Here is a 56,044-nt window from a genome sequence, read left to right on the forward strand (position 1 = left end):
CGAAGACCAGCATTATAGAGAGCCGCCCGTACAAAAACAAGGGCTGGAAAGTGAAATATTGTCCGAACGCACTATGAAGCCGCCGCGCGCGCGGCCGGTGCTTACATTACACTGTAGTCATTGCAACTTCCCGCCTGCCCATGTCCGTCCCCGCCAGCCCCGAATCCGCCCATTTGCACGCGCACCGCGCCGATGACGCCAAGCACGTCCATTACAACACCCACCGCAGTCCACGGGTGCTGCTGTGGGCCCTGCTGCTGACCCTGGGCTTTGCCGTGGTCGAGGTGGTGACCGGCTTCATGGCGCAATCGCTGGCCCTGATCTCGGACGCCGGCCACATGGTGACCGACGCGGCGGCCCTGGGCCTGGCCCTGCTGGCCCAGCTGGTGGGCAAGCGCCCTCCCTCGCCGCGCCACTCCTTCGGCTTCGGCCGCGCCGAGGCGCTGGCGGCTTTCGTGAACTCGCTGGCCCTGCTGCTGCTGATCGCCTGGATCGTCTATGAAGCGATCCAGCGCTTTTCGCAGCCGGAACAGGTGGCGGGCGGCACCGTGTTCGTGGTGGCGGCCATCGGCCTGGCCATCAACGTGCTGCTGGCCTGGATGCTGTCGCGCGGCCATGACAACATGAATACACGGGCGGCGCTGGTCAACGTGATGGGCGATCTGCTCGGATCGGTGGCGGCGCTGGCGGCCGGCGCCATCATCCACTACACGGGCTGGATGCAGATCGACCCGCTGCTGTCACTGTTCGTGGCGGCGCTGATGCTCAAGTCCACCGTCGCCGTCCTGCATGAGTCGTATCACTTCCTGATGGGCGGGGTGCCGGAACAGATCGACTACCTGCAGGTGGGCGCCGACCTGGAACAGATCCCCGGGGTGTGCTCGGTACACGATCTGCACGTATGGGACATGTCGCCTGGCGAACCGGCCCTGATCGGCCACGTGGAGATCACCGAACTGGAACGCTGGCCCGAGATCCTGCACGGCATCAAGGCCATGCTGCTGGAAAAGCACGGCATCGACCACATCACGCTGCAGGCGGAAGTCACGCCAGCGCAGCACGGATGAGGAGCAGCGCCATGCGCCTACGCTGCCTGCGGCCGGCAGCCTTCCTGCTTGCCTTCCTGCTTACCCTGCTGCACCTCGAAGCGGCGATGGCCTGCTCCTGCATCTATCGCGATCCATCCGGCTTCGTGCACCGCAACCTGACGCACCTGCCGTCCAACGCGCGCGGCGTGCTGTTCATGCCGCCTCCTGCGGCGCACGCGATCGCCAGCTACGCCACGGCCGCCATTTACGACGGCGACCCGCAGGCCGTGCAGGCCGATTGGTTCAGCATCCAGGGACCGGATGGTGCGCCCGTGCCCGGCGAGCTGTCCTGGCCCGACTTGTCACGTGGCGACCGTATTCACGGCGACCATCCTCAAGGCGACGGCGGTCCGGGCGGTGGCGCCAAGGCCTACCGCTTCCGCCGCCAGTCCGACCTAACCGCCTTCCTGGCGCAACCAGCCGAGCAGCGGCCTGCACTGCAGGCCTTGCTTGACAGCGGCCAGCTGCTGGACATCAGCGAGCCGCTGCGGGCAGCCCAGCGGCTGGTGCGCGTCGGCCCGGTGGGCGGATTCCAGCCGGGCGCCCGCTACACCATCGCCTACCCGCGCCCGCTGAACGGCCGGGACGTCGCACCGCTGGCCGTCACCATCGACAGCGCGCCACTCGACACGGGCGCCCTGCGCTACCAGCTGGCGGCCGAGGGTGAGCCGCTACGCCGGCTGCTGCCGGTCAGCGCCAACGCATCATGCGTGACCAGCATCCCCGCCATGGCGCAAACAGCGCGCTACCTGCTGCCGGACGCACTGGCGCCATATCGCCAGGGTGTCAGCTATTTCTCGGAATCGCGCCCTGCCGACGCGGCTGACGCGGCTGACGCAGAAGACTACACCGACCTCGGTTATAAAACGTCGTTGTGCGACACCCGTCCTTTCGGCGCAACCAACCTGGGCGATGGCCGCGAACAACTGTATGCCAGTTGCGCCCGTCCCACCGCAGCCGTGCTGCTGCGCGGCTGGGCCGGCTTGCTGGAGGTGGAGGACCGCCTGCAGCCGACCCCCGCCATCCGCATCGAACTGGGAGGCGGCGCCTGCACCGCGCCCAGTGTGCTGCAGGAAGCGCTGGACAGCGGCGAACGCCTGCGCATACGGGCCACCGCCTGCCATATGGATATCTGGCTGGCGCGGGTACCATCCGCAACGGAAGCGGCCCGCCGCGCCGCCGCCGATGGCCTGATGCGCTACGCGCTGGACGGCGAGGCCGACGACCAGCTGTGCGCACAGGCGGCGCTCGGCTATCTCGCGGCGCACTCGCCCACCGTGGCCGCGATCGACGCACAATTGGCGCAGCTGAGCCGCACCGGCCTGCTGTCGGACCAGCGCGACACCGTCGGGCGCACACTGGAACTCATGACGCAGCAAAGCCGCATCTGGCGCGCCACACCGGCGCGGGTGCAAGGCCTGCTGCTGCCGTCGCTGCCACCACTGGTGCAACTGGCCGGCGGCAGCGATCCGGCCTGGCGCCGCAGCGCAGCAGGCCTGCTCTCCAGACTGGGGCCGGCTGCGTCGGCCCATACCACAGCGCTACTGGCCGCCGCTGAAAGCTCGCCGGAACAGGCGCGCGATCTGATCCCGGCGCTGGCCAAGATCGCGCCCGGAGACAGCCGGGTGCAGGCATTCTTGCTGCGCAGCGCCAGCCAGAAGGAATTGCTGGAGACCGCCGCGATTGCCTATGCCGGCGTAGCCGGGCCGGTGCACGCACAGGACGCGCTGCGCCTGCTGCAGCAGGCCGTGCAGCAAGGCAGCGCTTCCGCCATCGACGCGCTGGCCGCGATGGGCCCGGCCGCCAGCGGCGCCACGCCGCAGCTGATTGAACAGATGCGCCGTCCGCCGGGAGATTATGTGCGAACGCGCGCCTACAGCGCGCTGGTCGCCGTCACGGACGGCGGCCACGACGCCATGGACGCCATCGCCGCCGCCATCAATGACAGCAGCAGCGCCGACTATCCGCTGCGGGAATTGACGAAGCTGGGCGCGCGCGCCCGGCCGCTGCTGCCGGCCATCGAGCAGCGCATGCAGCGCCCCATGAGCCGCTACCAGCGCGACGAGCTGCGGGCCGTCATCCTGGCCATGGCCCTGCCTTTAGCCCGGCAGCGCGAGCTGCTGGCGCGGCTGGCACAGTGCGAGATCATCTGAACTGGCATCCCAAGCTGGGCCGGGGCAGCCGGGCTGCACGCCACGGCGCCCAGGCCGAGCACTTACGGCCAACGCGGCGCGGCCGCCATGCCGCCGCGCCGTGGCGAACGGCGCGCGACTGGCCTGTTCCGCTTCAAGCGCGGCGCGCCTCCTGCACCCCGCCCACCTCGGCAATGGCCGACAAGGCGCGCTGCAGCTGGGCCGTGGCGCCGATCTCGGCCGTGAAGGTCATGCGCGCGTAGCCTCTCGCGCTTTGCGTGTTGACCCCGATGACGTTGATTTTCTCGCGCGAGAAAATCTCGGAGATATCGCGCAGCAGGCCCTGGCGGTCATTGGCCAGGATGAAGATGTCGACCGGGTACACGGTATCGGAACCGGTGCGGCCCCATTCCGTGACGATCACGCGCTCGGGGGCCTTGGCGCGCATTTCGGCGAAGTTCTTGCAGCTCAGGCGGTGAATGGACACGCCCTTGCCGCGCGTGACGAAGCCGACGATGGGGTCCGGCGGCGCCGGCTTGCAGCACTTGGCCAGCGCCGTCATCAGGCCGTCCGTGCCCACCACCAGCACGCCGGACTTGGCGCCCTGCTCCACGCTGGAGGCGCGGCTCTTGCCGACCAGGACAGCATCCTCGACCGGTTCCGGCTCACCGCTGTCGTGCAGCGCATGCTCGATGTGGCGCAGGCTGAACTCGTCCTTGCCGACCGCCAGGAACAGCTCGTCCACCTTGGCGAAGCCGACCTTGTTGGCCAAGGCTTCCAGGTTGACGGCGGTCTTGCCCTCGCGCTGCAGGGTTTTCTCCACCAGGGCGCGGCCATGCGACAGGGTTTCCTCCATGTCGATGGCGTGGAACCAGGCGCGGATCTTGGAACGGGTGCGGGTGGCCACCGTGTAGTCGTTGTTGAGCCAGTCGCGCGAGGGGCCGGCCGTGCCGGGCGCGCCCTTGGCCGTGATGATCTCGCAGGTCTGGCCATTCTTCAGCGGGGTGTTGAGCGGCACCATCACGCCATCCACGCGGGCGCCGCGGCAGCGGTGGCCGACGTCGCTGTGCAAATGGTAGGCGAAGTCGATCGGCGTGGCGCCCACCGGCAGCTCGATCACGCGCGCCTGCGGCGTCAGCACGAAGATGCGGTCGTCCAGGGCTGCGGCCTTGAGCTTTTCCACCCACTCGCGCTGTTCCTGCTCCTGCCCGACCACGGCGTCGGCCACGTCGGTCTTCCAGGCCAGCAGCTGGCGCAGCCAGGCGATTTTCTCGTCGTACTTCTGGCCCTGGAAGTTGGAACCGCCCTCCTCCTTGTAGCGCCAATGGGCGGCCACGCCGTACTCGGCGAAGTTGTGCATTTCCTGGGTACGTATCTGCACTTCCAGCGGACGGCCATCCTCGGCCGTCACCACCGTGTGCAGCGACTGGTAGCCGTTCGGCTTGGGGCGCGAGATATAGTCGTCGAATTCCTTGGGTATCGGGGTCCAGATGTTGTGCACCACGCCCAGCACCGTGTAGCAGGTCTTCACGTCGGCCACGATCACGCGGAAGGCGCGCACGTCGTACAGGTCGGTGAAGTCCAGCTCCTTGCCCTTCATCTTGCTCCAGATGCTGTAGATGTGCTTGGGCCGGCCGAACACCTCGGCCGCGATGCCGGCCGCCGCCATTTCCGATTTGAGGCGTTCGATGGCGGAAGTGACGAAGCTTTCGCGCATCATGCGCTTTTCTTCCAGCATCTTGGCGATGCGCTTGTAGGCGTCCGGCTCGATGAAGCGGAACGACAAATCCTCCAGCTCCCACTTGAGCTGCCAGATCCCCAGGCGGTTGGCCAGCGGCGCGTACAGGTCCAGGGTCTCGCGGCCATAAGCGGCGGTCATCTCGTTGTACAGCTTGAGGTCGGCGAAATAGCGCAAGGTGGTGACGCAGGACGACAGGCGCACCAGCACCACCCGCATGTCCGACGCCATGGCCAGCAGCATCTTGCGCAGGGTCTCCACCTGGGCCATGGCGGCCTGGGCCGCATTGCGCCCGCGCCCGGCCGGGGCCGCCGGATTGGTCTGGGTCAGCTCGCGCAGGCGTATCAGCTGGCGCACGCCGGCCACCAGGTCGCTGACCGCCTGGCCGAAGCGCGGCTCGATCAGCGGCGCCTGGGCCGGGTCCAGCAGGGTCAGTTCGAACACCAGGCCGGCAATGCGGGTTTCCGCGTCCGTGTTGAGGAAGGCCAGGGTGCTGGCCACGCCCAGCGCGAATTCCAGCGCCGGCTGGCCGCTGGTGCCGGCCTTGTCGCCATAGGCCGCGCTGGCGTATTCCAGCGCGCCCAGCACGCGCGCGCAATCTTCCGGACTCAGCCCTTGGGTCAGCTGCTCGGAAGCGGCGCTGCCCACTGAGGAGATCGATACCATGGCGGTCCTAGCGCTGCGCGGCAACAATCACGATCTCGACCAGCACGGCTGGATCGGCCAGCCTGGCCTCCACCGTGGCGCGCGGGGGCGTATGGCCCTGCGCCACCCAGGCATCCCATTCCTCGTTCATGCCGGGGAAGTGCTGCATGTCGGCGATATAGATCTGGCAGCTCAGGATGCAGCTCTTGTCGCTGCCCGCCTCGGCCAGCAGGCGGTCGATATGGCCCAGCACTTCGCGGGTCTGGCCACGGATGTCCTGGGCCGTGTCCTCGGGGATCTGGCCGGCCAGGTAGACGGTGCCGTTATGTATCGCCACTTCGGACAGGCGCTTGCCCACATGCAGTCGTTTGATTTCCATACTCGTGTTCTTCTCTATTCTTTTCTGTTATTCACCGGAGTTACTCGCCCAGCAAAAACTTGCGGGCGATGGCAATCTGGTCCTCATGGATGAAGGTGGGCGCATGGCCCACGCCGGGAATTTCCACCAGCGTGGCGCGCGGGCCGCGCTGGGTCATGTCCAGCGCGGTCTCGCGCGACAGCAGGTCGGAATCGGCGCCGCGCACCAGCAGGGTCGGGCAGCGGATGGCGTCATAGGCCTGCCACAGCGCGGCCTCGTCGGCCGCCACTGATGCCGGCGTGGCCGAGCGGAAGGGCTGGGCCAATCCCATATCGTAATGGCGCACCCATTTGCCATCCTTATCCTGGCGCAAAACATCACTGGCCAATTTGTGCCACTCGGCGTCCGTGTGGGGGCCGAAGGGGAGCGACACGTCGCGCACGAACCTGGCGCCGGCCTCGAAACTGTCGAAGCGCAGGTCCTGGCCCACGTAGTCGCCGATGCGGCGCAGCGCGTCCGGATCGAGCACCGGACCGATATCGTTGAGCACCAGTTTGCTGATGGGATTGTCCGGTATCGAGGCCAGTCCCAGGCCGATCAAGCCGCCCATGGAGGTGCCGAACCAGTCCACGGTCTGGCGCCGGCCGGGGATCAGCACCCGCGCCAGCAGGGTCACCATGTCGCTCACATACTGCGGGATGCGGTACAGCTCGGGATTGCGCAGCTTGCCGGAACGGCCGCGCCCGACGATGTCAGGGCACACCACGCGGTAGCGGTCGGCCATGGCTCGCGCCAGGTGGTCGAAGTCGTCGCCGACCCGGGTCACGCCATGCACGCACAGCAGCACGTCCGGATTGTCCTCCTCACCCCACTCCTTGTAGGACATCTGGTGCAGGCCAGCCAGCGAGATGCATTGTACGGACTTTATTTTTGCTTCGAGCATGCCGGCTTTCCTCTCCGAAGAACGATATCTTTATGTAATGATGGGCACATACGCCATTTTACCGGGCACTGCGCTGAAAATCCTACACCTATGTGGCGCAGGTCTTTAGCCCCCCTTGTTCCAACTCCCGAGGACACCATGGCAAGCGAGGGGTCCCGGCCGCCGGTACGTGTAATCCCTTACCCATGGAAGATATCACCGGCCGTGATTTGCGGCTTTCCACAATGGTGATAACTGGCCGGGCTTGGCATCATGGGCGCCTCATACCGAACACGAGGAGACCCCGTGAATAAGCCATTCTATAAAGTCCTGTACGTCCAGGTACTGTTCGCCATCGCCTGCGGCATCGCACTGGGCATGTTCTACCCCGAGAGCGGGGTCGCCATGAAGCCGCTCGGCGACGGCTTCATCAAGCTGATCAAGATGATCATCGCGCCGGTGATCTTCTGCACCGTGGTGTCCGGCATCGCCGGCATGCAGGACGTGAAGAAAATCGGCCGTGTGGGCGGCAAGGCCCTGCTGTACTTCGAAGTGATTTCCACCTTCGCGCTGGTGATCGGCCTGTTCGTGGCCAACCTGGTGCGCCCCGGCGACGGCTTCAACGCCACCGCCGCCACCCTGGACGCCAAGTCCATCGAGCAGTACACCACCAAGGCCCACGCCCAGACCACCACCGATTTCCTGATGAACATCATCCCGAACACGGTGGTCGACGCCTTCGCCAAGGGCGACATCCTGCAGGTGCTGCTGATCGCCGTGCTGTTCGGCTTTTCCATGTCGCTGCTGGGCGAGCGCGCCCGCCCGCTGGTCAAGCTGATCGATGAAGCATCGGCCGCCATCTTCGGCGTGGTCGGCATCATCATGAAGGTGGCCCCGATCGGCGCCTTCGGCGCCATGGCCTTCACCATCGGCAAATACGGCATCAAGTCGCTGCTGCCGCTGGCCACCCTGATGGGCTGCTTCTACGCCACCTGCGCCATCTTCGTGATCGTGGTGCTGGGCACCGTGGCCAAGCTCACCGGCTTTTCCATCGGCCGCTTCATCCTGTACATCAAGGAAGAACTGCTGATCGTGCTGGGCACCAGCTCGTCGGAATCGGCGCTGCCCTCGCTGATGACCAAGCTGGAGCGCCTCGGCTGCTCGAAATCCGTGGTGGGCCTGGTGGTCCCGACCGGCTATTCGTTCAACCTGGACGGCACCAATATCTACATGACCATGGCGGCCCTGTTCGTGGCCCAGGCCACCAACACCGAACTGACCCTGCTGCAGGAGCTGACCATCCTCGGCGTGGCCATGCTGACCTCGAAAGGCGCATCGGGCATCACCGGCGCCGGCTTCATCACCCTGGCCGCCACCCTGCACGTGGTGCCGGACATCCCGGTGGCCGGCATGGCGCTGATCCTGGGTATAGACCGCTTCATGAGCGAATGCCGCGCCCTGACTAACTTCATCGGCAACGGCGTGGCCGCCGTGGTGGTGTCCAATTGGGAAAAAGAGCTGAACCACGATACGCTGAAGGCCGAACTGGCCCATCCCGGCTCCACCGTGACAGACCCCGACCTGCTGCCCCTCGCGCCACAGGCGCACGGCCACTGATCATTTGCCTCACTTTTCAATCAGCCCCGCGCAACCCGTGCGGGGCTTTTTTTATTGAAAGAAGGGTTTATTCTGTTCAACTTTATACATTTTTCTTTGCTCATTTACAAAATCTTTACAAATAAGCTGATGTTTTTATGTTAAAGTTCTGATCATTGGAGATCAATCAATCAACAAGCCTTCTACGTGTAGGAAATCATGACCAACTTTTTTAGCAAAGCAGCTGTCGCCTGCGCCCTCACTGCGGCATCCTTCGCCGCAAATGCCGTAAGCTACACCTTCTCGTACACCGTGAACGCCTTCAGCGGCCAGACCGCCTCCGTCACCGGCAGCTTCGACGCCGATGCGGCCGTTAACGGCCTGGTCCAAAACCTGACCAATATCAAGGCCTCGATCGACGGCGTCGCCCTGGACGGCGGCAGCTACCTGGACAATTTCGCCTCGATTGGTGGCGCAGGGCAAGCCGTCGCGTCGGTGGACGGCAGCGCCAACAATTTCATGTTCAGCAGCGTCCGTGGCTATTCCGTGTCCTACTACGCAGTGGGTAATTCGGCTACGGCCGGCATCAACGATGGCATCAATTCCTATGGCGGTAACGTGGCCAACGGCAGCTGGACCCTGTCTGCCGCCCCGGTACCGGAACCCGCCACGTACGCCATGCTGATGGGTGGCATGGGCTTGCTGGCGGGTCTCGCCCGCCGCCGCAAGACCGGCGACCGCGCCTGACGGCCACACCACCTCATGCAAACGGCGCTGCGGCGCCGTTTTTCATGGGCCGGTAAAAAACATGGCGCGCCACGGCGCGCCATGTTGCCAGCCGGGTCAGCCGCTTAGAGCGCGGAGAAATCCAGCTCGACGCCGGTGGCGGCCTGGATCTGCTCCTTGCTCACGCCAGGGGCCAGTTCAGTCACCTTCAGGCCGGACGAAGTCACTTCCATCACGCCCAGGTCGGTGATCACCAGGTCCACCACGCCCACGCCGGTCAGCGGCAGGTCGCACTTGGGCAGCAGCTTGTGCGAGGTGCTGCCGTCCTTGGCGGTGGCCACGTGCTCCATCAGCACCACCACCCGCTTGACGCCGGCCACCAGGTCCATGGCGCCGCCCATGCCCTTGACCATTTTGCCGGGTATCATCCAGTTGGCCAGGTCGCCATGCTCGGATACCTGCATGGCGCCCAGGATGGCCAGGTTGATCTTACCGCCGCGTATCATGCCGAAGGAGTCGGCCGAGCTGAAATAGGCCGAGCCGGGCAGCGCCGTCACGGTCTGCTTGCCCGCGTTGATCAGGTCGGCGTCAACCTCATCCTCGGTAGGGAACGGGCCTATGCCCAGCAAGCCGTTTTCCGACTGCAAAAATACTTCGATATCCTGCGGCACATAGTTGGCCACCAGGGTGGGCAAGCCTATGCCCAGGTTGACGTAGTATCCGTCCTGCAGTTCCTTGGCCGCGCGCGCGGCCATTTCATCACGAGTCCATGCCATTGCTATCTCCTGGTCTTATTGCGCGGCGCGCACGGTGCGTTGTTCGATGCGTTTTTCCGGCGTGGCGTTGAGCACGATGCGATGCACGAAAATGCTGGGCAGGTGCACGGCGTCCGGATCAATGGAGCCGGTCTCGACCAGTTCCTCCACTTCCACCACGGTGATCTTGCCGGCCATGGCGGCATTCGGGTTGAAATTACGCGCCGTTTTGCGGAAGATCAAATTACCTGCTTTATCCGCTTTCCAGGCCTTGACCAAGGCCACGTCGGCGACCAGACTGCGTTCCATCACATACTGCTCGCCATCGAATTCGCGCACCTCCTTGCCTTCGGCCACGACGGTGCCGACACCGGTCTTGGTGAAGAAGGCGGGAATGCCGGCCCCGCCGGCGCGCAGCTTCTCGGCCAGGGTGCCCTGGGGGGTGAATTCCAGCTCCAGCTCGCCGGCCAGGTACTGGCGCGCGAACTCCTTGTTCTCGCCCACGTAGGAGGCGATCATCTTCTTGATCTGGCGCGTTTCCAGCAGCTGGCCCAGACCGAAGCCGTCCACGCCTGCATTGTTGGAGATGGCGGTCAGGCCGGTGACGCCCGAGTCGCGCAGCGCGGCGATCAGGGCTTCCGGAATGCCGCACAGGCCAAACCCGCCCACGGCGATGGTCTGGCCATCTTGCACGATGCCTGCCAGTGCGGCGGCGGCATCAGGATAAATTTTATTCATACGCGTCCCTTATGAGTGTTCTTGTTGCAAAAAGCCCGGGCAACATGGTTAAAAATGCTACCAGGGCAGCTCGTCAGCATAAAATACGCCCACCTAAACCTCAATACGGTAGAACTACCAGATGACCGCAGCACCCATCGACTACCAAGCGATCTTCCTGCATGCCCCGGTGGGCATGTGCGTGTCGGAAAACCGTGTCATCCTGAGCTGCAACGAGGCGCTGGCCGCCATGTTCGGCTATCCGCGCGCCGAACTCGATGGCCTGTCCTTCGCCGTGCTGTATCCCACCATGGATGAATTCCTGCGCACGGGCGACCGCATCATTCCCATCATGAACGCCCGGGGCCGCTATTCCGACGAGCGCATCATGCGCCGCGCCGACGGCGAACTGTTCTGGTGCCACGTCACCGGCCATGCGCTGCGCCACGACGCCCCGCTGGGGGCCGGCATCTGGACCTTCGAGGACGTCAGCGAAAAGCGCCCCGTCACGGCCGAGCTGACCCCGCGCGAGCGCGAGATTGCCGCCCTGCTGGTCGAGGGCAAGACCAGCAAGACCATCGCGCGCCAGATCGACCTCAGCCCGCGCACGGTGGAAATGCACCGGGCCAGGCTGATGCGGAAATTTTCCGCCTCCACTTCTTCCGAGCTGGTGCACAAGCTCGTGGGGGTGCAGCTTTAGCGAGGCCGTCGCAGCGCGGTCAGGGCCAGGCGCCGGCGCCGAAGACAGTGCACCTGCACGGCGAGGCGCTGCAACGACGTCCTGGCCGCGCTGCGGCGCTGACCAGATGAGGCCGTCGCAGCGCGGTCAGGGCTAGGCGCCCGCGCCGAAGACAGTGCACCTGCACGGCGAGGCGCTGCAACGACGCCCTGGCCGCGCTGCGGCGCTGACCAGATGAGGCCGTCGCAGCGCGGTCGGGGCTAGGCGCCCGCGCCGAAGACAGTGCACCTGCACGCCGAGGCGCGGCAACGACGCCCTGGCCGCGCTGCGGCGGCCTCACGCGGCGGTCATGCCGTCGTCGGCCGAGATAATCGCGCCGTTAATAAAGTTGGCATCCTCACCCGCCAGCAGCAACAGCAAGCCATCCAGGTCTTCCGGCTTGCCGGGGCGCTTGCGCGGCAGCATCTCGATCAGGCGCTGGCCCTGCTCGCTGGCGAAATACTCCTCGTTGATCTCGGTCGAGATGTAGCCGGGGCAAATGGCGTTGGTGTTGATGCCGTACTTGCCCCACTCCACCGCCATGGCCTTGGTCATCTGCACCACGCCGGCCTTGCTCATGCAGTACACGCCGATCTGCGACATGACCCGCAGCCCCGCCACCGAGGCGATGTTGATGATGCGGTGCTGCTTCTTCGGGTCGCCCTTGGCGCGCGCGATCATGCGCTTGGCGGTCTGCTGCGCCATGAAGAAGGCGCCGCGCAAATTGGTGTCCATCACGAAGGAATAATCCTCTGGCGTGACGTCGATCAGGCGCTGGGTGGCCGAGACGCCGGAATTATTGATCAGGATATCAATTGGCCCGGCCTCGGTCTCGGCATGGGCGATGGCGGCCTTGATGCTGGCCAGGTCGGTGACGTCCAGGCTGACCACGTGCGCGGCGCCGCCATCGGCCTCGATCTCGGCGCGCAGCTCCTTGAGGCGCTCGGTGCGGCGCGAGGCCAGCACCACCTGGCAGCCGGCCTGGGCCAGCACCTTGGCGAAGCGCGCTCCCAATCCGCTGGATGCGCCCGTCACCATTGCGATCTTGCCTTCAAAGTTGACTTCTATGCCCACGGACTGCTCCTGTAAATCGTGTTGATATAGACGACATCATTACACAAAAAACCTGTATTAGATTGCAGCATCTAATAATGTCCCTCAAAATGGCGCCCACATTGCATTTCAAGGGAAAAAGAAGCACACTCGTGCTAAAATTTTTACCTGTCATTCCCTATCCCTACACTCCAACTACAACAAGACCATGACACAGCCTCAAAACCTCGTAGAACAGTACGGCCCGCGCGATGCGATGGAGTATGACGTCGTCATCGTCGGCGGCGGCCCGGCGGGCTTGTCGGCGGCGATCAAGATCAAGCAGCTGTCCCCGGACACCTCGGTGGTGGTGCTGGAAAAAGGCGGCGAGCTGGGCGCCCACACCCTGTCCGGCGCCGTGATGGACCCCAAGGCGCTCACCGAGCTGATCCCCGACTGGAAGGACAAGGGCGCGCCACTGAACACCCCGGTGACCGAAGACCGCGTGATGTTCCTGACCGAGACCAAGGCTTACAAGACGCCCGCCTTCGCGCTGCCGGCCTGCTTTGAAAACCACGGCAACTATGTGATCTCGCTGGGCAACGTGGTGCGCTGGCTGGGCCAGCAGGCCGAAGCGCTGGGCGTGGAAATCTTCCCCGGCTTCGCCGCCGCCGAAGTGCTGTACAACGAGGATGGCTCGGTCAAGGGCATCGCCACCGGCAACATGGGCGTCAAGCGCGACGGCGAACCCGGCCCCGACTTCCAGCTCGGCATGGAACTGCACGGCAAGTACACGCTGTTCGCGGAAGGCTCGCGCGGCCACCTGGGCAAGCAGCTGATCGCCAAATTCAACCTGGACAAGGGCAAGGACCCGCAATCCTACGGCATCGGCATCAAGGAACTGTGGGAAATCGATCCGGCCAAGCACCAGCCCGGCCTGGTGATCCACACCACCGGCTGGCCGCTGGACACCAAGACCTATGGCGGCTCCTTCCTGTATCACCTGGAAAACAACCAGGTGGCGGTGGGCTATGTGGTTGGCCTGAACTACGAGAATCCTTACCTGTCGCCCTACGAGGAATTCCAGCGCTACAAGACCCACCCGGAAATCCGCACCTTCTTCGAAGGCGCCAAGCGCATTTCCTACGGCGCCCGCGCGATTACGGCCGGCGGCCTGCAGTCGCTGCCCAAGCTGGTGTTCCCGGGCGGAGCCCTGATCGGCTGCGACGCCGGCTTCCTCAACATGAGCCGCATCAAGGGCTCTCACGCTGCCATCAAGACCGGCATGCTGGCGGCCCAGGCGGCCGTCGAGGCGCTGGGCGCAGGCCGCCAGCACGATGAGCTGGCCGCCTTCCCGGCCGCCTTCGAGCAATCCTGGCTGCACGAGGAACTGCACGTGGCGCGCAATGTGAAGCCGTGGCTGAACAAGGGCCTGATCATCGGTTCCATCATGACCGGCATAGACCAGATCGTGTTCCGAGGCAAGGCGCCGTGGACCCTGCACCACAGCCACGCCGACCACGAGTGCCTGAAGCCGGCCTCACAGTTCCAGCCCATCGTCTATCCCAAGCCGGATGGCAAGCTGACCTTCGACCGTTTGTCCTCGGTGTTCATTTCCAACACCAACCACGCCGAAGACCAGCCCGTCCACCTCACGCTGAAGAACCCCAGCGTGCCGGTGGACGTCAACCTCAAGCAGTACGCCGGTCCCGAGTCGCGCTACTGCCCGGCCGGCGTGTACGAATTCGTCAAGACCGACGAGGGCGCCGACCGCCTGCAGATCAATGCCCAGAACTGCGTGCACTGCAAGACCTGCGATATCAAGGATCCGACCCAGAACATCGTATGGGTGACGCCGGAAGGCGGCGGCGGGCCGAACTATCCGAATATGTAACACCGGCACCAGGGGCGTCCAGCGGACGCCCCTGGTGCTTTAGGGAAATCTTCTATCGCTGTGGCGGATAGCGCGTTACAATTAGCCCGACCTAATTAACGTTCTCCACCATGAGCGCACACGACTCCACCTCCTCGCTCGATGCCCGCATGGCGCAGGCGATCTCCCATCATCAGGCCGGGCAGCTGGACCAGGCGCAACTGGAATACGAGGCTGTGCTCACGGCCGAACCCAAACACGCCCTGGCCCTGCATAACCGCGGCCTGCTGCTGGGCCAGCTGGGGCGCCATCGGGAAGGCGTGGCCGAATTGCGGCGCGCCGTGCAGCAAGCTCCGGACGAGGGCGAATTCTGGCTGTCGCTGGCGCGCGGCCTGCTGCAGGCCGGCCAGCCCGATGAAGCGCTGGACATTGCCGAACATGTGCAGGGGCGCGGCTACCAGGGCGACAGCGTGGAGCAGCTGCTGCGGCAGGCCCGCGCCGCCCTGCCGCAGCAGCCCTCGGAACGCGAGACCCGCCATATCGTCGAGCTGTACCAGGCCGGCCGCTATCCCGACATGGAACAGGCCACGCGCGCCCTGCTGGCGCGCTATCCGGAATCGACCTTTGGCTGGAGCGTGCTCGGCACCGCCCTGCAATGCCAGGGCAAGGATGCGCTGGAGGCCTTGCAGCGGCTGGTCCAGCTGGCGCCGCACGATGCCGAAGCCCACACCCACCTGGGCGACGCCCTGCAGAACGCCGGCCGGGTGCAGGACTCGCTGGCCAGCTACCTGCGCGCCATCGAACTGGCGCCACGCCACGCGCCGGCCCATTGCAACCTGGGGTCGGCCCTGGATGCGCTGGGACGCCGCGCCGAGGCCCAGGAAAGCTACCGGCGCGCCATCGCCGCCGATCCGGCCCACCTGGCGGCCCACTTCAACCTCGGCAACAGCCTGCGCGAAGCGGGCCGCTACGACGAGGCCATCGCCAGCTACCGCGCCGCGCTGGCGCTGGCGCCCGGCGATCCGCAACTGCTGACCTATCTGGCCGACACCCTGCGCGCCCAGCACCGTTACGACGAAGCGCTACAGCTGTACCGCCAGGTGCTGGACCTGCTGCCGGAGCTGGGCGAAGCCTGGGCCAACCTGGGCACCACCCTGCAGAGCGCGGGCGACCTGGACGGCGCCGTCGACGCCCAGCTGCGCGCCCTGGAGCTGGATCCCGGCCTGAACGCCCTGCACGCCAACCTGGCGCTGGCGCTGCATGCGCTGGGGCGCAATGATGAAGCCGAACAGCAACACCGGCTGGCGCTCGCCCTGACGCCGGATGACGCCGTCCTGCATCACGGACTGGCAGATCTGCTGTTCAAGCGCGGCGAGTATGCCAGCAGCTTGGAGCATTGCGAACAGGCCATCGCGCTTGCGCCCGGGCATCCCGAGCATTATTTCTTGCAAGGCGCCATCCTCCACGGCCTGGGCCAGTATCAAGCAGCAGCGGAGAGCTATCGCCACGTCCTGCGGCTGGCGCCGGAGCATGCACAAGCCCGCTTCAACCTGGCCATCATGCATCAGGAACTGACACAATACGACCAGGCTCTGCTGGAGTACCGCCTGGGCCTGGAGCTGGCGCCCGATGCAGCTGATGGCTACGCCAACATGGGCGTCGCCCTGGACCGCATGGGCCGGCACGAGGAAGCCATGGCTGCCCAGCTACGCGCTCTGGAACTCGATCCCGACCTGGTGCTGGCCCATGCCAACATCAGCTCCCTGCTAACGCGCGACGGCCAGCACGAGGCCGCTATCAGCCACGCCGAGCAGGCACTGGCGCAGCGTCCAGATATGCATGCGGCGCGCCATAACCTGGTGTCCTCGCTGCTCGCCCTGGAGCGTAATCAGGAAGCGCTGGAACAATGCCTGCTCACCATGGAACAGGTCACACCCACGGCGGAAGCCTATTTCGACCTCGGCAATTGCTACCGTGCCCTGGGCCAGCCGCAGGCGGCGCTGGACAGTTTCCGCAAGGCCGTGGCGCTCAAGCCTGACTACGCTGCTGCCCATACCAGCATGGTGCCCCTGCTGCTGGACATGGGCTTGCTGGACGAGGCGGTGCAGAGCAGTCGCGCTGCGGTCGACGCCGATCCCGGTTCGCCCCTCCTGCTGAGCAACCTGCTGTTCGTACTCAGCCACGCCAGCACCGACGCCAACCAGCTGTTCGAGGAACACTGCCGCTTCGGCGACCGCTTCGAGGCCGCGCTGCGGCCGCACTGGACAGCGCACGCAAATGCTGCCGATCCGGACAAAGTGCTGCGGATCGGCTTCGTCTCCGGCGACTTCAACTACCATGCAGTGACCAACTTCTTCGAACCGATCGCCGTGCTGCTGGCGCGCGAGCCCTCGCTGGAACTGCACGCCTTCTACAACAAAACCCTGGAGGATCCAGCCACGGTGCGCCTGCGCAAGAGTTTTTCGCAATGGCACAACATTACCGGCATGGCGGACACCGAGGCCGCAGACTTGGTGCGCGCGCAAGGCATCGACATCCTGATCGACCTGGCCGGCCATTCCGCCGCCAACCGCCTGCCACTGTTCGCGCACCGGCCGGCGCCGATCCAGGCCAGCTGGCTAGGCTACCCCGGCACCACCGGCCTGCTGGGCGTCGATTACTACCTGAGCGACGCCCTGCGCCTGCCCGAAGGCCGCTACGACAACCTGTTTACCGAACACATCGTGCGCCTGCCACTGAGCGCACCATTCCTGCCCGAATCCTATGCGCCGCCCATCCATCCGCTGCCCGCGCTCAAGAACGGCCACCTGACCTTCGGCAGCTTCAACCGCGCCAACAAGCTGAGCCGGGAAGTGGTGCAGCTGTGGGCCAGGGTGCTGTGCGCGCTTCCCGACGCCCGCATGCTGCTGGCGGGCTTGGGCGAGGGCCACGCCTACGACGCCCTGCTGGGCTGGTTCGACGAGGCAGGCGTCGCCCGCGAACGGCTGGACCTGCTGCCACGCTGCGGCATGCGCGACTACCTCGAACTGCACAACCGGGTCGACGTCGCGCTCAACCCCTTCCCCTACACCGGCGCCACCAGCCTGCTGCACGCGCTGTGGATGGGGGTGCCGACCCTGACCATGAGCGGCCCCACCATCCCCAGCCACGGCGGCGCGTCCTACCTGGCCCACCTCGGACTGGACGCCTTCGTCACCGAAGACCCGGACTTGTTCGTCAAGCGCGCTGTGTTCCTGTCGCATAACATCCCGGTGCTGGCAGCGCTGCGCATCAGCCTGCGCGAGCGCTTCAACGCCTCGGTGGTCGGCCATCCCGAGGTGGCCGCAGGCGGACTCGAACGCGCCTTCCGCATCATGTGGCAGCGCTGGTGCGCCGGGATCGCGCCCGGCCCGATACGGGTTGACCTGGAAGACATCCTGCCCCCACCAGCACCATGAAAACCATACAGACACCGCAAGACCTGGCCATCCACGGCGCACCGCCCGCCTTCGCCGAATCGCTGCACGTGGGCCGCCCCAACATGGGCGACCGCGCCGCCTTCCTGCAGTACGCCAACGATATCTTCGACCGCCGCTGGCTCAGTAACAACGGCCCGCTGGTGCAGCAGTTCGAGCGCGAGATCGAGGCCCACCTGGGCGTCAAGCACTGCGTGGCCATGTGCAACGGCACCATAGCGCTGGAAATCGCCATCCGCGCGCTGGGCATGGAAGGCGAGGTCATCGTGCCCTCCTACACTTTCATCGCCACGGCCCACGCCCTGCAATGGCAATCGATCACGCCGGTGTTTGCCGACATCGATCCGGTCACGCACCAGATTTCGCCGGACGCCGTGCGCCGCATGATCACGCCGCGCACCAGCGGCATCATCGGCGTGCACCTGTGGGGCCGGGCCGCGCCCGTGCGCGAGCTGCAGGAGATCGCCGACCAGCACGGCCTGAAGCTGATGTTCGATGCCGCCCACGCCTTCTCCTGCATGCACCAGGGCCGCATGATAGGCAACTTCGGCGCCTGCGAAGTGCTGAGCTTCCACGCCACCAAGTTCTTCAACACCTTCGAGGGCGGGGCCGTGGTCACCAACGACGACGAGCTGGCCCACACCATGCGCCTGATGCGCAACTTCGGCTTTGCCGGATTCGACCGCGTGATCCATCCCGGCACCAACGGCAAGATGGTGGAGATCAACGCCGCCATGGGCCTGGTCAACCTCAAGTCGCTCGATGAGGTGATAGCAGCCAACCGCCGCAACTACCACGCCTACCGCGAGGCGCTGCGCGACGTGCGCGGCGTGCGCCTCTTGCCGCACGACTCGGGCGAGCGCAGCAATTACCAGTACGTGGTGGTGGAGGTGGGTCCGGACTGCCCGGCCACGCGCGACCAGCTGGTCGACACCCTGCAGGCCGAGAACGTGATCGCGCGCCGCTATTTCTGGCCCGGCTGCCACAACATGGAGCCCTACCGCAGCTGGTTCCCGCACGCCGGCCTGGTGCTGCCGCACACCAATGTGGTGGCGGCGCGCGTGATCGTCCTGCCCACCGGCCAGACCATGGACACGGAAATGATCAACACCGTGGTGCAGATCATGCGCACCCGCATCGCCGAACTGGGCTGAAGGAGTGGCGGGAATGGCGCAAGGCATACTGATCATTTCAGGCTACAACATCCGCGCCGTGGTGGCCTTCTGCCGCTGGGCGCGGGCGCGCGCCATCCCCTTCCACCTGGTGGCGCGCGACGCCGCCGACCCCATCTTCCTGACAGATTACGCCGCCGACGTGCTGCTGACCCGCCACGCCAGGCAGCTGGAAGTGGACCAGTTCGTGTACTGGATGGAGCTGTTGCGGGAGCACCACGGTTACCAGAGGGTGCTGCTGCTGCCGTCCACCGAATTCCTGAACCGCTTCATGCTGGCCCAGCGCGCCGCGCTGGAACATGCGGGCTACCTGGTGCCGCTGGTGGACGAGGCGCTGTACTGCCATTTGTCGGACAAATACAGCTTCGGCCAGATGTGCCGCCAGGCCGGCATCGCGGTGCCGGCCGAGTACGAGGCCATGCCGTCGCGCTTCCCCTTCGTGGCCAAGCCGCGCAGCTACGCGGGCATAGGCACGCGCCAGCTGAAACCCTACCTGGTCTATGGTATGGAACAGCTGGAGCGCTTCCAGCGCGACGAGGACGAGTCCGATTTCTACTACCAGCAATACGTGGAGGGCCACAGCCTGTATCTGCTGGCCCACATCCCGCGCCAGGGGGCGCCCGTGCTGTTTTCCCAGGAAAACCTGATACAGCAGCCTGACGGCGGCTCGGTGATCCTGGCGCGCAGCGACCGTTTCCACCTCAGCGCCGACGCCCGCCCCTATCTGGACCTGCTGACCGGCGCCGGCTTCCACGGCCTCATCATGATAGAAGTGCGGCGCACCGCGGAAGGCGCCTGCTACATGATAGAAGCCAATCCTCGCCTGTGGGGACCGATGCAGCTGGTGGTGGACAACCCGACCGGCATCTTCGATTCCTTCCTGGGCGATTACGGCTTCCTGGCGCCGCCGGCGCCGCCCTTGGCCGCCGGGCCCCGCACTGCGCCATACTATTTCTGGTCGGGCGGGCTGGCCGGCCACGGCGCCGTGCGCTACCACCACTACAGCGCCGAGCAGCTGGTCGGGCACTTCCACGCCATCAGCCGCCACGATATTTTCCTGCGGGATGACAGCATGCCGCTCTACCGACACGAACTGGGCAATCCATGAACACACCGACCTTGGCCGAACTGTATAGCCGGAATAGCAAACATAGCAACTACCAGGTGCTGGCCCGCCCCTTGCGCACCCTGCTGCCGCAGGAACAGCTGGCAATCAGCTCGCGCCACGAGGAAGCCCGCCTGGACTACCTGCTGGCGCGGGTGGACGTGCGCGGCCTGCGCCTGGCCGACGTGGGCGGCAACACCGGCTTTTTCACGCTCGAGTGCGCCAGCGCCGGCGCGGCCGAGGTCTTGTATTACGAAGGCAACCCGGCGCACGCCGAGTTCGTGGCCGTGGCGGCGCACGCGCTGGGCCTGCAGGAGGTGGTGCGGACCGAGGCCCGCTACCTGGATTTCCAGCATGATTTTCCGGAAAACATAGACCTGTGCCTGCTGCTGAACGTGCTGCACCACATCGGCGACGACTATGGCGACCCGGCCCTGACGCGCGAAAAAGCGCGCCAGAGCGTGCTCGACACGCTCAACCACCTGGCCGGACGCTGCCGCCGCATGGCCTTCCAGCTGGGTTTCAACTGGAAAGGCGACCGCCATCTGCCCTTGTTCGACAGCGGCACCAAGGCCGAGATGATCGATTTCATCCGCACCGGCACGGCCGGGCGCTGGACCGTGGAACACATCGGTATTGCCGCACGTGGCCCGGGCGGCATTGCCTACCATGAACTGGATGACAACAACATCGCCCGCGACGATAGCCTGGGGGAATTTCTCAACCGCCCGTTTTTCCTGCTGCGCTCGCTCGCCTGAAGCCGGCCGGAAAAAAATTTTAAAAAATTTCTGCACGGCACTTAATAAGCACTCCTGACCTGTCGCCTTGTGTTTGGGAGAGCAGGAACAAACCGATGCTCCGAACAGTATCCACCCAACCAGGAGTAACAACATGCTGAGCCTTCACACCAACAACGCTGCTCTGTCCGCACAAAACGCGATCGCCAAGACTCAGAGCAACCTGTCGACGTCGATGACCCGCCTGAGCACCGGCTACCGCATCAACAGCGCATCGGACGACGCAGCCGGCCTGCAGATCGCCACCCGCCTGAAGGCACAGACCAGCGGCATGTCGGTGGCCATGAAAAACACCCAGAACGCCACGTCGATGCTGCAAACCGCGTCCGGCGCGTTCACCGAAGTGACCAACATGCTGGTGCGCATGAAAGACCTGGCGACCCAGGCCGCCGACGCCTCCTCCAGCGACAGCGACCAGGACGCGATGCAGGCTGAGTTCAACGCGCTGGGCCAGGAACTGGCCAACGTGATGAACAACACCACTTTCGGCGGCACCACGCTGCTGACCAGCGGCACCCTGTCGAAGGATATGACCTTCCAGATCGGCGCCAGCAGCAGTGAAACCATGAAGGTTAGCGTCAGCAAATCGCTGGACAACCTGACCAAGGCCCTTTCCTCTGCTTCCGCCAACTACAAGGCTGCCAGCACCGGCGCTAGCGAACTGAGCACCACCAACGCCAACAACACGATCAAGCTGCTGACCGACGCCATCGACAAAGTCGGCGTGGTGAACTCGGCCCTGGGCGCCACCATCAACCGCCTGGATCACATCAATAGCAACCTGTCCAACATTTCCACTAACACTGAAGCGGCAAGTGGCCGTATCATGGACGCTGACTTCGCAACTGAATCGGCTTCCATGACCTCCAGCCAGATGCTGCTGCAAGCCGGTACTGCAATGCTGAAACAGACCAACAGCATGTCCTCGCTGGTCATGTCCCTGCTGCAGTAATGCTTTTCGTGTCCCGGGCTGTGCTGCAGCCGGGCACACAGAAGCCAACCGGCCCCGGTTGGCTTTTTTTTTAAGGTCGAGGACGCCACTAAAGGAAACAGGCAATGGCATTGGAGCGTATCGGACCCCTGCCGCGCCCGCCGGGCGCGCTGGAACGGCAGCAGCCGCTGCCGGGGCCGAACACGCCCCAGCCCGGCCAGGCGCCGGCGGGCGACGCCGCCGATTTTCCGCTGGCGCCGTCCGCGCCCACCACGGGCGGGATCGGCAATGTGCTGCTGGACGGCGACGATGGCCGCCCCTCGCCAGCCATGGCGGCCGCGCTGGCGGCGGCCGCCGCCGAGCTGCCGGAAGCGCTCGATGGCGCCGCCATGCGGCCCAACCAGCTGTTTTCGCGCCAGCTGGTGTGGCCTGCGCCGGACAGCAATCTGATGGCGGCCTCCTGGCAAGTGATGGTGCGCGCCTACGGCGAGTACCGCAGCGCCTGGCTGGAGCAAGGCAATGGCCGCCACATGCCGGCCAGCCTGTTCATGACCGACCAGGCCTCTGCCGGCCTGCGCGACGGCCGCCCCGCCACCCCGCTGGTGACGCAAATGGAGCCATGGCGCTTCTCGGTCTACGCCTGGGGCGCCGAGCAGCTGGTGCTCAAGGTAGTGGTGCGCAAGGATGAGGAAGAACGCAGCCGCCGCAAGAAAGCCCGGGTCGGCCTGCGGCTCGAGCTGATGCTGCCCGGCATAGGCCGGGTGATCATCCAGATGGAACCGGCCGGCGCCGGCGTGGTACTGGAAATCAGCGCCGGCCAGGCCTCGGCCCTGCAGCACATGCGCGAGCTGTTGCCGCGCCTGAGCGCCACCCTGGCCGACTGCGGCCTGTCGCTGGTGCGCTGCCGCCTGCGGCGCGACCTCGATCCCGCCACCGATTACACCTACCCCACCAAGCTGCAGGCCGCCAGCCTGCCGCAGCCCCTGTTCAAGGCCATGGCCGAACTGGCCGTGCTGCTATCCCAGCCCCAGCCCGCCAACGACGACTACCTGGTCGGCTGACCCAAACCCGTGACCCAAACCGGGGTCGACCCAGACCGGGGTCAGGTCGGGCAATGTGCCAAAGTTTTCCTCGCGGAACCGTTTGTCGGGTATTTCTGTCACTTGCCCGACCTGACCCCGAGCCTTGACTCCGACCCTGGCGGGCTACCCCACCCATCACTTAACCCACGGTGCCGATGATGCTGATCTCGCGGTTTTCCGGGATCTCGTTGTAGGACAGCACGTGCAGTCCGGGTGCGAACAAGCGGGCGTAGCGCGCCAGCAGCGGACGCAGTTGCGGCAGCACCAGCAGCAGCGGCGGCGTCGCCAGCTGCTTCATCTGTTCGCGCGCCACCGGCATGTTGACCTGCAGCTGCGACAGCAAATGCGGGTCGATCGGGTAGTTGTCCAGCACCACCTTACCGCCCTGGCGCGCCTGGTTCAGCGAACCGAGCAGCATGTTCTCCAGGTCGCCGCCCAGGTTGAAGGCCTGCATCTCGGTCTTCTGGCCGAACAGCCCGGCCACGATCTGGCGCCGCAGCGCGCAGCGCACCTCGGCCGCCAGCAGGATGGGATCCTTGGTGGTCTCGGCGCTGTCCACCAGGGTGATGGCAATCGGTACGATATCCTTGAGCGACACATTCTCCGCCAGCAGCACGCGGAACACCCGCAACATCTGGGTGTGGGTCAGGGTCTTGTCCAGCGTGGCGGCCAGCTTGGGCGACAGCGCCGCCAGCCGCTCCATCAGGTGCGGCACTTCCTCGTGCCGGAACAGCTCCGGCAAATATTCGCGGATCAGCTTGGACAAATGGGTCGCAATGGCGCTGGGCGCCTCCACCACCTGGTAGCCCAGGCCCAGCGCATGGGCCTTCTCGCCGCTCTCGATCCAGGTCACTGGCATGCCGTAGGCCGGCTCCACGCCGGGGATGCCGTCGATCTGGCCATACACATTGGGCGAAGGGATCGCCATCAGGCGGTCGGCATGCACCTCGGCCTGGGCCACGATGGTGCCGCTGATCATCACCGCGTACTGGGAGGGCTTGAGCGCCAGGTCGTCGCGCACCACGATGGGCGGCAGCAGCAGGCCCATGGCTTCCGATATGCTCTTGCGCACGCCCTTGACGCGCTTGGTCAGCGGCTCGCCATGGGCCTTGTCGATCAAGCCCACCAGCTTGTAGCCCAGCGCCACCTGCAGGGTCTGCACCGCCGGCAGGGTCTGCCATTCCAGCTCCGGGCCGCGCTCCTCGCGCAGGGCGGCCTCCACCGCCGCCAGATTGTCCGGCTCCGGCTGCGCCACCCGCTGGCTCATGCGCCAGCCCACATAGCCCAGCACCAGCGCGAACGGCATGAACATCTGCCACGGCATGCCCGGCACCAGGGCCAGGATCACCATCATCCCGGCCGCGCTCATCAGCACCGGCGGCGAGGCCAACAGCTGGCTGCCGACCTGCTGCTCGAAGTCGCCGGCGTCCGACACGCGCGTCACCAGGATGGCCGCCGCCGCCGACAGCAGCAGGGCCGGGATCTGCGCCACCAGGCCGTCACCGATGGTCAGCAGCGCGTACTGCTTGAAGGCGGCGCCAAACGACATGTCCTGCATGATGGCGCCAATCGCCACCCCGCCCACCATGTTGATGATCAGGATCAGGATGGAAGCCACGGCGTCGCCGCGCACGAACTTGGAGGCGCCGTCCATGGCGCCGTAGAAATCGGCCTCGGACGCCACTTCCTGGCGCCGCAGCTGGGCTTTTTCCTGGTTGATCAGGCCGGCGTTGAGGTCGGCGTCGATGGCCATCTGCTTGCCCGGCAAGGCGTCCAGGGTGAAGCGCGCCGACACTTCCGAAATACGTTCCGCGCCCTTGGTCACCACCGCGAAGTTAATGATCATCAAAATCACGAACACCACCATGCCGACCACGAAGTTGCCGCCGATGACCACCAGGCCGAAAGCCTCGATCACGTGACCGGCCGCCGCCGTGCCCTCGTGGCCGTGCAACAGCACCACCCGGGTCGAGGCCACGTTCAGTGTCAGCCTCAACATGGTGGTGGCCAGGATCACGGTGGGGAACACCGAGAAGTCCAGCGGCCGCTTGGCCGTCACCGCCACCAGGATCACGATCAGGGCCAGCACGATGTTGAACGTGAACATCACGTCCAGCAGCACCGGCGGCAGCGGCAGGATGATCATCGCCAGTATCGCCAGCAGGAATGCGGGCGTGGCGACCTTGTGGCGCCGCATTTCAGCGATCATCCGGTTCAGGAAATTCATGACTGTACAACCTCGCTCAGGGAAGAAGGGACTACGATTTCATTGGGGAAGGCCGGCTCCTGCGGACGGCGGCCGGTGCGGAAGGCCTTCAGCTGCAACACATAGTTCAGCACCTGGGACACGGCCTGGTACAGCTGCACCGGGATCTGCTGGTTGACCTGGCTGGTGTTGTAAATCGCGCGCGCCAGCGGCGGCAGCGGCAGGATGTCGATCTTGAACTCGCCGGCCAGCTGGCGGATGTAGAGCGCCATCTCGTCCACGCCCTTGGCCACCACGTAGGGCGCCTCGGCGCGGCTGGCGTCGTACTTGAGCGCCACCGCGTAGTGCTCGGGGTTGACGATCACCACGTCGGCCGTGGGCACGGTCTTGCGCGCGCTGCGCCGCGCCAGCGCGCGCTGCAGCTGGCGGATGCGGCTCTTGACCTCGGGCCGACCCTCGTTGCTCTTGTGCTCTTCCTTCATGTCCTGCTTGCTCATGCGCTGGTTCTTGGCAAAGAAATAGGCCTGGGCCGGCACGTCGATCACGGCAAACATGATGAACACGGCCACCATGGCCATCAGGCCGTTCATCATCAGGCTGGTGCCGGCCACAATGGCGGTGCCCATGGACATGTGCTGCAGCTGGGTGTAGTCGGCCGTGGTGGAGCGCGCCACGTGGATCAGCACGGCGATCAGCACCCCGGCCTTGCCGACGGAAACGGCCAGCTCGAAGCCGTGCTTGCCGGTGAATAAACGGCCGAGATTCTTGATCGGCGACAGGCGCTCCATCTTGGGTTCCCAGTGCTTGGTGCTCATCACCCAGCCGCCCGGCACCATGGCGCCAATCACGATGAACAGCGGCACCACGAACAGCGGCGCCACCATTTTCACCAGCAGCCAGATGGCGGTGCCGAACACCGTGCTCATGGTGTTTTCCAGCGCGCCGGGACTGTCGAAGGGGGCAAAGCTCTGCTGGAAGATTTCGCTGAAATCCTGCAGGTAATTGGGCAGCAGGTAGACAAACAGCTTGATGCTGACCAGGATGCCGATCGCGGTCGACAGGTCGCGCGAACGCACCACCTGCCCTTCCTGGCGCGACTTCTTCAGCTTCTGCTGTGACGCCTTCTCGGTTTTATCGCCGGTATCCTCAGCCATGGCCGGCCGCCTGCATCTGCTGGCGCAGCATCTCCAGCACCTGGGTGGTCATGCGCACATAGTGCTCGGGGATGAACCGCACGATCTGGGCCAGCATCAGCAGGCCGAACATGGTGATCACGGAAAAGCCCAGCGAAAATAAATTCAGGCTGGGCGCGACCCGGTTCAGGAAGCCAAAGCCCAGCTGCACCACGATGGTGGAAAACACCACCGGCAAGGCCAGCAGCATGGCGGCCGAGAAGATCCAGGCCACGTTCCAGGCCACCGTCTGCAGCAGCAGCGGGCCATAGCCATGGCCCAGCGGCCAGGCCTGGAAGCTTTGCCCGAGCACGGTGGCCAGCACCAGGTGGCCGTCCATGCTGAAGAACACCACGATGGACAGCACCGACAGCAGGGCCGAGGTGACGTCCGACGATTGTCCGTTCATGGGGTCGTTCATCACGGCCAGCGACAAGCCCATCTGCGAAGAAACGACAAAGCCCAGCACGCCCACCACCGACATGGCGAAGTGGAAGGCCAGGCCCAGCACGCCGCCGATCACGGCCTGCTCCACCGTGGCCACCACGGCATGCAGGGAAAACGGGTCGATGTAGGCCGCGCCCTGGGTCAGCGGCAGCATCAGCACCGCCAGCACCACCGACAGCAGGATGCGCACCGTCACCGGCATGGCCGATTCGCCCAGCACCGGGGCCGCCGTCAGCAGCGCCAGCACACGCACGAAGGGCCACCACAAGGCGTTGAGCATGGGCAGCAACTGGGCCAGGACCGGTTCCATTGCGCGCGGCTAGCCGACCAGGGTGGCGGCCCGGGTGAAGATGGAGACGCAGAAATCCATCAGGTAGCCGGCCATCCAGCGCCCCATCAGGATGATGGCCAGCAGGGTCACCAGCAAACGCGGTAAAAAGCTCAGGGTTTGCTCGTTGATCTGGGTGGCGGCCTGCACCAGCGCCACCAGCAGGCCGACGATCAGGCCGGGCACCACCAGCAGCACCACCAGCAGCATGGTCATGTGCAGCGATTCGACCACCAGGTCGACGGCAACTTCAGGAGTCAGCATGGGCAATCCCGCTCAGTAGGCCTGTATGCTCGTGACGAGCGTGTTGACGGTCAGGGTCCAGCCATCGACCAGCACGAACAGCAGCAGCTTGAAGGGCAGCGAGATGACCAGCGGCGACAGCATCATCATGCCCATGGCCATCAGCACCGACGATACCACCAGGTCGATCACGAGGAAAGGAATGAACAGCATGCAGCCGATCTGGAAAGCCGTCTTCAGCTCGGACAGCACGAAGGCGGCCAGCTTGACGGTAAAGGCATGCTGGGACGGTTCGGTGATCTTGTCCTCGCCGGCCAGGTGCGCGATCTGCTGCAGCGCCGCCTTGCTGGTCTGGGCCAGCATGAAGCGCGAGACGGGCTTTTCGGCGATGGCCAGGGCTTCCTGCAAGCCTATCTTGTCCTGGTCGTAGGGCACGAAGGCGTCGCGCCATACCTGCTCGCCGATGGGACGCATCACCAGCAGGGTGAGGATCAGGGCCACGCCGGTGATGATGCGGTTGGGCAGGCCCTGCTGCAGGCCCAGGGCCTGGCGCAGCAGCGACAGCACGATCACGAAGCGGGTAAAGCTGGTCATCATCATGACCATCACCGGGAGCAAGCCCAGCAGGGTCATGATGATCAGGATCTGGGTCTTGACCGTCAAGTCCGTCTTGGCGCCCGGCACCACGTTGGCCAGCAGGTCGACCGCCTGGGCCGGCGCGGCCATGGCCAAGCCCAGCAGCAGGCCGCCGCCCAGCAGCAGCGCCGGCAGCGCAGGCGCCGCGACGCCCGCGCCGCGCCGTGGCTGGCGCAGGCGCGGGCCGTTCATGCTCCAATTCATGGAGTCATCATGTCCAGGTTCAGGCCGTCCAGGTCGATCACCTTGAGCCCGTAGTTCTCGCCCGCCACCACCACCTCGGCGCGGCCGATGGCGGTGCCGTTAACCTTGATCACCAGCGGCTCGCCGGCCAGCACGTCCAGCTCGACCACGCTGTCCGGGCCGATGGCCATCAATTCCTGCAGCGAAATGCGGGCCGAGCCGACCTCCAGCGTCAGAGTGACGGGGATCTTGCGCATCATGGCCGGCAGGTCGCGCCGCGCACGGGTGTCGGGCGCCACCGACACTTCGCTGCCGGCCTGCTCGATGATCATGTCATCGGCCAGGTCGTCCAGCAGGGCGTCGCTTGAGTTCGCTACATTCATGTTCATCATCTTATTCGACATCTTCAAAAGAGGTTAGACACAGTTTGCCCTTGTGCTCGCTGATGGCCGCCGTGAACAGGCGCGACTCCTCCAGCAGGACATCGGCCCTGTGCAGGCTGACCGGGATGATGTCGCCTACTTGCAAATCAAATACGCTGCCCAGCGTGACTTCCTTGCTCACCAGGCGGCCCGACAGCCCGACCTGCAGGCGCTGCGCCAGCGGGCCGTAGGGCTTGCTCTTGCGGCCGGCGTCGCGGTCGCGCAGCAAGCCGCGCAGCACGCTGCCCATCAGGTGCTTGTCGAGCGCGAACCAGAACCGGCCCGGGGCGCCGCTGCCGAGGTCGGCCACGGTCACCGTGATGACCCAGGTGCCCTTGGGCGGATGGGAGCCGGGCGCCGGCTTGAATTCATCGGCCAGCGCCCCTTCCTCGGACGCGGCCGGCTTGTCGGTGTCCGGCAAATTGAGTTCGATGCGGCCGGCCAGGGTGGCGGCCAGCTGTTGCCCCAAAGCCACAGCGAGACGCTCCTCGGTGGCCGTGACCTTGATCTTGTCCTCGTCAATGACGGCGCTGGCGGCGCCATCCGCCTTGCGCCCGTAGCGGTAATTAAGCACGCTGAGCAGCACCTTGCGCTCGATCGAGAACGCGATCTGACCGGCCGGCGCGGCAAAGCTGAGCCAGCGGGTGCGCGGCTCCGCTCCCTCCAGCCGGCTGAAGGCCACGTCCTCGACCTGGAAACCGCCCCAGTAGCGGCGGTTGACGTTCAGGCGCATGGCCTGCGCCAGGTCCTCGCGCAGTTGCGCGGCGAACAAGTGCAGCAGGTGCACAGGACGGCCCAGCAGGCTGGGGTCGAGCACTTGATGGGGCGTGTTCTGTTGTTTGCTTGTCATGGTGTGGTCAGGGCTCAACACATCGTTGCCTAACGGTTATCTTCGCACAGACACGGGTCGAATGGTGCATGGATTAGTGCTTGCTTACAACGGTGTTTGCGTACAACAGCGTCACGGCGCAGCTACACGGCGTCCAGGCCGCTATTCTAGCCGCTTCCCGGTATCCTAGCGCAAAGTCAGACGATCTCGGTAGCGCAGCATACAGGAAATTTCACATAATTGCTATCTAACAATATTCACCTACATAAATAAACCTTTACAGCGATATTGCTAAGCGGTAAGCTTCCTCCAGCCTGAAAAACGGCTTCCGCTGCTTCGCAACAACCCCTGGCTGATAGAGCTTAGTGAATGATTTATAACGGTATTTTCCACAGGAAAACAGTTGTTGTAACCTTGTCTGCGTGCGGCGCATCTATATTGAATCCATGATAAACCCCCGTAAAAACGGTTCAGCTAGTTTCAGGACGGCGTTTGACGCCTCCCCAAGCTTGTCAGGCATCGTCTGACACAATTGTTCGCCTTGTCCGACAGGATGAGCGCATGCCGGACGGGAGTGCGGCGTGTGACGCTTGCTGCTGGCGGGCAATCTGGCTAAGGTAGCCGTATGGCGGCATGGCCGTCGAATTCGCAGGTTTCCCAGTGACTTTAGTGCAAGAGTGGAGGTAGCAAGATGAGCAATGGAATTTCGTCCCTGATCCAGGCCGACCTGGCGTCGCTGACCAACGCGGCCCAGAACCTGGCCCAGCAGACCATTGCCCCGGCCGCCCAGTACGGCGGCGAGCCGGCCGGCTTCTCGTTTGCCCAGACCATGCAGAACGCCGTCGGCAAGGTCAACGCCGACGACGCGGCGGCCGGCCAGAAGATGGCCGACGTGGACGCCGGCAGGAGCGACGACCTGGTCGGCGCCATGCTGGCCAGCCAGGAAGCCGGCTTGTCCTTCTCCATGCTGATGCAAGTGCGCAACAAGGTCATGGGTGCGGTCGACGAACTGATTAAACTCCCGCTGTAATCGGCCGTTACAGCGCCGTCATCCTGTTTTTTGCGAAAGCAACCCAACGTGATCAACACCTTCAAGTCCGCCTTCGGGCGCTGGCGCGCCGGTTCCGGCATGCCTGCGCTCTCGCCCAACCTGCTGAAAACCCTGTACCCCATGCTGCTGCTGGCCATCGGCGTCACTGCCATGGTCCTCATGTATTTGTGGAGCGACCAGTCCGGCTATAAACCGGTGTTCGGCGCCCGCGAAAAAGTGGTGGCGGCCGACATGATGACGGTGCTGGACACCGAGCACATCCCCTACCGCATTCATCCGGAAAGCGGCCAGGTGCTGGTGCCCTCCTCCATGCTGGGCAAGGTACGCATGCTGCTGGCGGCCAAGGGCGTCACGGCCCAGCTGCCGGCCGGCCTGGAGCTGATGGACAAGAACGATCCGCTGGGGGTGTCGCAGTTCGTACAGGACGTGCGCTTCCGGCGCGGCCTGGAAGGCGAGCTGGCGCAGTCCATCATGACGCTGGACAGCATCGCGCACGCGCGCGTGCATCTGTCGATCGCCAAGTCGACCTCCTTCGTGTCCTCCGACGGCGAGAAATCCTCGGCCTCGGTAGTGGTCGCCACCAAGCCGGGCGCCACCCTGCAGCCGGAAACCATCGCCGCCATCGTCAACATGGTGGCCGGCAGCGTCGCCAGCCTGAGCCCGTCCCGGGTCAGCCTGGTGGACCAGGCCGGCAACCTGCTGTCGGCCCACGTCGACCTGGCGGACGGCTTCGACGCTTCCAGCGGCGGCAACGAGAACGGCAAACGCATCCAGGATGACGTGAAATCCAATGTGCGCAGCCTGCTGGGCCCGGTCATCGGCGAGGACAACTTCCGCCTCAGCGTGACGGCCGACGTGGACAACGACAAGGTCGAGGAAACGGTGGAGAAATACGGCGCCGATCCGAAAGTCACCAGCGAAGCCATGCGCGAGGAGCAGGACCGCAACCGCATGGTGATGGGCGTGCCCGGCACCCTGTCCAACCGTCCGCCGGCGGCCGCCAATCCGGCCACCCCGGCGGCCGGCGCCGCCGCCGGCGGCGACAGCGCCAATCCGGCCGACGGCACCGCCCGCAAGAACGCCACCACCCGCCAGTACGCCTATGACCGCAGCATCGTCCAGACCAAGCGCAGCCGCGGCCGCCTGCAGAAGCTGAGCGTGGCCGTGGTGCTGGCCCAGGCCGCCGCACCGACGCCCAAGACCGGCTGGTCCGCCGCCGAGATCGCCAACATCGACAAGATCCTGCGCAACGGCCTGGGCATCAACGCCGAGCGCGGCGACCAGCTGGTGGTGACCGCCATGAACTTCCCGCCCAAGGCCGCCGTCGTGCCCTGGTGGCAGGAGCGCGACAACGTGGTCGACATCAGCACCTACGTGATGTACGCGGTCGGCGCCCTGCTCGGCTATCTGCTGCTGTTCCGCCCGCTGCTGCGCCTGCTGACCGTGCGTTTCGCGCCCGACACGGCGGAGACGGCGCGGATCGCGGCCGAGCGCCGCGCCGCCGAGACCGCTGCTGGCGCGGCCGCCACCGCCGCCCATGCTGCTGGCGCCGCGCCGGGGACACCGGCGGCCCTGGCCGCCGCCACGGGAGCTCCCGGCCTGCCGGGCCCGGGCGCCGCCGGTGCGCCGGCCCTGGCCGGCGCCGACGGCGCCGCCGGCCAGCCCGGCATGACGGTGGTGCCGCTGCTGGAAAACTATGATTTGCCGCCCCCGGGCTCGGCCGTGGACGTGATGGTCGATCACCTGAAAGTCCTGGCCGCCAAGGAACCCGAGCGCGTCGCCGAAGTCGTCAAACAATGGATGCAGAAAAATGGCCGAGCAAAATAACATGGATGAGGAATCCGGCAACGGCGCCCTGTCGCCGGTCGAGCAGGCAGCCATCGTGCTGCTCAGCATAGGCGAGGAGCCGGCCGCGGCCGTGCTGCGCTGCCTGTCGCGCGAGGAATTGCTGGAAGTGACGCAGGTGATGTCGCGCATGAGCGGCATCAAGGTCGAATCGGTGAAGAACGCCATGCAAACCTTCTTCGACGATTACCGCCAGCAGTCCGGGGTGCACGGCGCCTCGCGCAGCTACCTGAAGCGCTCGCTGGACCTGGCGCTGGGGGGCGACATCGCGAATACCGTACTCAACAGCATTTACGGCGACGAGCTGCGGCCCAAGATGGCGCGCCTGCAATGGGCCTCGCCCAAGTGGCTGGCCGAGTACATCTCCAACGAACACGTGCAGATGCAGGCCGTGTTCCTGGCCTTCCTGCCGGCCGCGCTGGCCGGCCAGATCATCGACGCCCTGCCCACCGAGGGCCGCGACCTGGTGCTCCTGAACCTGGCGCGCCTGGACGAGATCGACCGCGACCTGCTGCTGGAGCTGGACCAGCTGGTGGAACGCTGCCTGGCCGCCTTCGACATGCAGAGCACCAGCGTGGAGGGCATACGCCAGGCCGCCGAGATCCTCAACCGCCTGCCCAACAACCGGGCCCAGATGGTGGAGCTGCTGCGCGCCCACGATCCGGACGTGGTGGCCAAGATCGAGCTGTCCATGTACGACTTCTTCATCCTCGGCTCGCAGACCGAACAGGCCATCACCCGCATCCTGGAGGACGTGCCGCTGGAGCAGTGGGCCATCGCCCTCAAGGGCGCCGAAGTGTCGATCCGCGACGCCGTGCTCAAGACCATGCCGAAACGCCAGGCCCAGGCTTTCGAGGACATGATGCGGCGCGCCGGTCCGGTGCCGATGTCGCGCATCGAGGCCACGCGCCAGGAAATCATGGCCACCGTCAAGGCCCTGGCCGACGCCGGCGAGGTCGAGATCCAGCTGTTCGCCGAAACGGTGGTCGAATGAAGCAGTTCCGCCCCTACCGCTTCCCGCCCCTGGCCCAGTTCACGGCGGTGGCGCAGCAGCGCGCCGCCGCCTCCGGCGGCCAGGGCGACGGCGGCGCCCAGTGGGCCGCCTCGGTCAGCGAAGGCTTCGAACAGGGCCAGCGCGACGGCTACGAGATCGGCCTGTCGCGCGGCCAGGAGGACGGCTTCGAGATCGGCCGCGCCGCCGGCCAGGAACAGGGCCGCGAGGAAGGCCGCCACGAAACCCTGGTGGCCTACGACCAGATGGCGCGACCGGTGGACGCCATGCTGAAAAGCCTGAAAAAGCTGCGCGCCGACTACCGCGCCGCCCAGCGCAAGGAAGTGGTGGACCTGGTGGCCAAGGTGGCGCGCCAGGTGATACGGGCCGAACTGGCCCTGCAGCCGGTGCAGATCATGGCCCTGGTGGACGAGACCCTGGCCACCATGCCGCCGACCCGGGAAGAAATCGATGTCTACCTGAATCCGGAAGAATTGAAGCGCATCAGCGAGATCGATCCCAAACGCGCCAAGCGCTGGAACCTGATCCCGGACGCCCGCCTGGACGCCGGCGAATGCCGAATCAAGGCCGGCGACAACGAGGTCGACGCCGGTTGTGTGCAACGTCTTGCGGCTGTCATGGAACAGGTCGATAATCAACTGCAGGCCGCCGATGGCGGCGATGAGCAGGATACCGAAGAATGATCGCTGACGCACTGCGCAATCTGGAATTGGGCTCGGTGCCCATGGCCACGCCGACCGGGCGCCTGGTGGGCGCCTCCGGCCTGCTGCTGGAAGCGGTCGGCTGCCCGCTGCACACCGGCCAGCGTTGCCAGATTGAGACAGTGTCGGGCGAATGGCTGGACGCCCAGGTGGTGGGCTTCCGCGACAAGGTGTCCTACCTGATGCCGTTCAAGAAAGCCATCGGCCTGACCACCGGCGCGCGCGTGCTGCCGCAGCCGGACAAGGTCAGCCTGCAGATCGGCCCCGGCTGGCTGGGGCGCATGGTCAACGGCCTGGGCGAACCCATCGACGGACTGGGCAAGCTGGGCGGCGACTTCCCGCTGGAAGCGCAGCCGCCGCGCGTCCATCCGCTGCGCAAGAAACCCGTCACCGAACCGCTGGACGTGGGGGTGCGCGCCATCAACGCCATGCTGACCCTGGGCAAGGGCCAGCGCGTGGGCCTGATGGCCGGCTCCGGGGTCGGCAAGTCGGTGCTGCTGGGCCTGATCACGCGCCAGACCGTGGCCGACGTGGTGGTGGTCGGCCTGATCGGCGAGCGCTCGCGCGAGGTGCGCGAATTCGTCGAAATGTCGCTCGGCCCGGACGGCCTGCGCAAGGCGGTGCTGGTGATCGCTCCGGCCGACGAAAGCCCGCTGATGCGCATCATGGCCACCGAACTGTGCCATTCGATCGCGGCCCACTACCGCGACCAGGGCAGAAATGTGTTGCTGCTGGTCGACTCGCTTACCCGCTACGCCATGGCGCTGCGCGAAGTGGCGCTGGCCCTGGGCGAGCCGCCCGCCACCAAGGGCTATCCGCCCTCGGTGTTTTCCAACTTGCCGCAACTGATCGAATCGGCCGGCAACGGCGAGAATCCGCTGGGCAGCATGAGCGCCATCTATACCGTGCTGGCCGAGGGCGACGACCAGCAGGACCCGGTGGTCGACACCGCGCGCGCCATCCTGGACGGCCACATCGTCATGACGCGCGAGCTGGCCGAGCGCGGCCACTACCCGGCCATCGACATCGGCGCTTCCATCAGCCGCTGCATGAGCCAGGTCATCAGCCAGCCGCACATGCTGGCCGCGCGCGCGCTCAAGGCCTCGATGGCGCGCCACGACCGGGTGCGCGACCTGATCCCGCTGGGCGCCTATGTGCCCGGGGCCGACCCGGTCACCGACCGCGCCGTGCAGCTGCACCCGCGCATCGAAGAGTTTCTCTGCCAGGGCACCAAGGAAGCGGCGCCCTATGCCCCCTGCGTAAGCCAACTTGAAAAGCTGATGACATGAGCGAGCAAAAGATACGCAACCTGACCACCCTGGTCAGCCTGCGCACCACGGAAGTGGAACGGCTGCAAAGCGAGATGGCGGAAAAGACCAGCTTGCGCGACCGCTACCAGAAGAACCTGGAGCGCCTGGACCGCCTGTGCACGGCCAGCGGCGCCAGCGGCAACCTGCCGCCCGCCCTGGCCAGCAACTGCGGTGACTACAAGCAGGCCGTGATGCGCATGGCCGACAACCACCGGCTCGACCTGCACATGCACGAGGCCGACATGGCAGTGTCACAGCAGGCCCTGAACGCGGCCTGGGTCAAGCGCGAGGTCCTGGACCGGGTGCTGGACAAGCAGCAGCGCGCCCTGTTGCAGCAGCAAAATGCGCGCGAGCGCAAGCAGCAGGACGATTTGGCCACACAGCTGTGGTTGCGCAGTCAAAAATAAGCGCATTTCTCCTGTGAATCCACCCGGCAACAAAAAAGCTGGGTTATATTTTCATGTGGAAATGATTTTGGTCGCCTTACTGTTTAGGTACACCATCCATATTTCCCTGGAGTAAAATATCATGGCTTCCTCTTCCGTTATCACCGCCCCGACTTATGACCCGATCAACACGGCCACGACCTTGGCCACCAAGTACGTGGCGGGCAACAAGAGCGTGCTGGCCAGCCAGGCCAGCGCGGCGACGGCCACTGCCAGCGCGCTGAACACGCTCAGCTCGGCGCTGAACACTTTTCAGACCGCGCTGGCCAGCCTGTCGTCCAGCACCGCTTCGCTGAGCGCCAGTTCGGCCACGGTGAGCAACACGGCGGTGGCCACCGCCACGGCCGGGGCCAAGGCGGTGCCGGGCAGCTACTCCTTTTATGTATCGCAGCTGGCCACGGCCGGCCAGGTGTCCTACAACGTGCGCGACAGCGTGGCCGCCAGCTCGGGCAGCCTGAGCGTGACCCTGGCCGACGGCAGCGACTTCCAGGTCGACCTGTCCAACGCCGACTCCAACAAGGACGGCAAGCTGTCGGCCAAGGAAATCGCGGCCGCCATCAACGTGGCGGCAGAGAACAAGTCGCGCGTCACGGCCTCGACCATGACCATCAACGGCGTCAGCAAGCTGGTGCTGACCTCGGCCCAGACCGGGGCCGACAACGCCGTCACCGGGATCGATACCTCGGCCCTGGGCGACGCCGACCTTAAGTCCGACCTGGACGATGCCAACAAGACCGTGGTGACGGCCGCCGCCAACGCCGTCGTGTGGGTCGGCGGCCAGAGCACCGGTACCCGGGTGGAACAGGCGTCCAACACCTTCAACGTGATCGACAATGTCAGCTTCACCGCCACCAAGGCGCAGGCCGCCAGCGACGCCGACGTGGTGCTGACCGTGGCGCGCGACACCACCACGACCACCAGCAACGTGCAAAAGTTCGTGGATGCCTACAACGCCATGATCAAGCAATTGAAGACCCTGACCAAGTCGGGCGACGCCACCACGGCGTCCGGCCCGCTGGCGGCCGACGCCGGCGTGACGTCCCTGATGAACCGCCTGCAGGGCGCGCTGCGCACGGCCGTGGGCGGCCAGAGCCTGGTCAACTACGGCATTACGGCCCAGCGCGACGGCACCCTGGAACTGAAGGCCGACCGCCTGACCAAGGCCATCGCCGCCAACCCGACCGGACTGGACACCATCTTCGGCATGGCCACCACCACCACCAGCAGCGGCGTGGCTGGCAGCCTGGACACCCTGCTGGACCAGTGGACCAGCAGCACCAAGGGCCAGATCTCGGTGCGCCAGGCGGCCGTGACCAAGCGCCAGGCCGACATCTCGACGCGCCAGGACGCCCTGCAGGTGCAGTACGACAGCGCCTACAAGCGCTACCTGACCCAGTTCACGACCTTGCAGACCCTGCAGTCGACCATGACCACCAATTCGAACCTGTTCACGGCGCTGTTCTCGTCCAGCAGTTCCTGATCCACCGGGGCCCCGGCCCCAACCACTTTAAAGTACGGTGAATGCCATGATGAATATGGAAGCTTACAGCAGCTACCACGCTACCAACCTCGACGCCCAGACCGCGCGCGCATCACCGGTCGAGCTGGTCCTGGTGCTGACCGACGGCCTGCTGGAAGAGCTGGCGCGTGCGCGCGGCCACATCGTCGGCAAGCGCTACGAGCAAAAGGCCAACAGCCTGAACAAATGCACCGACATCCTGCACGGCCTGTCCAGCGCCCTCGACCTGGAGCGCGGCGGCGAAGTGGTGGGCAACCTGGCCCGCCTGTACGAGTATTGCATCAGCCGTTTGTACACGGCCGGCATCAATCTTGATCCCGCCATCATCGACGAGGTATGCGCCCTGATGAGCACCATCAAGAAAGGCTGGCTGAGCGTACAGGCCAAGCATGGATAGACAACGCACCTTGCTGCAGATTACGCAACGCATGCACGCCGCACTGGCCGCCGACGACTGGCAAGCCCTGGCCGCCATCAACACCATGATGGCCTCGGCCCTGCCGCAGATGGCGGCCGCCGGCGCATGGAGTCCGGCCGAGCGGGCCGCGCTGCGCAATCTGCGCGAGACCCATGAGCAGGCGCGCACGCGTTGCGCTGCCGTTGCCGCCGAGCTGGAAAGCCGGCTGCGCGGCATGCGCGACAACAAGGAGGGCTGGATGGCGTATGCCCTCGACAATGAATTTGCCGACACCGGATCACACGTATGACCATGACACTATCCAGCAGCACCGGCCACAAGGCCGCCAAGGCCGAGGCCACCGATTTCACGTCGGTGGCGCCGGCTGCCCAGGCGGCTACGGCCCCGGCTGCCGCCGCGCCCGCACCCCAGCCCGGCAATGCAGCGCCGGGCGTTCCCGCCGGCGCCCAGGCCAAGGACGCCGCAGCCCAGGCACTGCCGGAGCCCGGCACCCAAGGCGTCCCGGTACAGGCCGCGCCCGTGCTGCCGTTCGGCCAGCTGCTGCAGCTCGCCACGACCGAGGACGACATTGCCCAGCCGGCCGACAGCGCCGACAGTACCAAACCGGCCGACAGCGCCGCTTCCGTCGATAGCGCTCCCGGCCTGCCGGGCATGGCGGCCAACCTGCTGGCGGCGGTGCTGCCAGTGCCGCTGGCCGCGCCGCTGGCGGCAGCCGGCCAGTCCGGCGCCACGGCAGAGGACGCCGCCAACGCGAAGGTCGAAGCGGTGGGCGTCACGGTGAACACCAGTGCCCCGATACGCCTGAGCGCGGCCAGCGCGGCATTGGGCGCCCCCATCCGGGCAGACAGCGCCGTTGCGGCCGCCGTCGTGCCGGCGGCCACGGCGCCGCTGCCGGCGCCCATGCCGGCGGCGGTACCGCTGCCCGCCCCCGCCGAACTGGCGGACAGCAGCGCCGCGCAGACGGCCCCCCCTGCCCCGGCAGCCGCGCCCGCTCTGCGCTCCGCCACTGCGGCAGGCGTCCCTGCGGCAGGCGCCCCTGCGGCAGGCGCCCCTACGGCGGGCGGCATTGTGGCAGACGCCAATTCCGCAGGCGCGACTGTGGCAGCCGGCGCCAGCCCAGCGCCGCTGGCTGCGTCCGCCGCCGATACTTTCCGTAACACCGCCAGCCAGGCCAGCGCGCTGTACGCGCCCGCGCCCGCCACCAGCCCGGCGCCGGTCCCGGTCACGTCCCCGGTCACGTCCCCGGCCCCGGCGCCCCTGCCCGGCTCCGCTGCCAACACGGTACCGGCTACCGCAAGCCAGGGGGACGCTGCGGTGCGCCAGGCAGCCGCCATGGCAACCGCCGCGCAGGCCAGCAGCGGCGCCAGCGCTACCAGCCAGGCCGCCATGGCCGCCCTGCGCATGAGCAACGCCGTGCCGGCCCGCAGCGGCGCCGCCAGCGAGGACGCCGCCCCCAGTCCGGCGCCGGTAGCCACCCCGGCCCCTGTGGCCGGCGCCAGCCTGCTGTCCTCGGTGCCACCGGCGCCCGTTCCTGTCGCAACGGCACAGCAAGCCGTACGCACTACCGTGGCCGACAGCGCCAGCGCTGCCAGCACGGCCGCCGGGAGCGCCACGGTGGCCGCCGCCACCGACGAAGGCGGCGCGAAGAACGCCAGCGTGACGCTGGGCGCCAGCCTCAGCGGCAGCTACGCGGCCGTGGCGTCCGGCAGCGCCGCCCAGCCGGTCCAGGCCGCCCCCCTCAAGCTGGAAGGCAGCGCGCAGCAATGGCAGCAGCCGCTGCGCGAGGCCCTGGGCGACCGCCTGCAGCTGCAGCTGGCGCGCAATGACAACCAGGCCGTGATACGGCTGGAACCACCCAATCTTGGCAGCGTGGAAATCGCCATCCGCCACACAGCTGGCAGCCTGCAGGTGAATATCTCGGCCTCCAACAGCGAAGTGCTGCGCCAGCTGAACTCCATCGGCGACCAGGTGCGCCAGGACCTGTCCCAGCGCCAGAGCAATACCGAAGTGGCCGTCACCGTGACCGCCGCGCGCGCCCAGGCCCAGTCCCAGGACGGCGGCGGCCAGGGCAACCGCCAGCAGCGCGACCAGGACCAGCAGCGCGCGCCCAGCCGCGCCCTGTCCGGGGACGACAGCAGCGCCACTTTTGCCATGACCGGGGAGTAATGAGTAGATGAACAAGAAAATGGTGATCGCACTGGTGGCCGTGGCCCTGATCGGGGCCGGCGGCGCCGGCGGTGCGGTGTGGTACCTGTCCAAGGGCTCCGACGCCGACGCGGCCGAGTCCAAGCATGACGACAAGAAGGGCAAGAAGGAAAAGAAAGAGAAGAAAGAGAAGAAAAAGGATGATGGCAAGCCGCCCAAGTACCTGACCGTGGACAAGGTGGTCATCATGCTCAAACGGGCTCCGGGCGACACCGTGACCCACTACATGTCGGCCGACCTGGTGATCTCGGTGGACGAGAAGCAGGAGAAGGAAGCCAAGGAGCAATTGCCGATGCTGCGCAGTGTGGCCGTGCGCACCCTGTCCAACCTGCCGATCGCCACCGCGCAGGTGATGACCATCGACCAGTTTGCAGCCGAGCTGAACAAGGCATTTGACGAGACTTACGAGAACGAGGACCGCGAGAAGCCGTTCAACGAAGTGATGATCGGCAAGCTCATCATCGAATAATGTGCTGATAGTGCTGAACCGGAGAAGCCAGGCATGTCGTACCTAGAGCCTTACGCAGACGCCTACGCCGAGGAATATGGCAGCGCGGCGGCCGTGCACAGCGCGGCCGAGGAGCAGCAGCACCTGCTGGCCTACGCGCCGCTGGTGAAACGCATCGTGCGCCAGCTCAATTCCCAGGTGGGCGGCGCCGTCGACCGTGACGACATGGAGCAGATCGGCCTGATGGGCCTGCTGGAGGCGCTGCGCCGCTACGGCCAGCCGGACACCGGCTTCGGCAGCTATGCGGCGCTGCGCATCCGCGGCGCCATCCTGGACGAGCTGCGGCGCCAGGACTGGCGTCCGCGCGCCGTGCGCCAGAACAGCCACAAGACGCGCGACGCGGTGCGCGCCCTGACCCGCAAGCTGGGACGCGAGCCGAGTGACCAGGAAATCTGCAGCAACCTGAACCTGACGCCCGACCAGTACCAGGCCTACCTGCTGGACGAGAATGCGGAACTGGTGGCCAGCTTCGACGAAATCCTTCAGGAAACCGTGGGCGGCGACAGCGCCCCCAGCCCGGAGGAGCAGCTGATGGTGCGGCGCAGCCTGGAGCAGGCCCTGCGCGGACTGGACGAGCGCGAACAGCGGGTGGTGCAGATGTATTACGAATTTGAATTGAGCTACAAGGAAATCGCCGCCGTGCTGGACCTGACCGACGCCCGCGTCTGCCAGCTCAACAAGGCGGCGCTCGGCAAGATGCGCGCGGTGCTGCAGGGCGCCTGAGCGGGACATGAAACTAGTATTTAGCTGAAAGGCAACTTTATGCAACAGATAGTCGGCATCCTCATTGTGCTGGGCAGCGTGTTCGGCGGCTTCATGCTGATGGGCGGCGCTTTCCACCAGATCTGGCAACCCATCGAGCTGCTGGTGATCGCCGGTTCCGGTCTGGGCGCCTTGGTGCTGGGCAATCCCGGCCACGTGCTCAAGGAAATGGGCTACCAGCTCAAGAAAATCATCGTGCGCAAGAAGTACGATTCCGAGTTCCAGCGCCAACTGCTGCTGCTCATGTACGAACTGCTGCAGCTGGCGGCCGGCGGCCTGAAGGCGCTCGACGCCCACGTCGAGGCGCCCAAGGACAGCCCGCTGTTCCAGCGCTATCCGCTGATACTGGAAGAACCCAAGCTGCTGGCCTTCATCGTCGACAACTTCCGCCTGATGGCCATGGGCAAGATCAACGCCCACGAACTGGAAGGCGTGCTGGACCAGGAACTGGAAGCCATCCACGAAGAACTCAACCAGCCGGCCAAGTCGCTGGGCAAGATCGGCGAAGCCATGCCGGGCTTCGGCATCCTGGCCGCCGTGCTGGGCATCGTGATCACCATGAACACGGTGTCGGAGGGCGCCACCTCGGGTGAAATCGCCGAGCACGTGGGCGCGGCCATGGTCGGTACCTTCATCGGCATTTTCTTCTGCTACGGCCTGATCGACCCGATCTGCAACATGCTCAAGCAGCTGGTGCACCAGGAAGGCGCCAACAAGGAAACCGTGAAAGTGGTGCTGGTGACCCACGTGGCCGGCAAGCCGGCCCTGCTGGCAATCGACTCCGGCCGCCGCCTGGTGCCGCTCAACATCAAGCCGAGCTTCGCCCAGCTGGAACGCTGGATCAATGACCTGGAAGGCCGCGACAGCGAACCGGCGGGAGGCGGACGTGCTAAAGCCGCATGACAAGGCGCATGAGCAAACCATCGTCGTGCGCGGCGGTGGCAAGCACGCGCACGACGACCACGGCGGCGCCTGGAAGGTGGCCTTCGCCGACTTCTGCCTGGCGCTGATGTGTTTGTTCCTGGTGCTGTGGCTGATGGCAGCCCGCAACACGGAAAGCCTGCAGCAAATCCTGACCGAATCGGATGGCGCCAAGACCGACCAGGGCAAGGGCGTCATGCCCGAGCAGGTGGGCGGCCCGCGCGGCAGCCTGATCGAGCGCTTCCCCATGCCGCACACCGGCAGCAGCGAGGAGCCGGGCGACCAGCGCGCCACCGGCCTGGGCGACCCGGCCACGGCCAAGTCCACCTCGCAGTCGGCCGCCTCCTCCGCCTCGGCCTCGGCCATGGCGGAAGCGGTGGATGCGCCGCCGCCCAAAGTCAAGTACGACAGCCCCAACGATCTGGCCGCGCTGTCGCGCGCGCTGACCAAGATGAGCGCCGAATATGGCTTGACCAGCAATCTGGAAGCCGTGGTCACGCCCTACGGCCTGCGCGTGCTGCTGCACGACACCGACCGCCAGGGCATGTTCGTGCGCGGCAGCGCGGTGCCGACCGACAAATTCCGCGCCCTGCTGCGCCGCATGGGTCCGCTGTTCGCGCAAATGGAAAACCAGATGCTGATCGTCGGCCACACGGATTCCCTGCAGTATGCCGACACCAGCTACGCCGCCTTCTCCAACTGGACCCTGTCGGCCAACCGCGCCATGTCGGCCCGCGCCCAGCTGCTGGCCGGCGGCATGAGCGGACAGTCGGTGCTGCAGGTGGTCGGCATGGCCGACCGCGCACCCATGGACACCAAGCGCGCCGACGCCGGCGTCAACCGCCGTATCGAGTTGATGGTGCTGACCACTAGCCAGGCCCGCACCATCGCCACCATGTTCGGCATGCCGGACGCCACCAGCCCGCTGGTGCAGGACGTGGACACGGCCATGCCCAACCCCACCCTGCTGCAGCAGCTGCGCGACCGCCTGACCTCGGGCAGCGCGGCGCGCCGTGCCGACACCGCCGAGAAAGCCAGGCAGGAGGCCGGCAAACATGAATAATCGTCACCGCGCTCGCCAGCGTATTGCGGGATAATATGGAAACCAAGCCTGTTCGAGGATCACGTATGCGCATCTCCTCCCCCACCCCCGGCGCCGCCGTGCAAACGGTGGCCGACACCGCGCCGGTGGCGGCGCCCGAAGTCCCGGCCCGCGCCGCCGCCCAGCCCGAACTGCAATCGTCGGTGATGCAGCCGGCCCTGCAAGCCATGAAGGACATGCCGGAAATCGACCAGGAAAAGGTCGACATGCTGCGCGACGCCCTGGCCAAGGGCGAACTGCCGTTCGACCCGGGCAAGCTGGCCGGCCTGATCCAGCGCTTCCACGGGGGCGAACAGTGACCCAGCCGGCCGTGGCGGCCACGGCCGCCATCGCTGCCATGCCACGCCAGGACGCCATGCGCGCACTGCTGGCCGGGATCGCCGACGACCTGTCCGCCTATGGCGTGCTGCAAGGCTTGCTGGAAAAGCAGTTCCAGGCCGCGCTGCGCCACCAGGCCATCGCGCTGGGCGAGGTGGCGCAGGAAATTTCCGACCTCGTTGACATTATGCAATTGCGACGCCAGCAACGCGTGGCGCTGGTGCAACGCCTGATCGGCCCAAACGGTACCATGGGGCAAGCATTTACCTTGCTGAAAAATGCGGCACGCGAGAAAATAGAGGCTGATTGGAACTCGCTGGAACAGATGGTTATCGAATGCAAGCGTTTGAGCAAGCGCAACAGCGACTTGCTGGTCGAGCAGTACAGCATCATGCAGCGCGTGCTGCATGGCGAGGAGGACACGTATGCGCCAGTTTGACGCGCTGCAGGCCACTGCGGCGACAGCAGCCACGTCGGCCACGCTCTCCAACGTGGCGCCCGCCACCGCGTCCGTGCCCACCGGCGGCGCCAGCTTCGGCGCCGCCTACCGCCAGTTGCAGAACGACGTCAACGATTTCATCGCCCATGGCGGCGGGGGTTTTTCCACGCCATCCACGGCAGACGTGCAGGCTGCATACGGCAGTGCGGCGGCTCTGAACGCCGAAGGATGGGCGGCGCGCCAGCGGGCCGGCGCCAGCGCCGTGATCTTCGGCAACGAAGAAGGCAGCGGCAGCGAGGCTCAGCAGCAATTCCTCGCCTCCATCCAGCCCTGGGCCGCCGAAACCGCTGAGAAGCTGGGCGTGGCGCCGGAACTGGTGGCGGCCCATGCCGCCCTGGAATCGGGCTGGGGCCAGCGTCCGCTGCGCAACGCCGCCAGCGCCGACACCAACAACCTGTTCGGCATCAAGGCCAGCGGCGGCTGGCAGGGCGCGGTGGCGGCCGCCACCACCACCGAATACCAGCAGGGCGTGGCCCTGAAAAAAGTCGAGCGTTTCCGCAGCTATCCGGATGCCGCCAGCGCCTTCCGCGACTACGCCGACATCCTTACCAGCAACCCGCGCTATGCGGCCGCCCTCAACACGGGCAGCGATGCGCGCGCCTTCGCGCGCGGCCTGGCCCAGGGCGGCTACGCCACCGATCCCACCTATGCGGACAAGCTCAGCAAGCTGGCCGCGCGTTTGCAACGCAGCGCCGCCATTCAGGGGGATTGAGTGCTGCCCGGACCGTCCACCGGCTCCACCGTGCCCGTCCCGGTGATGCGCGTGCGGACGATGTTGCCGCTGCTGTTGCGCACCCGTATCACGGCGCCCCGCCCACCCGCATCCATGGCTTCCCCGGCCATGCTGACCTCGATGCCGGACAGCCTGGCCACCATGCGCACCGGATCGCCGCGCTTGATCAGGATGGGCGAAGTCAGCAGCGTGGCGCGCAGCACTTCGCCGGCCCGCAGGCTGCGTTTGCCACTCATGCCGACCACCTCGCGCGTGTCACTGATGACGTCGGCCAGGGTGGAGATATCGTGCCGCTCCAGGGCCACGTCCTGCTCCTCCAGGGCGCGCCCGGCCGGCACGTCGGCGGCTGCCACCGCCACCCGCGCAGATAGTTGTGCCCGCACAACGAATTCATACCGCCAGCCGTCCCCCCCGGGACACACGGCGGCAAAGCGCATGCGGCTGGGCAGCCGCGTGTCGACCGCGTCCACCGTCACCGCCTGGCCGCAGGCCGACAGCGGGCGGCTGCCCGGGACCACGGTCAGCTCGAATTTGGGCTCCACCAGGCCGCTGCTGTCGGCCATACGCAACACATGCCTGCGCGCCGCCGCATCGACCAATTTCGGCACCTGCTCGGCCGGCGTCATAGTGGCGGCCGTTGTAGAACTAGTTAACAATGCAGTACTAAATAGCAACATTGCTCTCAAACAGGTTACAATAGATTCGTTGAACATGGGCAATACCTCTACTATGATGCTGGATGATGCTTGCTGACGTCATTTTACATCCCGGTAGCGTTTTACACTCAAGCAACACCGCAATATCGCATCAGATTTCACAGGGGAAAAAGCATGGGCATTAACTTCAAACAGGCGGTGGGCGTGCATGCCGACGCGCTGGCGCTGCGGGCCGACCGTACCCGCATCCTGGCGGCCAACATCGCCAACGAGAACACCCCAGGCTTCCAGGCCATGGACATGGACTTCGCCGCCACTCTGGCCAGCACCCAGGCCCAGGAAGCGGGCGAACTGACCCTGGACAGCGACTCCGCGGCCCTGTACCGCGTGCCCTACCACCCCACCCGCGACGGCAATACCGTCGAGATCGGCGTCGAGCAAGCCGCCTTCTCGCAGAACGCCACCGATTTCCAGACCAGCCTGACCTTCATCAGCATGAAGTTCAAGGGCCTGGCCAAGGCCATCAACGGTCAATAAGGCAAGAAAAAGTTTTTTGCGGGCAAGACCTCAACTTGCCGTGCACACCGCCGTTAAGAGGACTGTATGTCATTCAAGAATATCTCCGAGATCGCCGGCTCGGCCATGGCTGCGCAGACCGTGCGCCTGAACACCATCGCCAGCAACCTGGCCAATGCCGATTCCGTGGCCGGCACCGAGACCGACACCTACCGCGCCCGCAAGCCCGTGTTCGCGGCCGTGCTGGCTGGCGGCCTCGACAACCAGGGCAGCCCGGGCGGCAAGGTGCAGGTGCTGGACGTGGTGGAGTCGTCCGAGCCGCTGCGCAAGGTCTACGAGCCCGGCAATCCCATGGCCAACGCCGAAGGCATGGTGTACTACCCCAACGTCAACCAGGTGGCCGAGATGACCGATATGATGTCGGCCTCGCGTGCCTTTGAAACCAATGTGGAAGTCCTCGGCCGCATCCGCACCATGCAGCAATCCCTTTTGAAACTTGGCGAAGGCTAATATGCAAACCAGTCTCCTCGGTGGCAGCAGCACCACTACGACCTCCAGCGGCACCAGCGTGACCGGCAACGCCGCCAGCGCGGCCTCGAATATGTTCACCAAGCTGCTGGTGGCCCAGATCCAGAACCAGGATCCGCTCTCGCCCACCGATCCGGCCCAGTTCGTGCAACAGCTGACCCAGCTGTCGCAGACCGAGTCGTTGCAGAACCTGGCCAACCTGACCAGCGCCAACGCCAGCGTGTTGCAAAGCATGCAGGTGCTGGCCATGGGCGGCCAGGTCGGCTCCGACGTGCTGGCCACCACCACCAGCGTCACCCTGGACGGCAGCACCAAGGTGGCGGGCGAAATCACCTTCGCCAACGCCAGCAGCGCCAGCACCCTGGTGCTGACCGACGCCGCCGGCGTCAAGCACAATGTCGCGCTGGGCAGCACCGCCGCCGGCGAGGTCGCCTTCAGCATCGACCCAGCCAAGCTGGGCCTGGCCGCCGGCAGCTACAGCGTGGCGGTCGAGACCAGCACCAAGGAAACCCCCAGCGTCGCCGTCGAGGGCCGCCTGAACAGCGTGCGCCTGTCCGCCAGCGGCAGCGTGGTCCTCAACGTCAGCAACCTGGGCGAGGTGGCGCCGGCCGCCATCACCGCCTTCAACGGTACCTCCACTGCCACTCAATCCAGTCTCTAAGAAAGGACTCCATCATGAGTTTTGATATCGCATTGTCTGGCATCCAGGCCATCAACGAAGCGCTGAACACCACCTCGCATAACATCGCCAATGCCGGCACCTACGGCTACAAGTCGGAACGCGCCAATTTCTCGTCCCTGGTGGCGGGCGACCAGCGCACCGGCGCCATGGTCAGCTCCACTACCCAGAGCATCAGCCTGGCCGGCGGTATCCTGAACACCGGCCGCGCGCTGGACGCCTCCATCAACGGGCGCGGCTTCTTCGTGGTCAAGAACAACACCGGTGTCAGCGAATACACCCGGGTGGGCGTGTTCGACACCAGCAAGGACGGTTACCTGGTGGATGCCAACGGGCGCAAGGTCCAGGGCTTCAGCCTGACCCCGCCCTCGACCATCCTGGGCGCGCTGGGCGACGTCAAGGTGCCGACCGGCCAGATTCCGGCCGTGGCCTCGAGCGACCTGACCTACGTGGGCAACCTGTCGTCGGACTGGACCGCGCCGGCCGTGGCCTGGGATGACGCCGCCGTCAGCCCCAGCACGCCACCCGACACCACCACCTTCAACATGTCCAAGGCCTCGGTGCTGTACGACACCGCCGGCGGCCAGCACACCCTGACCCAGTACTTCGCGGCCACCGGCACCGCCGGCGAGGTCGCCGTGCACTATGTGATGGACGGCAACCCCGTGGGCAGCACCACCATGACCTTCGACGCCACCACGCGCAAGATGCTGACCCCGGACGCCACCACCAACGGCGCCTACACGCTGGACCTGTCGGCGGTGGACACCAGCGACGCCACCGCCTGGCCCTCGTTCGCCAGCGGCGCCAAGATGAACCCGCTGGCCATCAACTACACCGGCACCACCAACTTCGCCGGCGAGGCCACCACCTCGACCAACAGCGCGGACGGCTACGCCTCGGGCACCTTCTCCAGCGTCGAACTGTCCAGCGACGGTTCGGTGGTCGCCAAGTACAGCAATGGCAAGAGCCAGACCGTGGGCAAGATCGCCATCGCCACCTTCCCCGACGAAGGCGCCCTGACCGCCGTCAGCGACACCAGCTGGATCGCCTCGGACGCTTCCGGCACGCCGCTGGTCAGCGCCCCGGGCGTCGGCATGTCCGGCGAGCTGAGCACCAGCACCCTGGAACAGTCCAACGTGGACATCACCTCGGAACTGGTGGGCCTGATGACTTCCCAGCACAACTACCAGGCCAACTCCAAGGTCATCCAGACCGAGAGCGCCATGCTGCAATCGCTGATGCAAGCCATCTAAGGAACGGCTGACGCATGGATGCGCTGATCTACACCGCCATGAGCGGCGCCGAACGGGCCTTGAAATCCCAACAGGTGCACGCCAACAACCTGGCCAACATGGAAACCGGCGGCTTCCGCGCCAGCCTGGAGCTGGCCGCGGCCCAGCCCGTGCCCGGCTACGGCTACGACGACCGCCACATGGCGCAGACCCAGGCCAACGCCGTCAGCACCCGCCAGGGCACGCTCAAGGCCACCGGCCGCGAGCTGGACGTGGCGGTCTCGGGCGACGGCTTCTTTGCCGTCGACGGCCCGACCGGCGAGGCTTACACCCGCGCCGGCAACATCACGCTGTCCAGCGACGGCACGTTGCAGGTGAACGGCTTCCCCATCCTGGGCGAAGGCGGTCCCATCACCGTGCCCGAGTACACCAAGCTCGAAATCGGCACCGATGGCACCATTTCCATCCAGGCTCCGGGCACGGCGCTGATGCAGACCATCGACAAGCTCAAGCTGGTCAAGGCCGAAGCCTCGGAACTGACCAAGAACGAGGCCGGCCTGCTGGTCTCGCGCAGCGGCCAGCAGCTGCCCACCGATCCCACCGTGACTGTCAAGTCCGGGCACCTGGAAGGCAGCAATGTGTCGGCCGTGGAGGAAATGGTGGCGACCATGAGCCTGAACCGCACGTTCGAAATCCAGATGAAGATGTTCAAGGCCAGCGACAGCATGGCCGAGGCGGGCAACCGCCTGGTCGGCGGCTGATCCGCCGTCACCACTACAGGGAGAAATCATGAATCCAGCTATGTGGATCAGCAAGACCGGGGTGCAAGCCCAGGACCAGAAACTGCAGGCCATCGCCAACAACCTGGCCAACGCCAACACGGTGGGCTACAAGCGCGACCGCGTCGTGTTCGAAGACCTGTTCTATTCCATCGAACAGCAGCCCGGCACCCAGCGCGCCGACAACAACACCCTGGCGCCGTCCGGCGTACAGCTGGGTAACGGCGTGCACATGGTCGGCACCCAGAAGGTGTTTACCACCGGCACCCTGCAAACCACCGGCAACTCGCTGGACGTGGCCATCACCGGCAACGGCTTCCTGCAGGTGCGCCGTCCCAACGGCGAAGCGGCCTACACCCGCGCCGGCCAGCTGCAGATCGACGCCAACGGCATCCTGGTGAACGCCCAGGGTCTGCCGCTGGTGCCGCAGATCACGGTGCCCACCAACGCCACCGCCATCACCATAGGCGAGAACGGCATCGTGTCGGCCACTATCCCCGGCAATGCGGCCGCCAGCCAGCTCGGCCAGCTGACCCTGACCAGCTTCATCAACCCGACCGGGCTGCAAGCCCTGGGCGAGAACCTGTTCGCGGAAACCGCCTCCAGCGGCACCCCGACCGAGGGCACCCCGGGCGACGCCCAGCTGGGCAAGATCAAGCAGGGCACCCTGGAAGGCTCGAACGTCCAGGTGGTCGAGGAAATGGTGGACATGATTGCCGCCCAGCGCACCTACGAGATGAACACCAAGGTGCTGTCGGCAGCCGACAACATGCTGCAATACCTGTCCGCGGCGGCCCGCTGATGAAGTCCGCGCCGTCCGTTACCAAGGCCTTGCTGGCTGGCGTGATCGCCAGCCAGCTGGCCGCCTGCGCCAGCATGGCGCCTCCGGCCGTCCGCCCCGGACCGTCCGATGAACCGCCCATCGCACAACGCAGCAACGGGCCGCGCGGCACCTCCGGCGGCGTGTACAGCACCGAGGTCAGCATGTCGCTGACCTCGGACAGCCGCGCCTTCCGCACCGGCGACGTGGTGACCGTGATCCTGCAGGAAACCACCCAGGCCAGCAAGAAGGCCGACACCAGCTTCTCCAAGGATTCCTCGGCCAGCGTGACCCCGCCCAGCGTGCTGGGCAAGACCTTCAACAAGCTCGGCCTGGACACTGCGGCTTCGCGCTCCTTTACCGGCGGCGCCACCAGCACCCAGCAGAACGCCCTGACCGGCGCCATCACCGTGATCGTGCAGGAAGTGCTGCCCAACGGCCTGCTGCGCGTGTCGGGCGAGAAAACCCTGACCCTGAATCAGGGCGAGGAATTCGTGCGCCTGCGCGGCTACCTGCGCGCGGCCGACATCGACGCCGACAACCAGGTGTCCTCGCAGCGCATCGCCAACGCCCGCATCGCCTATTCGGCCCAGGGCACGCTGGCGGAAAGCCAGCAGGCCGGCTGGCTGACGCGTTTCTTCAACGGCCCGCTGATGCCGTTCTAAGCAGAAGTCCAAGGTGAGTGCGATGACGCTGTTCCGCAAATTTTCCAGCTGGCTGGCCCTGCCCCTGATGGTGGTCACGGCCGCCCTGCCGCTGCAATCGCAGGCGGCCCAGGTGCTGCGCAACCTGGTGGCCGTCGAAGGCCTGCGCGACAACCCGCTGGTGGGCTACGGCCTGGTGGTGGGCCTGAACGGCAGCGGCGACTCGACCCAGGTCAAGTTCGCCAGCCAGTCCGTGATCAACATGCTCAAGCAGTTCGGCGTCAAGGTACCGGACGGCACCGACGCCAAGAGCAAGAACGTGGCCACCGTGATGGTCAGCGCCGTGTTCCCGCCCGGCTACCGCAAGGGCCAGACCATCGACGTGGTGGTGTCCTCGCTGGGCGACGCCAAGAGCCTGCGCGGCGGCGCCCTGCTGCTGACCCCGCTGCGCGCGGCCGACGGCGAAACCTACGCCCTGGCCCAGGGCAACGTGGTGGTGGGCGGCTTCTCGGCCTCCGGCAAGAGCGGCTCCTCGGTCACGGTCAACACCCCGACCTCCGGCCGCATCCCGTCCGGCGCCGCCATCGAGCGCGAGATCGGCACCGATTTCGCCACCAAGCCCACGGTGCGCCTGTCGCTGCGCCATCCGCACTTCCAGACCGCCACCAACATCGTCGACTCCATCAACAAGACCTTTGGCGGCGACATCGCCAGCACCAGCGACGCCACCAGCGTGGACGTGGTGGCCCCGGCCAACCCAACCCAGCGCGTGGCCTTCATGGCCAAACTGGAATCGCTGAGCATCGACGTCGGCGACGATTCGCCCAAGGTGGTGTTCAATTCCCGCACCGGCACCGTGGTGATCGCCGATGGCCTGCGGGTGCGCGCGGCCGCCGTCACCCACGGCTCGCTCAAGGTGGTGATATCGGAAAGCACCAAGGTCAGCCAGCCCAACGCCCTGGCCGGCGGCCAGACCGTGGCAACGCCGCAGTCGCAGGTGAGCGTGGACCAGGGCTCGGGCCAGATGTTCAACTGGCCGGCCGGCGCCAAGCTGCAGACCATCATCGACGTGGTCAACAGCCTGGGCGCCAGTCCGGACGATATCATGGCAATATTGCAGGCATTGGACCAGGCCGGCGCCATCGAGGGCGAGCTGGTCGTCATCTGATGGGCATAGACAAGGATAGCCATGGAAACCACGCCCTTTGATCCGAGCAAGCTGCGCCTGGGCGTGGCAGGGCAGCTCAGCGAGACCCACGTCGCCCCGGCCCAGGCCGCCGGCGACGATGGCTACGACCCGGCCTACCGGGCCAAGGCCACCGAGGCCGCCGTCAAGTTCGAAAGCTTCTTCATCGGCCACATGCTGCACCAGATGCGCTCCGGCACGCGCGAACTGGCCGGCGACGACAGCCCCTACAAGGACAAGGTCAACGAAGACATGCTGGACCTGGCCGACAACATGGTGGCCGACAAGATGGCCGGCCAGCGCGCCTTCGGCATAGCCGACGCCATCCTGCGCCAGCTGCTGCCGCCCACCAGGGGCGCTGGCGGCGTCAACACTGCCATCAGCGCCGACCGCGTGGCCGCGCCCCAGGCTGCCGCTAGTGCCGTAAAGCAAAATTCTACGGAATAGCTTAATTTGCCCCCGCCAGCGGTCGCCCTACTCAGATAACGGACCAGTGGCTTACCGCGACTGGTCCTTCCGGCCTCACCCAGGAAGAACCATCAATGACCATTTCGTACAACGCGCTGAGCGGCGCGATCGCAGCCCAGGCGGCCCTGAACACGACCAGCCAGAACATTGCGAACGCGCAGACCGCAGGCTACACCCGCCAGGGCGTACTGCTGGCCTCGATTGCCCCCGGCGTAGCCAGCAAATCGGCCGGCAGCGGAGTCCAGGTCACCTCCCTGATCCGCTTTTCCGACGCCTATAAATCGCAGCAGATGTGGCGCTCGAATTCCGAGCTGGGCCGGCACACCCAGGTCCAGCCCTACCTGACCCAGCTGGAACGCGTGATGAGCGACGACACTTCCAGCCTCAGCGCCGGCATCGACCGTTTCTTCACCGCCCTGAACGCGGCCGCCGTCGATCCCACCTCGACCCCGCTGCGCCAGCAGGTGATCACGGCCGCCGACTCCATGTCGCAGCAATTCAATTCGATCTACAACGTCACCGCCAACCAGCTGATCTCGGTCGAGCAGCAGCGCAGCGCCATCCTGCCCCAGCTCAATGAGTCGCTGGCCGGCATTGCGGCCCTGAACCAGCGCATCGTCGCGGCCACCGGCAGCGGCACCAATGCCTCCGGACTGATCGACCAGCGCGACCAGCTGATCGACAGCGTGTCCTCGCAAGTGGCGGTCGAGGTCAACATCGACGGCAATGGTTCGGCCAGCGTATCGCTGAAAAGCGGCCAGCCGCTGGTGGTGGACAACCTGTCATCCAAGCTCAGCATGGACACTACGGCTGGCACCACGGTGCTCAACGCCACCTTCGCCAACACCACGTTCAGGCTGGACGACACCAAGGTGGGCGGCCAGCTGGGCGGCCTGAGCGACTTCAAGGCCAATACCCTGATCCCGCTGCAGCAATCCATCGCCGACCTGGCCCAGCAGCTGTCCACCAAGGTCAACGACCAGCTGGCGGCCGGCTACACGAGCGCCGGCGCGGCCGGTGGTCCGCTGCTGGAATTCAACCCCGCCAGCGCCACCGGCCTGCTCAAGATCACTACCGGCATCACCTCGGCCGACCTGGCTTTCTCGGGCGACGGCACCCCGGGCGACAGCGCCAACCTGCAGAAGCTGATCGCCATCAAGGGCCAGAACGTCAGCCTGTCCACGATCGGCACGGTGCTGCTGGGCGACGCCGACACCCAGCTGGTCGGCAAGCTGGGCATCGACAGCCAGCAAAACCAGGCCCTGCTGAACACCGCCACCACGGTGCGCCAGCAGGCCGAGGACGACTGGAAATCGACCAGCGCCGTGAATTCGGATGAGGAAGCCATCAACCTGGTGGAGTACCAGAAGATGTACCAGGCCAACATGAAGGTGATTTCGGTGGCCAATACCCTGTTCGAGTCCACCATGTCCATGTTCAGCTAAGGAGAGCCTGATGCGCATCGCCACCAGCCAGTACCAGGCCACCATGAACCGCGGCCTGAATTTCAACCAGGACCACATCTCCAAGATCAACGAGCAGATGGCGTCCGGCAACAAGATCCAGCTGCCGTCCGACGATCCTGTCACCAACGTGCGCCTGTCGCGCCTGACGCGCGAGCAGGCCATCGTGACCCAGTACCGCAACAATATTTCGTCGACCCAGATCCGGCTGCAAAAGAACGAAACCTATCTGACCAGCGTCAGCAACGATATCGTCTCCGTCAAGGACTTGCTGGTGTGGGCCTCGGATGGCTCCAACGCGTCCGACGACCTGGGTTCCATGGTCAATTCGCTGACCGCCCTGCGCGACAGCATGCTGTACAGTGCCAACGAGAAAGACCAGGAAGGCCGCTACATCTTCAGCGGTACCCTGACCGACACGCCGGCCATTAGCTACGACGAAACGGCGCCGGTGGGTTCGCGCTACAGCTACACCGGCAACACCAGCAAACAGCAGGTGGTGGTCGGCAATGGCATCACCCAGGCCGCCAATGTGGACGTGTCCGGCATGGAAACCTTCCTCAACCAGATCGATACCGCCATCGAACAGCTGGGCCGCCCCGGCGTGGTGGCCGGCGACGCCGACCTGGTGGCTGCCCTGAAAGCGGCCATGGACGGCGCCGACAGCACCCTCAACATGGTGTCCGGCAAGATCGCCGAGTTCGGCGGCGCCCAGAACATCCTCAGCACGCTGGACGGCAACCACGCCAACGTCAGCCTGTCCAATGAGACGGCCATGAACGACCTGGGCCAGCTGGACTACGGCCTGGCGGCCACCGAGCTGAACGGGTACACCCTGGCGCTGCAGGCGTCGTACAAGGCGTATGCCAAGGTCAGCGATTTGTCGCTGTTCAGCGTAATCTAAGACCCAGTCCGCATCATGCAGATCTCGTCCACCTCCAATCCCACGACGGTCCTGCCGGGCGCCACCGGCACTGCCGAGGCGGCCGCAGCGGCCACCGTCGGGCTGAATGGCGAGAAGGCCGTCACCAAGACCCCGGTAGAGCACACCCCCAGCTCGGCCGCGCCGCTGCGCCGCAACACCAGCAGTTGGGAGCAGCCGGCCCAGGACGACATCTCCAATGCCCAGCAGGCGCTGGACTTCCTGGAGCAAAGCGCCGACCAGCTGCGCAGCCTGAAGGCCGACCTGAGCGCCAAGCTGGCCAACCGCCAGCAGCGCGACGGCACCCTGGATGCGCGCGTGCGCCAGTTCAGCAACAGCTGGCGCACCCGCCAGCAAGCGTCCGGCGGCACCCTGGATTCGCAGCTGAGCTACAGCAGCGAGCCGTCCACCCAGCAGTTCAGCATACGCGGCATGACCCTGGCCAACCTGCGCACCGGCGGACGCGAAGTGCTGGCGATATCGGTCGGCAGCAACCAGAACCTGCGCTCGGTGACCATGGAACCGGGCCTCTCCGACAACCAGATCGCGGCCCGCCTGGACGAGGCCCTGGCCCCGGCAGGCGTGCGCGCTTCGCTGGGCGATACGGGCGAACTGGTGTTTTCCACGGAAGAGTCGAACTGGACTTCGGTGCGTGACAGCCTGTCGGTGCAGGGCGGCGGCGTGCGCTTCCCGACCGGGCAGCTGAACCGGGTGCGGGCCGAAGCCCAGGAACCGGCCATCAATCCCGACAACTGGAGCACCCAGGACACGGAATCCATGCGCCAGACCCTGACCCAGGTGGTATCGGCCCTGGCCCAGGTCGAGCGCGCCATTGCCCAGGTCAAGGCGGCCCTGCGCGAAGCCAGCAGCCAAATCGAAGCGGCCGCCGAGGCCAGCGCCACCAGTTCGGACGTGGCCATGACCACGGTCGGCATGGACCAGGTGGCGCAGAACTTCGCCAACACGGCCAAGCAGCCCGGTTATTCTTCGCTGATGGCCCTGACCTCGGCCCTGGCCGGCATCAGCCGCGACCGGGTGGTGTCCCTGCTGGGCCTGCGCTGAGCGCCTTCCGCAGCACCAGCTGCGCCAGCTGCGCGGCCGGCAGCGCCGCCGCGTAATAATAGCCCTGGCCGTAATCGCAGCCGGCGGCCCGCAGCAGCGCGTGCTGTGCCTCGCTTTCCACCCCTTCCGCCACCACTTCCAAGCCCAGCTTGCGGACCATCACGATCAGCGCCTCGCACAGGGCCAGGTCGCCGGTATCGGTGGCCAGGTGCTGGACGAAGCTGTGGTCCAGCTTGAGGTAATCGATCTCGAAATGCCTGAGATGGGACAGCGAAGCGTAGCCGGTGCCGAAATTGTCCAGCGCCACCTGCAGGCCCATGCTGCGCAGCTGCGCCAGGCGCGCCGCCACCGCGCTGCCGGCGTCCAGCAGCAAGCCCTCGGCCACCTCGATCACGATGCTGCGCGGCGCCAGCCCCAGTTCCTGTGCG

At 65.9% G+C, this 56,044-nt stretch carries 56 protein-coding genes (1 of these 56 cut by a window edge); 41 read left to right on the forward strand and 15 right to left on the reverse strand.

What is annotated here, in order from left to right:
* The first annotated feature begins 140 nt into the window (after positions 1-140).
* Both ACLB1G_RS02875 and ACLB1G_RS02880 read left to right on the forward strand, forming a co-directional pair.
* A complete protein-coding gene (locus ACLB1G_RS02875) occupies positions 141-1,067 on the forward strand; it encodes a cation diffusion facilitator family transporter (protein WP_491625675.1) in 927 nt (308 codons plus the stop codon).
* 11 nt (positions 1,068-1,078) lie between these two features.
* Positions 1,079-3,241, forward strand: coding sequence for a hypothetical protein (locus tag ACLB1G_RS02880; protein WP_491625676.1), 2,163 nt, complete (start codon positions 1,079-1,081; stop codon positions 3,239-3,241).
* 133 nt (positions 3,242-3,374) lie between these two features.
* Here the strand turns inward: ACLB1G_RS02880 and ACLB1G_RS02885 are convergent, their stop codons facing one another.
* Genes ACLB1G_RS02885 through ACLB1G_RS02895 form a run of 3 tightly spaced genes read right to left on the reverse strand, consistent with a single transcriptional unit; the run spans position 3,375 to position 6,904 of the window.
* Positions 3,375-5,624, reverse strand: a complete 2,250-nt coding sequence (locus ACLB1G_RS02885) for a RelA/SpoT family protein (RefSeq protein ID WP_491625677.1) — start codon at positions 5,622-5,624, stop codon at positions 3,375-3,377.
* 7 nt (positions 5,625-5,631) lie between these two features.
* On the reverse strand, positions 5,632-5,982 hold the full coding sequence (locus tag ACLB1G_RS02890) for a RidA family protein (RefSeq protein WP_491625678.1): 351 nt from the start codon (positions 5,980-5,982) through the stop codon (positions 5,632-5,634).
* 40 nt (positions 5,983-6,022) lie between these two features.
* Positions 6,023-6,904: an alpha/beta fold hydrolase gene (locus ACLB1G_RS02895; RefSeq protein WP_491625679.1), complete on the reverse strand. Its 882-nt coding sequence runs from the start codon at positions 6,902-6,904 to the stop codon at positions 6,023-6,025.
* Between the two features lie 285 nt (positions 6,905-7,189).
* Here ACLB1G_RS02895 and ACLB1G_RS02900 point away from each other — a divergent pair, with 285 nt between their 5' ends.
* Both ACLB1G_RS02900 and ACLB1G_RS02905 read left to right on the forward strand, forming a co-directional pair.
* Positions 7,190-8,500, forward strand: a complete 1,311-nt coding sequence (locus tag ACLB1G_RS02900) for a dicarboxylate/amino acid:cation symporter (RefSeq protein ID WP_491625680.1) — start codon at positions 7,190-7,192, stop codon at positions 8,498-8,500.
* Positions 8,501-8,698: 198 nt separating this feature from the next.
* Positions 8,699-9,226, forward strand: coding sequence for a PEP-CTERM sorting domain-containing protein (locus tag ACLB1G_RS02905; protein WP_491625681.1), 528 nt, complete (start codon positions 8,699-8,701; stop codon positions 9,224-9,226).
* A 104-nt stretch (positions 9,227-9,330) separates the two neighbouring features.
* Here the strand turns inward: ACLB1G_RS02905 and ACLB1G_RS02910 are convergent, their stop codons facing one another.
* Together ACLB1G_RS02910 and ACLB1G_RS02915 are read right to left on the reverse strand one after the other, a co-directional pair.
* Entirely contained in the window at positions 9,331-9,981 is a 651-nt protein-coding gene (locus tag ACLB1G_RS02910; protein ID WP_491625682.1) for a CoA transferase subunit B, read from the reverse strand.
* Positions 9,982-9,996: 15 nt separating this feature from the next.
* On the reverse strand, positions 9,997-10,698 hold the full coding sequence (locus tag ACLB1G_RS02915) for a CoA transferase subunit A (protein WP_491625683.1): 702 nt from the start codon (positions 10,696-10,698) through the stop codon (positions 9,997-9,999).
* Positions 10,699-10,819: 121 nt separating this feature from the next.
* Here ACLB1G_RS02915 and ACLB1G_RS02920 point away from each other — a divergent pair, with 121 nt between their 5' ends.
* Positions 10,820-11,377, forward strand: coding sequence for a LuxR C-terminal-related transcriptional regulator (locus ACLB1G_RS02920; protein ID WP_491625684.1), 558 nt, complete (start codon positions 10,820-10,822; stop codon positions 11,375-11,377).
* 315 nt (positions 11,378-11,692) lie between these two features.
* Here ACLB1G_RS02920 and ACLB1G_RS02925 read toward each other — a convergent pair whose 3' ends face one another.
* Entirely contained in the window at positions 11,693-12,469 is a 777-nt protein-coding gene (locus ACLB1G_RS02925) for an SDR family oxidoreductase (protein WP_491625685.1), read from the reverse strand.
* A gap of 187 nt (positions 12,470-12,656) precedes the next feature.
* On the opposite strand from ACLB1G_RS02925, the gene ACLB1G_RS02930 reads away from it, so the two are divergent.
* The 7 genes from ACLB1G_RS02930 to fliK all read left to right on the forward strand — a co-directional run bounded on the left by ACLB1G_RS02930 (position 12,657) and on the right by fliK (position 22,821).
* Complete coding sequence (locus ACLB1G_RS02930; protein WP_491625686.1) at positions 12,657-14,321, forward strand: electron transfer flavoprotein-ubiquinone oxidoreductase; 1,665 nt, start codon at positions 12,657-12,659, stop codon at positions 14,319-14,321.
* Positions 14,322-14,431: 110 nt separating this feature from the next.
* The gene (locus tag ACLB1G_RS02935; protein ID WP_491625687.1) at positions 14,432-17,737 is read left to right on the forward strand and encodes a tetratricopeptide repeat protein; all 3,306 of its coding nucleotides are present in this window, start codon (positions 14,432-14,434) and stop codon (positions 17,735-17,737) included.
* Positions 17,734-18,909, forward strand: coding sequence for a DegT/DnrJ/EryC1/StrS family aminotransferase (locus tag ACLB1G_RS02940; protein ID WP_491625688.1), 1,176 nt, complete (start codon positions 17,734-17,736; stop codon positions 18,907-18,909). The genes ACLB1G_RS02935 and ACLB1G_RS02940 overlap by 4 nt, the downstream gene beginning before the upstream one ends.
* 13 nt (positions 18,910-18,922) lie before the next feature.
* On the forward strand, positions 18,923-20,035 hold the full coding sequence (locus ACLB1G_RS02945; protein ID WP_491625689.1) for a hypothetical protein: 1,113 nt from the start codon (positions 18,923-18,925) through the stop codon (positions 20,033-20,035).
* Positions 20,032-20,790, forward strand: coding sequence for a class I SAM-dependent methyltransferase (locus tag ACLB1G_RS02950; protein ID WP_491625690.1), 759 nt, complete (start codon positions 20,032-20,034; stop codon positions 20,788-20,790). Before ACLB1G_RS02945 ends, ACLB1G_RS02950 begins: the two co-directional genes overlap by 4 nt.
* Positions 20,791-20,923: 133 nt before the next feature.
* The gene (locus ACLB1G_RS02955) at positions 20,924-21,781 is read left to right on the forward strand and encodes a flagellin N-terminal helical domain-containing protein (protein WP_491625691.1); all 858 of its coding nucleotides are present in this window, start codon (positions 20,924-20,926) and stop codon (positions 21,779-21,781) included.
* Positions 21,782-21,885: 104 nt separating this feature from the next.
* Entirely contained in the window at positions 21,886-22,821 is a 936-nt protein-coding gene (fliK, locus tag ACLB1G_RS02960) for a flagellar hook-length control protein FliK (RefSeq protein WP_491625692.1), read from the forward strand.
* A gap of 160 nt (positions 22,822-22,981) precedes the next feature.
* Here fliK and ACLB1G_RS02965 read toward each other — a convergent pair whose 3' ends face one another.
* Genes ACLB1G_RS02965 through ACLB1G_RS02995 form a run of 7 tightly spaced genes read right to left on the reverse strand, consistent with a single transcriptional unit; the run spans position 22,982 to position 29,329 of the window.
* The gene (locus ACLB1G_RS02965) at positions 22,982-25,069 is read right to left on the reverse strand and encodes a flagellar biosynthesis protein FlhA (protein ID WP_491625693.1); all 2,088 of its coding nucleotides are present in this window, start codon (positions 25,067-25,069) and stop codon (positions 22,982-22,984) included.
* Entirely contained in the window at positions 25,066-26,202 is a 1,137-nt protein-coding gene (locus tag ACLB1G_RS02970) for an EscU/YscU/HrcU family type III secretion system export apparatus switch protein (protein WP_491625694.1), read from the reverse strand. Before ACLB1G_RS02970 ends, ACLB1G_RS02965 begins: the two co-directional genes overlap by 4 nt.
* Positions 26,195-26,977, reverse strand: coding sequence for a flagellar biosynthetic protein FliR (locus ACLB1G_RS02975; protein ID WP_491625695.1), 783 nt, complete (start codon positions 26,975-26,977; stop codon positions 26,195-26,197). The genes ACLB1G_RS02970 and ACLB1G_RS02975 overlap by 8 nt, the downstream gene beginning before the upstream one ends.
* Before the next feature lie 9 nt (positions 26,978-26,986).
* Positions 26,987-27,259, reverse strand: a complete 273-nt coding sequence (gene fliQ / locus ACLB1G_RS02980) for a flagellar biosynthesis protein FliQ (RefSeq protein WP_491625696.1) — start codon at positions 27,257-27,259, stop codon at positions 26,987-26,989.
* A gap of 12 nt (positions 27,260-27,271) precedes the next feature.
* Positions 27,272-28,066 carry a flagellar type III secretion system pore protein FliP gene (gene fliP / locus ACLB1G_RS02985; RefSeq protein ID WP_491625775.1) on the reverse strand — a complete coding sequence of 265 codons (795 nt, stop codon included), beginning with the start codon at positions 28,064-28,066 and terminating at the stop codon, positions 27,272-27,274.
* Positions 28,067-28,074: 8 nt separating this feature from the next.
* On the reverse strand, positions 28,075-28,446 hold the full coding sequence (locus ACLB1G_RS02990) for a FliM/FliN family flagellar motor switch protein (RefSeq protein ID WP_491625776.1): 372 nt from the start codon (positions 28,444-28,446) through the stop codon (positions 28,075-28,077).
* 4 nt (positions 28,447-28,450) lie between these two features.
* Positions 28,451-29,329, reverse strand: a complete 879-nt coding sequence (locus tag ACLB1G_RS02995) for a FliM/FliN family flagellar motor switch protein (RefSeq protein WP_491625697.1) — start codon at positions 29,327-29,329, stop codon at positions 28,451-28,453.
* Positions 29,330-29,999: 670 nt separating this feature from the next.
* Between ACLB1G_RS02995 and fliE the strand changes: the two genes are divergently transcribed.
* From fliE to ACLB1G_RS03080, 17 genes are all read left to right on the forward strand, one after another.
* Positions 30,000-30,338, forward strand: coding sequence for a flagellar hook-basal body complex protein FliE (gene fliE / locus ACLB1G_RS03000; protein WP_491625698.1), 339 nt, complete (start codon positions 30,000-30,002; stop codon positions 30,336-30,338).
* Between the two features lie 99 nt (positions 30,339-30,437).
* Complete coding sequence (gene fliF / locus ACLB1G_RS03005) at positions 30,438-32,186, forward strand: flagellar basal-body MS-ring/collar protein FliF (RefSeq protein WP_491625777.1); 1,749 nt, start codon at positions 30,438-30,440, stop codon at positions 32,184-32,186.
* Positions 32,170-33,198 carry a flagellar motor switch protein FliG gene (locus ACLB1G_RS03010; RefSeq protein WP_491625699.1) on the forward strand — a complete coding sequence of 343 codons (1,029 nt, stop codon included), beginning with the start codon at positions 32,170-32,172 and terminating at the stop codon, positions 33,196-33,198. Before fliF ends, ACLB1G_RS03010 begins: the two co-directional genes overlap by 17 nt.
* The gene (gene fliH, locus ACLB1G_RS03015; protein WP_491625700.1) at positions 33,195-33,899 is read left to right on the forward strand and encodes a flagellar assembly protein FliH; all 705 of its coding nucleotides are present in this window, start codon (positions 33,195-33,197) and stop codon (positions 33,897-33,899) included. Before ACLB1G_RS03010 ends, fliH begins: the two co-directional genes overlap by 4 nt.
* Positions 33,896-35,206, forward strand: a complete 1,311-nt coding sequence (fliI, locus tag ACLB1G_RS03020) for a flagellar protein export ATPase FliI (RefSeq protein WP_491625701.1) — start codon at positions 33,896-33,898, stop codon at positions 35,204-35,206. Before fliH ends, fliI begins: the two co-directional genes overlap by 4 nt.
* Positions 35,203-35,634 (forward strand): flagellar FliJ family protein, encoded by a 432-nt coding sequence (locus tag ACLB1G_RS03025; protein WP_491625702.1) that lies wholly within the window; start codon positions 35,203-35,205, stop codon positions 35,632-35,634. Before fliI ends, ACLB1G_RS03025 begins: the two co-directional genes overlap by 4 nt.
* Positions 35,635-35,755: 121 nt before the next feature.
* Positions 35,756-37,153, forward strand: coding sequence for a flagellar filament capping protein FliD (gene fliD, locus ACLB1G_RS03030; RefSeq protein WP_491625703.1), 1,398 nt, complete (start codon positions 35,756-35,758; stop codon positions 37,151-37,153).
* A 46-nt stretch (positions 37,154-37,199) separates the two neighbouring features.
* Positions 37,200-37,589: a flagellar export chaperone FliS gene (fliS, locus tag ACLB1G_RS03035; RefSeq protein ID WP_491625704.1), complete on the forward strand. Its 390-nt coding sequence runs from the start codon at positions 37,200-37,202 to the stop codon at positions 37,587-37,589.
* The gene (locus ACLB1G_RS03040; RefSeq protein ID WP_491625705.1) at positions 37,582-37,899 is read left to right on the forward strand and encodes a hypothetical protein; all 318 of its coding nucleotides are present in this window, start codon (positions 37,582-37,584) and stop codon (positions 37,897-37,899) included. Before fliS ends, ACLB1G_RS03040 begins: the two co-directional genes overlap by 8 nt.
* On the forward strand, positions 37,896-39,776 hold the full coding sequence (locus ACLB1G_RS03045; RefSeq protein WP_491625706.1) for a flagellar hook-length control protein FliK: 1,881 nt from the start codon (positions 37,896-37,898) through the stop codon (positions 39,774-39,776). The genes ACLB1G_RS03040 and ACLB1G_RS03045 overlap by 4 nt, the downstream gene beginning before the upstream one ends.
* A gap of 7 nt (positions 39,777-39,783) precedes the next feature.
* Positions 39,784-40,284, forward strand: coding sequence for a flagellar basal body-associated FliL family protein (locus ACLB1G_RS03050; protein ID WP_491625707.1), 501 nt, complete (start codon positions 39,784-39,786; stop codon positions 40,282-40,284).
* 33 nt (positions 40,285-40,317) lie between these two features.
* On the forward strand, positions 40,318-41,046 hold the full coding sequence (gene fliA, locus ACLB1G_RS03055; RefSeq protein ID WP_491625708.1) for an RNA polymerase sigma factor FliA: 729 nt from the start codon (positions 40,318-40,320) through the stop codon (positions 41,044-41,046).
* Between the two features lie 39 nt (positions 41,047-41,085).
* A complete protein-coding gene (gene motA, locus ACLB1G_RS03060; RefSeq protein WP_491625709.1) occupies positions 41,086-41,988 on the forward strand; it encodes a flagellar motor stator protein MotA in 903 nt (300 codons plus the stop codon).
* Positions 41,972-43,069, forward strand: coding sequence for a flagellar motor protein MotB (locus tag ACLB1G_RS03065; protein WP_491625710.1), 1,098 nt, complete (start codon positions 41,972-41,974; stop codon positions 43,067-43,069). Before motA ends, ACLB1G_RS03065 begins: the two co-directional genes overlap by 17 nt.
* 65 nt (positions 43,070-43,134) lie before the next feature.
* Entirely contained in the window at positions 43,135-43,407 is a 273-nt protein-coding gene (flgM, locus tag ACLB1G_RS03070) for a flagellar biosynthesis anti-sigma factor FlgM (RefSeq protein ID WP_491625711.1), read from the forward strand.
* A 56-nt stretch (positions 43,408-43,463) separates the two neighbouring features.
* Positions 43,464-43,865 carry a flagellar export chaperone FlgN gene (gene flgN, locus ACLB1G_RS03075; protein ID WP_491625712.1) on the forward strand — a complete coding sequence of 134 codons (402 nt, stop codon included), beginning with the start codon at positions 43,464-43,466 and terminating at the stop codon, positions 43,863-43,865.
* Positions 43,852-44,637, forward strand: a complete 786-nt coding sequence (locus ACLB1G_RS03080; RefSeq protein ID WP_491625713.1) for a glucosaminidase domain-containing protein — start codon at positions 43,852-43,854, stop codon at positions 44,635-44,637. The genes flgN and ACLB1G_RS03080 overlap by 14 nt, the downstream gene beginning before the upstream one ends.
* Here ACLB1G_RS03080 and flgA read toward each other — a convergent pair.
* Positions 44,625-45,284: a flagellar basal body P-ring formation chaperone FlgA gene (flgA, locus tag ACLB1G_RS03085; protein WP_491625714.1), complete on the reverse strand. Its 660-nt coding sequence runs from the start codon at positions 45,282-45,284 to the stop codon at positions 44,625-44,627. The two genes, ACLB1G_RS03080 and flgA, sit on opposite strands and share 13 nt — an antisense overlap.
* A gap of 204 nt (positions 45,285-45,488) precedes the next feature.
* Between flgA and flgB the strand changes: the two genes are divergently transcribed.
* The 12 genes from flgB to ACLB1G_RS03145 all read left to right on the forward strand — a co-directional run bounded on the left by flgB (position 45,489) and on the right by ACLB1G_RS03145 (position 55,616).
* Positions 45,489-45,851 (forward strand): flagellar basal body rod protein FlgB, encoded by a 363-nt coding sequence (gene flgB, locus ACLB1G_RS03090; protein ID WP_491625715.1) that lies wholly within the window; start codon positions 45,489-45,491, stop codon positions 45,849-45,851.
* Positions 45,852-45,917: 66 nt separating this feature from the next.
* On the forward strand, positions 45,918-46,340 hold the full coding sequence (flgC, locus tag ACLB1G_RS03095; protein WP_491625716.1) for a flagellar basal body rod protein FlgC: 423 nt from the start codon (positions 45,918-45,920) through the stop codon (positions 46,338-46,340).
* A gap of 1 nt (position 46,341) precedes the next feature.
* Positions 46,342-47,019 (forward strand): flagellar hook capping FlgD N-terminal domain-containing protein, encoded by a 678-nt coding sequence (locus ACLB1G_RS03100; RefSeq protein WP_491625717.1) that lies wholly within the window; start codon positions 46,342-46,344, stop codon positions 47,017-47,019.
* A 14-nt stretch (positions 47,020-47,033) separates the two neighbouring features.
* Positions 47,034-48,293, forward strand: coding sequence for a flagellar hook protein FlgE (locus tag ACLB1G_RS03105; protein ID WP_491625718.1), 1,260 nt, complete (start codon positions 47,034-47,036; stop codon positions 48,291-48,293).
* Positions 48,294-48,307: 14 nt separating this feature from the next.
* Positions 48,308-49,033 carry a flagellar basal-body rod protein FlgF gene (flgF, locus tag ACLB1G_RS03110; RefSeq protein WP_491625719.1) on the forward strand — a complete coding sequence of 242 codons (726 nt, stop codon included), beginning with the start codon at positions 48,308-48,310 and terminating at the stop codon, positions 49,031-49,033.
* 28 nt (positions 49,034-49,061) lie between these two features.
* Positions 49,062-49,853 carry a flagellar basal-body rod protein FlgG gene (gene flgG, locus ACLB1G_RS03115; protein WP_491625720.1) on the forward strand — a complete coding sequence of 264 codons (792 nt, stop codon included), beginning with the start codon at positions 49,062-49,064 and terminating at the stop codon, positions 49,851-49,853.
* Complete coding sequence (gene flgH / locus ACLB1G_RS03120; RefSeq protein ID WP_491625721.1) at positions 49,853-50,536, forward strand: flagellar basal body L-ring protein FlgH; 684 nt, start codon at positions 49,853-49,855, stop codon at positions 50,534-50,536. Before flgG ends, flgH begins: the two co-directional genes overlap by 1 nt.
* 22 nt (positions 50,537-50,558) lie before the next feature.
* Complete coding sequence (locus tag ACLB1G_RS03125) at positions 50,559-51,683, forward strand: flagellar basal body P-ring protein FlgI (RefSeq protein ID WP_491625722.1); 1,125 nt, start codon at positions 50,559-50,561, stop codon at positions 51,681-51,683.
* Positions 51,684-51,704: 21 nt separating this feature from the next.
* On the forward strand, positions 51,705-52,148 hold the full coding sequence (locus ACLB1G_RS03130; RefSeq protein WP_491625723.1) for a rod-binding protein: 444 nt from the start codon (positions 51,705-51,707) through the stop codon (positions 52,146-52,148).
* A gap of 95 nt (positions 52,149-52,243) precedes the next feature.
* Positions 52,244-53,614: a flagellar hook-associated protein FlgK gene (gene flgK / locus ACLB1G_RS03135; protein ID WP_491625724.1), complete on the forward strand. Its 1,371-nt coding sequence runs from the start codon at positions 52,244-52,246 to the stop codon at positions 53,612-53,614.
* A 10-nt stretch (positions 53,615-53,624) separates the two neighbouring features.
* Complete coding sequence (gene flgL, locus ACLB1G_RS03140) at positions 53,625-54,536, forward strand: flagellar hook-associated protein FlgL (RefSeq protein WP_491625725.1); 912 nt, start codon at positions 53,625-53,627, stop codon at positions 54,534-54,536.
* Between the two features lie 15 nt (positions 54,537-54,551).
* Positions 54,552-55,616: a hypothetical protein gene (locus tag ACLB1G_RS03145; RefSeq protein WP_491625726.1), complete on the forward strand. Its 1,065-nt coding sequence runs from the start codon at positions 54,552-54,554 to the stop codon at positions 55,614-55,616.
* On the opposite strand, the gene ACLB1G_RS03150 is transcribed toward ACLB1G_RS03145, so the two are convergent.
* Positions 55,576-56,044: the 3' end of a putative bifunctional diguanylate cyclase/phosphodiesterase gene (locus ACLB1G_RS03150; protein ID WP_491625727.1), read on the reverse strand. Its footprint extends 1,793 nt past the window's final position; 469 of the gene's 2,262 nt are visible here — the last part of the coding sequence; its start codon lies off the right edge, out of view — the gene reads right to left on this strand; the stop codon is at positions 55,576-55,578. The genes ACLB1G_RS03145 and ACLB1G_RS03150 overlap by 41 nt on opposite strands.

This window comes from Duganella kummerowiae (assembly GCF_053572355.1).

Excerpts from the sequence above, each read along its gene's own strand:
- ACLB1G_RS02905 (WP_491625681.1), top strand. The coding sequence starts at position 8,699 with ATGACCAACTTTTTTAGCAAAGCAGCTGTCGCCTGCGCCCTCACTGCG.
- ACLB1G_RS03130 (WP_491625723.1), top strand. The coding sequence starts at position 51,705 with ATGGAAACCACGCCCTTTGATCCGAGCAAGCTGCGCCTGGGCGTGGCA.
- ACLB1G_RS02945 (WP_491625689.1), top strand. The coding sequence starts at position 18,923 with ATGGCGCAAGGCATACTGATCATTTCAGGCTACAACATCCGCGCCGTG.
- ACLB1G_RS03025 (WP_491625702.1), top strand. The coding sequence starts at position 35,203 with ATGAGCGAGCAAAAGATACGCAACCTGACCACCCTGGTCAGCCTGCGC.
- fliQ (WP_491625696.1), bottom strand. The coding sequence starts at position 27,259 with ATGCTGACTCCTGAAGTTGCCGTCGACCTGGTGGTCGAATCGCTGCAC.
- ACLB1G_RS03080 (WP_491625713.1), top strand. The coding sequence starts at position 43,852 with ATGCGCCAGTTTGACGCGCTGCAGGCCACTGCGGCGACAGCAGCCACG.
- ACLB1G_RS03100 (WP_491625717.1), top strand. The coding sequence starts at position 46,342 with ATGCAAACCAGTCTCCTCGGTGGCAGCAGCACCACTACGACCTCCAGC.
- ACLB1G_RS02890 (WP_491625678.1), bottom strand. The coding sequence starts at position 5,982 with ATGGAAATCAAACGACTGCATGTGGGCAAGCGCCTGTCCGAAGTGGCG.
- flgK (WP_491625724.1), top strand. The coding sequence starts at position 52,244 with ATGACCATTTCGTACAACGCGCTGAGCGGCGCGATCGCAGCCCAGGCG.
- fliF (WP_491625777.1), top strand. The coding sequence starts at position 30,438 with ATGCCTGCGCTCTCGCCCAACCTGCTGAAAACCCTGTACCCCATGCTG.
- flgA (WP_491625714.1), bottom strand. The coding sequence starts at position 45,284 with ATGACGCCGGCCGAGCAGGTGCCGAAATTGGTCGATGCGGCGGCGCGC.
- ACLB1G_RS02930 (WP_491625686.1), top strand. The coding sequence starts at position 12,657 with ATGACACAGCCTCAAAACCTCGTAGAACAGTACGGCCCGCGCGATGCG.
- fliI (WP_491625701.1), top strand. The coding sequence starts at position 33,896 with ATGATCGCTGACGCACTGCGCAATCTGGAATTGGGCTCGGTGCCCATG.
- ACLB1G_RS02990 (WP_491625776.1), bottom strand. The coding sequence starts at position 28,446 with ATGAACATGAATGTAGCGAACTCAAGCGACGCCCTGCTGGACGACCTG.
- ACLB1G_RS02920 (WP_491625684.1), top strand. The coding sequence starts at position 10,820 with ATGACCGCAGCACCCATCGACTACCAAGCGATCTTCCTGCATGCCCCG.
- ACLB1G_RS02935 (WP_491625687.1), top strand. The coding sequence starts at position 14,432 with ATGAGCGCACACGACTCCACCTCCTCGCTCGATGCCCGCATGGCGCAG.
- flgN (WP_491625712.1), top strand. The coding sequence starts at position 43,464 with ATGCGCGCACTGCTGGCCGGGATCGCCGACGACCTGTCCGCCTATGGC.
- ACLB1G_RS03125 (WP_491625722.1), top strand. The coding sequence starts at position 50,559 with ATGACGCTGTTCCGCAAATTTTCCAGCTGGCTGGCCCTGCCCCTGATG.
- flgM (WP_491625711.1), top strand. The coding sequence starts at position 43,135 with ATGCGCATCTCCTCCCCCACCCCCGGCGCCGCCGTGCAAACGGTGGCC.
- ACLB1G_RS02875 (WP_491625675.1), top strand. The coding sequence starts at position 141 with ATGTCCGTCCCCGCCAGCCCCGAATCCGCCCATTTGCACGCGCACCGC.
- ACLB1G_RS03050 (WP_491625707.1), top strand. The coding sequence starts at position 39,784 with ATGAACAAGAAAATGGTGATCGCACTGGTGGCCGTGGCCCTGATCGGG.
- flgH (WP_491625721.1), top strand. The coding sequence starts at position 49,853 with ATGAAGTCCGCGCCGTCCGTTACCAAGGCCTTGCTGGCTGGCGTGATC.
- ACLB1G_RS02950 (WP_491625690.1), top strand. The coding sequence starts at position 20,032 with ATGAACACACCGACCTTGGCCGAACTGTATAGCCGGAATAGCAAACAT.
- ACLB1G_RS02955 (WP_491625691.1), top strand. The coding sequence starts at position 20,924 with ATGCTGAGCCTTCACACCAACAACGCTGCTCTGTCCGCACAAAACGCG.
- ACLB1G_RS02975 (WP_491625695.1), bottom strand. The coding sequence starts at position 26,977 with ATGGAACCGGTCCTGGCCCAGTTGCTGCCCATGCTCAACGCCTTGTGG.
- ACLB1G_RS03010 (WP_491625699.1), top strand. The coding sequence starts at position 32,170 with ATGGCCGAGCAAAATAACATGGATGAGGAATCCGGCAACGGCGCCCTG.
- fliD (WP_491625703.1), top strand. The coding sequence starts at position 35,756 with ATGGCTTCCTCTTCCGTTATCACCGCCCCGACTTATGACCCGATCAAC.
- ACLB1G_RS03145 (WP_491625726.1), top strand. The coding sequence starts at position 54,552 with ATGCAGATCTCGTCCACCTCCAATCCCACGACGGTCCTGCCGGGCGCC.
- ACLB1G_RS02895 (WP_491625679.1), bottom strand. The coding sequence starts at position 6,904 with ATGCTCGAAGCAAAAATAAAGTCCGTACAATGCATCTCGCTGGCTGGC.
- fliE (WP_491625698.1), top strand. The coding sequence starts at position 30,000 with ATGAGCAATGGAATTTCGTCCCTGATCCAGGCCGACCTGGCGTCGCTG.
- ACLB1G_RS02940 (WP_491625688.1), top strand. The coding sequence starts at position 17,734 with ATGAAAACCATACAGACACCGCAAGACCTGGCCATCCACGGCGCACCG.
- motA (WP_491625709.1), top strand. The coding sequence starts at position 41,086 with ATGCAACAGATAGTCGGCATCCTCATTGTGCTGGGCAGCGTGTTCGGC.
- ACLB1G_RS02910 (WP_491625682.1), bottom strand. The coding sequence starts at position 9,981 with ATGGCATGGACTCGTGATGAAATGGCCGCGCGCGCGGCCAAGGAACTG.
- ACLB1G_RS02965 (WP_491625693.1), bottom strand. The coding sequence starts at position 25,069 with ATGAATTTCCTGAACCGGATGATCGCTGAAATGCGGCGCCACAAGGTC.
- fliS (WP_491625704.1), top strand. The coding sequence starts at position 37,200 with ATGATGAATATGGAAGCTTACAGCAGCTACCACGCTACCAACCTCGAC.
- ACLB1G_RS03105 (WP_491625718.1), top strand. The coding sequence starts at position 47,034 with ATGAGTTTTGATATCGCATTGTCTGGCATCCAGGCCATCAACGAAGCG.
- ACLB1G_RS02970 (WP_491625694.1), bottom strand. The coding sequence starts at position 26,202 with ATGGCTGAGGATACCGGCGATAAAACCGAGAAGGCGTCACAGCAGAAG.
- flgB (WP_491625715.1), top strand. The coding sequence starts at position 45,489 with ATGGGCATTAACTTCAAACAGGCGGTGGGCGTGCATGCCGACGCGCTG.
- ACLB1G_RS03040 (WP_491625705.1), top strand. The coding sequence starts at position 37,582 with ATGGATAGACAACGCACCTTGCTGCAGATTACGCAACGCATGCACGCC.
- flgC (WP_491625716.1), top strand. The coding sequence starts at position 45,918 with ATGTCATTCAAGAATATCTCCGAGATCGCCGGCTCGGCCATGGCTGCG.
- fliP (WP_491625775.1), bottom strand. The coding sequence starts at position 28,066 with ATGAACGGCCCGCGCCTGCGCCAGCCACGGCGCGGCGCGGGCGTCGCG.
- flgL (WP_491625725.1), top strand. The coding sequence starts at position 53,625 with ATGCGCATCGCCACCAGCCAGTACCAGGCCACCATGAACCGCGGCCTG.
- ACLB1G_RS02995 (WP_491625697.1), bottom strand. The coding sequence starts at position 29,329 with ATGACAAGCAAACAACAGAACACGCCCCATCAAGTGCTCGACCCCAGC.
- ACLB1G_RS02915 (WP_491625683.1), bottom strand. The coding sequence starts at position 10,698 with ATGAATAAAATTTATCCTGATGCCGCCGCCGCACTGGCAGGCATCGTG.
- ACLB1G_RS03045 (WP_491625706.1), top strand. The coding sequence starts at position 37,896 with ATGACCATGACACTATCCAGCAGCACCGGCCACAAGGCCGCCAAGGCC.
- flgG (WP_491625720.1), top strand. The coding sequence starts at position 49,062 with ATGAATCCAGCTATGTGGATCAGCAAGACCGGGGTGCAAGCCCAGGAC.
- flgF (WP_491625719.1), top strand. The coding sequence starts at position 48,308 with ATGGATGCGCTGATCTACACCGCCATGAGCGGCGCCGAACGGGCCTTG.
- ACLB1G_RS02880 (WP_491625676.1), top strand. The coding sequence starts at position 1,079 with ATGCGCCTACGCTGCCTGCGGCCGGCAGCCTTCCTGCTTGCCTTCCTG.
- fliA (WP_491625708.1), top strand. The coding sequence starts at position 40,318 with ATGTCGTACCTAGAGCCTTACGCAGACGCCTACGCCGAGGAATATGGC.
- fliK (WP_491625692.1), top strand. The coding sequence starts at position 21,886 with ATGGCATTGGAGCGTATCGGACCCCTGCCGCGCCCGCCGGGCGCGCTG.
- ACLB1G_RS02885 (WP_491625677.1), bottom strand. The coding sequence starts at position 5,624 with ATGGTATCGATCTCCTCAGTGGGCAGCGCCGCTTCCGAGCAGCTGACC.
- fliH (WP_491625700.1), top strand. The coding sequence starts at position 33,195 with ATGAAGCAGTTCCGCCCCTACCGCTTCCCGCCCCTGGCCCAGTTCACG.